Below are 57376 nucleotides of genomic sequence, written 5' to 3'. Positions count from 1 at the left end.
TTTAGTCTCCTCATCTACATGTTCAATAATATTAGAGGATGGCTTCATATTATCGGTATGGTGGGGATCTTTTGCAAAGGCTATTTTTGACAGTGGGGCGGCTGCACTAATAGCAATACCTAATTTCATAAAATCACGACGATCCATTACAGAACACTCCTTAGTAAACATACAGAGATATTTGATGATAAAACGTAATAAATTAACCTACAATATGGCTGATTTTCTAAAGGCATCCTTCCTATTTTAATAGTGTTGAATAAATTCACCGGATACATTTTTGATTTAAATCACTTCTCTATTTTTTCATTCTATGTGCGGGCGATTTTATTGATAGTGGATATTTTTGTCGGACTACATCATTAAAATTGAACTAGTGGATCATGGTTAGGAAACTCAATCGGGTAATGCATCCAATGAGTAGAATATGATAGGCGAGTGGCGCAGAGGTGACAGGCGGGCTACTGTTGCTTATATGATCTCGAGCGGTGCTCACATGCATATTGAGGGACACAGCTTACAACCCTAAGCGATCGCGCAAGGCATAGTAGGCGGCCCCTAGCGCGGTAAATGGCACCTGTAAATGGCGGCCACCGAAGAACGGCAAATGGGGGAGTTGGGCGAAAGCATCAAAGCGTTCCGCGTCACCGCGCAGCACTTCGGCAATCAGTTTGCCTGCCAGATGCGTCAAGGTCACGCCGTGGCCGCTGTCGCCTTGCAGGTAGTAAACGTTATTTTCCAGGCGGCCAAACTGTGGCATGCGCGACAGGGTCAGCAGGAAATTGCCGGTCCAGCGGTAATCGATGCGCACCTTCTTCAACTGCGGGAAGGTTTTTAGCATCAAGGGCCGGATCCTGGCCTCGATATCCGCCGGATCCTGTGCGCCATAGACTACGCCCCCGCCGTATAACAAACGATTGTCTGCCGTCAGGCGAAAGTAATCCAGCAGATAGTTACAGTCTTCAACGCAGTAATTATCCGGCAACAGGGAAAGGGCCATATCCGCAGATAAAGGCTCGGTGGCAATGATTTGTGACCCGCAAGGCATGCTCAGACGGCTGAGGCGGGGTTCCAGCTTTTCCCCCAGATACGCGTTGCCTGCCAGGATCACCAGACTGGCGCTGACGGAGCCAAGAGCAGTGTGTAGCTTGGCGGGTTGACCATAATCGATATGAGTGACCGCCGATTGTTCAAACAGCCGTCCACCATGGCGGCGGACCGCCTCGGCCTCACCTAGCGCCAGATTTAACGGATGCAAATGACCACCGTGGCGATCCAGCAGCCCGCCGACATAGCGTTCGCTGGCAACGGTGCGGCGCATGGTTTCCCCGTCCAGCAGTTCCAGTTGCGGGTGGCCATAACGCTGCCAATGCGCCATTTTCTCTGTTAACGCGTTGAATTGTTTGGTCGTTAAGGCGGCAGAAACCGCGCCGGGGCGATAGTCGCAGGCGATGGCGTAGCGATCGATTCGCTGGCGAATGATCTCCGCACCTTCAAACATCATGCTGCCGAGCATTGCCGCTGTCTGCTGGCCGTAGCGAGCCTCAATCACATCGATATCGCGGCTGTAGGAGTTGACCACCTGCCCGCCATTGCGCCCGCTAGCACCCCAACCGATGCGGGCGGCTTCCAGCACTACCACGTCGTAACCGGCCTCGATCAGGTGCAGTGCACTGGAAAGGCCGGTAAAACCGCCACCGACAATGCAGACATCGCAGCGGATAGCCTCGTTCAGCTGGGGATAAGGAGCGTGGGGGTTGGCGCTGGCGGCATAATAGCTGGCAACATGTTCCATCATCACTCCTCCGGCGGATCTTGTCAGAAGGTGGTTGGGGTGTGTGCGCTGACGATCTTGCAAACGCGCGTTGAGGTATTGCTGAAGCTGTGGGGCATGCCGGTGTTGATGGCATAGCTCTGGCCAGCGGTCAGCAGATAGGTCTGGCCGTTGACCGTCAGCATAATCTCCCCCTCCAGCAGCGTGCCGATCTCTTCGCCCTGATGCTTGATCTTCTCACCGGTGGTGGTGCCCGGTTGATAGGTCTCCAGCATCATGGCCAGGCTGCGGGTAGGGCTGCCGTTATGCACCAGCTTCATCGAAACGCCCTGGCTGCCGATCTCGATCAGATCGTCCGGCTCGATCACCACTTTGGGTTCATCTGGCCGTTCAGGTTCAGCAAAAAATTCAGACAGCGATAGCCCATAGACCTTCAGCAGTTTCTGTAGCGTACTAATGGCAGGGCTGACTTTGTCCTGCTCAATGGTGCTGATGGCGCTGTGGGTTAATCCGGACAGTTCGGCGACCCTGCGCTGTGACAAACCCAAGTGCTGACGGATCTGCGACAGGCGCTTGCCTGGTGCCAAGCTGACTTCGCTCATAGCGGTAGTTCCTTCTGATAGGAGCGACAGGTTGGGATCACACCCGGAGCCGGGTACCTGTCTGAGTGACATCGAAACCACATGATATCGGTAGTTGGGCGGTCGTTGTAAAATATATTGCCCATGTTTCCCCCTGGTCTGGCGGAAGAAATTCTGTACCAACAAAGCGCAAACAACGCCTTTTCGGTCAATATTTTATCAATTTAGCAGTCCCTGGCGAATAATCAAACGCCATTGTAACATTTGCAAACCATTTATGTTAAAGCTATGTTTCATGTTATGGGTGTTATTTTGAGCGCCAGCCTGTGGCGCACTCTACAGAGAAATCAAACCATGTGTTAAGTCAATCGGCAAGCGGATGCGAAGGCATTCCCAAGAGCACAACGGCAGGTGATGTATGCAAACCAATAGCGCAGTAGTAGAAGATTTTGCACAGCATAATGAAGAAAGGCGAAGTAGCGCGTTCCAAAGTGAGGTTGCTCACTATTTGGAACGCCATCCTGCCACGCAGTATATCGATATCCTTCTCACCGATCTCAATGGTTCCTTCCGCGGTAAACGCATTCCCGTCTCCGGGTTGAAAAAAGTTGAAAAAGGCTGCTATTTCCCCGCCTCGGTGTTCGCTATGGACATTTTGGGCAACGTGGTCGAAGAGGCCGGATTGGGCCAGGAACTGGGCGAGCCGGATCGGATCTGCATGCCCGTGCCCGGTACGCTGACGCCGTCGGCGGCAGATCCGCAACACGTTGGCCAGGTATTGCTGACCATGCTGGATGAAGATGGTACTCCCTTTGACGTTGAACCCCGCAATGTACTGAACCGAATATGGCAGGCGTTGCGCCAGCGCGGACTGTTCCCGGTGGTAGCGGTAGAGCTGGAGTTTTATCTCATCGATCGACAGCGAGACTCGGCAGGTTATCTGCAACCGCCGTGCGCGCCGGGCACTCAGGAGCGTAACGTACAGAGCCAGGTCTATTCGCTGGATAACCTCAACCATTTTTCAGGGGTGCTCAACGACATCGACACGTTGGCACAGATGCAAGGGCTCCCGGCGGATGGCGCGGTGGCTGAAGCCTCCCCCGGCCAGTTCGAGGTGAACCTGAATCACACCGACAACGTGCTGCAAGCCTGCGATCATGCGCTGGCGCTGAAGCGGCTGGTGCGTCAGGTGGCCGAACATCACCATATGCATGCCACCTTTATGGCGAAACCTTATGAGGAATACGCGGGGAGTGGCATGCACGTCCATCTCAGCGTGGTAGACAGCGCGGGGAAAAACCTGTTTGCCGAAGCGGATGGCGAAGACTCGGCGCTGCTTAAGCGAACATTAGCCGGGATGATCGCCTTGATGCCCGCATCGATGGCGGTGCTGGCACCCAACGTCAATGCGTTCCGCCGTTTCCAGCCGGGGATGTACGTGCCGATCCAGGCGTCCTGGGGCCATAACAACCGTACCGTGGCGTTGCGTATTCCCTGTGGTGATGCACAAAACCACCGCGTGGAGTACCGAGTGGCCGGTGCCGATGCCAACCCTTATCTGGTGGTGGCGACTATCCTGGCGGGGATGCTGTACGGGCTAGACACCGAATTGCCGCTGCCTGAGCCGGTGACCGGCAACGGTTTGGAGCAGGAGGGGTTACCGTTCCCGATCCGCCAAAGCGATGCCCTGTACGAATTCGAGCATCAGCACGAACTGAAACACTACCTCGGTGAACGCTTTTCACGGGTTTATCACGCCTGCAAAATGGGTGAGCTGATGCAGTTTGAGAGATTGGTGACGGAAACCGAGATTGACTGGATGCTGAAAAATGCCTGATATCAGGCACCCTGATGGCGAGCAAGGGCGTTTTTCCTGATATTAAGCAAAAGAATTTGTATTAGAAGGTTTCAGGATCTTGTCTTTCTGTGATCTTATGGCAAAATACGCGAAATGCAGATAGCCGACGTTTTTAACGCGTCGGTTATTTTTTTTTGCATTATGTTTTACCAACGTGCGTTTCATACACCAAGCGAGGCCGGACATCGAGCCGGATAGATAAATAGGTTCGTCGCGATCAACCAAAACTTTATGGTCGTGACTCATGAGGATAAGAAAGATGGGGCAATTTTTCACCTTGGCACCGGTGCCCGCCGGTTTCCGTTGCGGTCGCAGCGATTATGGAGCAACACAGGCTTTTGTGCCTAGTTATCCAGCTTCCCTCATCCCCCTTTTAGAATTCAGTCGCACGTTGCGAAGTTTCCCCGCAACCTTGAGTCTTGGCGTGTCTATTATCCGCAAGACTGAAGGTAAGGGGGGGCTACGCGATGTCCGATAACATCATCACCGCCGCACCAGCTGCCGGCCAACGCGCCCAACTGCGTAAAACACTGACTTTAGTCCCGGTCGTCATGATGGGTCTGGCCTATTTGCAGCCCATGACCATCTTTGACACCTTCGGCATCGTCTCCGGCCTGACCGACGGTCACGTCGCGACCGCGTACGCCTTTGCTCTGCTGGCGATCCTGTTTACCGCCCTGAGCTATGGCAAACTGGTGAAGAAATTCCCTTCCGCCGGTTCTGCCTATACTTATGCCCAGAAAGCCATCAGCCCGCACGTCGGCTTTATGGTGGGTTGGTCATCGCTGCTGGACTACTTGTTCATGCCGATGATCAACATCCTGTTGGCAAAAATTTACCTGGAAGCCATTTTCCCTGGTGTGCCTTCGTGGATCTTCGTTGCGGCCCTGGTCGGCCTGATGACGGCGTTCAACCTACGTGGCATCAAGCTGGTGGCCAACCTGAACTCCATAATCGTGGTGGTACAGGTGGCAATCATGATCGTGTTCCTGGGCCTGGTGATTAACGGTATCTCTCACGGTGAGGGGGCTGGTACGTTGGTGAGCAGCCGTCCGTTCTGGTCTGACAACGCGCACGTGGTGCCGATGATCACCGGTGCGACCATTCTGTGCTTCTCGTTCCTCGGCTTTGACGGCATCAGCTCGTTATCCGAAGAAACCAAAGATGCAGAAAACGTGATCCCGAAAGCCATCTTCCTGACCGCCTTGATCGGCGGCGTGATCTTTATCGTGGTGTCGTACTTCGTGCAGTTGTACTTCCCGGATATCTCGCGCTTTAAAGATCCTGACGCATCACAGCCGGAAATCATGCTGTATGTGGCTGGCAAGTTCTTCCAGTCGGTGATCCTGGTGTTCTCGTGCGTAACCGTACTGGCTTCCGGTATGGCATCTCACGCGGGTGTTTCACGTCTGATGTACGTTATGGGCCGTGATGGCGTATTCCCGGAGCGTTTCTTCGGTTATGTGCATCCAAAATGGCGTACTCCGGCGCTGAACGTGCTGCTGGTTGGTGCGATAGCGTTGTCTGCCGTTTCGTTCGATTTGGTTACGGCTACGGCACTGATCAACTTTGGCGCACTGATCGCGTTTACCTTCGTTAACCTGTCGGTGATATCGCAGTTCTACATTCGCGAGAAACGCAATCGTACGCTGAAAGACACCTTCAACTACCTGATCCTGCCGGTAATGGGGGCGTTGACCGTCGGTGCATTGTGGGTCAACCTGGAAGTCAGTTCGATGACGCTAGGCCTGGTCTGGGCGGCGATTGGTCTGCTGTATCTGACGTTTGTCACCCGCAGCTTCAGCCTGCCGGTGCCACAAGCAAGCGAAGACGTGGCTTAATCAACTTACCTGCCTCGCGATAGCAAAAAGGGTTCCACATGTTGGAACCCTTTTTATTACTAACGAATCTTATCCGACTCGCTGTGTAGGGGCGCCACATGCTGCGCCCGTTAATCAATGGAAAAGCACAGGGCTATCCCACCAACTGTTTGCCGTAATCAAACAGCGCCTTCAGCAACGCCATCTTCTCTTTATCCCCTTCGTGCAGGTTGTACAGCGACTCCAACTGCAAGATATAGCTCTGCACCCGTTCAGCACTCAGCACCTCTTGGCGGTGCTGCAACCAGCGGCGCTGCTCGGCGTCGTCCAGCGTATTGGGGTAGTTACGGGCCCGGAAGCGGAACAGCAGCTCTTTCATCCGGCCATCGCTGAAGGTCAAATCCAGCGCGGGTAGATTCTGCGGTTTGGTTTGCTGAATGATCCTCATCGCCGCTTTGTCGGCATCGCTGAAGAAACCGTCGTACAGTTTGGCATCCACATCATCGTTCGGGGTGAAAGGAGCGGCTTCGGCAAATATGGCTACCACTTTTTCACGGATCTCCGGGTGCTGGCGCAGCACCTTCAGATTCTCCAGACACGCCTGACGATCAATGCCTAGCCTGTCTGCGTTTTCTGGCAGCAACGTCTTGGCCGGAGCCAGCACCGGGCATTTATTGATATGCACCAGTTTGATCGGCACTGGGGCCTGATCGGCTGCCAATTGATCGCGGCGGGTGTAGAGGCGTTCACGCAGCTCGTCGGCATTCAGCTCCAGCAGCGGGGTAATATCCCCTGCCAGATCGCACATAATCACCGCATTTTTATTGTCTGGGTGCCAGGCCAGCGGTGAAACCCAACTGGTGTTACCCCTGGCCGCGCCAAACATGCCGGATACGTGCATTAATGGCGTCATTTCCGCGACGTCGATCAGCGCATTGAGCTTGTGTTTGTTGCGATGCTGCAACAGGTAGTCAAATAACCTTGGCTGCGCCTGTTTGACCAGCTTGGCCATGGCGATGGTGGCATGGACATCGGACATTGCATCGTGAGCGTGCTCGTGTTCAACGCCGTTGGCACGCGTCAGATGTTCCAGACGGAAGCTGGGGAAGCCATCTTCATTTTCTGGCCAGATGATGCCTTCCGGGCGTAGGGCGTAGCAGGCACGCATCACGTCTAGCAGGTCCCAGCGCGAATTGCCGTTTTGCCAGCTATAGGCGTAAGGGTCGTAGAAGCTGCGGTAAAAGATGTTACGGCTGACTTCATCGTCAAAGCGGATATTGTTGTAGCCCAGAATGCAGGTGCCAGGGACACTGAACGCTTCATGAATACGGCGGGCAAACTCGGCTTCGTTAACGCCTTTGGCCAGCGCCTGCTGAGGCGTGATGCCGGTGATCATCACCGCTTCGGGGTCGGGCAGGTAGTCATCGGCTGGCGCACAGTAAAACACCTGCGGTTCTTCGATAATGTTGAAATCCATATCGGTACGCACCCCGGCAAACTGCGCCGGGCGGTCCATTGACGGGCTTTTGCCGAAGGTTTCGTAATCGTGTATGTAGAATGTGGCCGGTGCCTTGCTGCTCAAAATCGCATCTCTTGTTGGCGTAGGGAATAGCCCTATTGTAACGGCGCGATCACCGATGCCAAGTATTGGTTAATGCTTAACGTTAAATTGAGTGGCGCTGCGCAGTGCGATAGAAGTTCAGCCGTTGCTGAAAGTAGCCGCGTAGATGCGTGGGGACGTGCGTCTCGGCGCTTTCCCACTCGGAGGCGTAGCCGTAGCGCTCGCTATAAATGATTCTTAGTGCCAGCAAATCGGTTTGGATCCTTTCACGTTCTTGCTGGGGTAGGCCATCCAATGGTCGTGGCATGTCTTTCTCCCTTTTCGATAGCGCATAATATGGGGCTAAAGAGAATTTGTCGCTACCTCATTCAGGGCATAACCTTCACAGCGCCTGTGCCAGAGTGAGGTGGTGCTTTACTGGCTTGGTGCTCATCGCCTGTTCTTGTTGGCCATGATCGTGCTGATGATCCAGGGATTTAGCATAGGTATAGAGACCGCTAATCAGGGCTAGCCAGAATAGCGTGCAAACGGTTAATACAGCCAGCCAGACCTTTTGGTTGTAGCTCATGATAGCTCCTGAACAAATGCATGGGATTAATCTCATTAATTAAATCAGAGACAACATAAATGTTATTTAAACGAGCGAAATAAAAGGTGAGTCTACTTGTTACCAATCCCCCAATAAATGTTTCAGGGTTTTCTTAAGATAATATTAAGAAGATGAATTTAGCATTCAGTGCGTTTCTATTTAATATTGGTTTATAAATATAGGCATACACTCAACTCCATTCAATGCCAATGTGGGTTTCAAAGATGAAAACGTTACTGTTGACTGGGGCGACCGGCTTCCTCGGTGGTGCGGTGCTCGAGAAGTTACTGATTGAAAATCAAAAAGTTAACTATCTTCTCCTAGTGCGTGCGGAAACGGAGGAGCAGGGGTTAGAGCGTATTTACACTAATATGGAAAAGTTCAATCTAGATAAAAATATTCTGAATAAACTGACAGTAGAGAATATTTTACTGGGTGACTTAAGTGAGCCCGAGTGTTTTTTGTCTGACGCTCGTATTAACAGCGTAACTCATGTTGTTAACTGTGCCGCGGTCGCGTCATTTGGTAATAACCCACTTATTTGGAAGGTTAACGTTGAAGGCACGCTGGCATTTGCACAGCGAATGGCTCAGGTGGTTGGATTAAAACGTTTTCTGCATGTGGGCACGGCAATGTCTTGTGCACCTCAGGTGGGCTCGCTGGTGGCAGAAAGCGCCGAGTTTGAGGAAACCGCCGAACACCTGGTGGAATATACCCGCTCCAAATCGACCATCGAGCAACTGATGCGGCAAACCTGTCCGCAGCTGCCGCTGGTGATTGCCCGGCCCTCGATTGTAGTGGGGCATACGCAGCTGGGTTGCAAACCCTCCAGCAGTATTTTCTGGGTGTTCAGTATGGCGTTGATGCTGCGTAAGTTTATGTGTTCGCTGCAAGATAGCATCGATGTGATCCCGGTGGACTATTGCGCCGATGCGTTAGTGCTGCTGCTCAACCGCGAGAGCTTGGATAACGATGTTTACCATATCTCGGCGGGGGAGGAGAGCAGCGTCAGTTTTGCGGATATCGATTATGCCATCGCCGCCGCACTAGAGGAGCCACCGGTGGGCGATCGCTATGCGCAGGTTAGCTACGAAGCCCTGTTGCAAATGCGCAAACAGTTGAAGGATATCTTCGGGCCGTGCAATGAGCGCCTGATGTTGAAAGCGATGCGTCTGTACGGCTCCTTTGCCATGCTAAACGTGCGCTTTAGCAACGAAAAAATCCTCAAGCTGGGCATGCCTAAGCCGCCACGCTTTACTGATTATATTGGCCGCTGCGTGCAATCGACCCGTGGGTTGTCGATACCGCAGCAAATGGCGGTGGATTTTAAATAGCGGCTGAGTGGTTCGTGACGAAGGGGCGCCACATGCTGCGCCCGCTTCCAGGATCTTACCAGGAGGAGGATGACCAGAATACCCGGCCCAGCACCACCAACTGCTCTTTGCGCTGTGGATAGCTGAGCCGTTCATCCTGGTACTCTTCCCGATTCAAAGAGCGGATGACCACGCCACCGTCGGGCTGCTCAATCAGGATCTTGACCCGTAACAGATTGCCGTGGCGGATGGCATAGGTTTTCCCTTCGCGGATGCGGGTATCGACGGTATTGATGCCCACCACGTCGCCATCCTGCAATCGGGGTTCCATGCTGGAACCTGAGATGCGGATAATGCGTGCCGCGTTCACCGGTACCCCCATCTTGTGCAGATAGTAGCGGCGGAAGATCAGCGAAAACTCTTCGCTATCGACAATTTCGTAGCAGCCGTCACCAGCGGAGAAATCGATATCCAGCAATGGGATCTCCACAAACTCTTCCTTGTCCTGCTCGGTATCTTCCCATACCACGGGTTTGAGCCGTGCCGGTTGGAAATCCGATTCGGCCGCCACGTTGGCAAACGGCTGTTCCAGCGCCTTTTCATGGAATACATCGAACCAGCCTTTGGGCAAGCCGAGTTTGGCCTCGATGCGTCTGGCGAGGTTGTCACCCAGGTTGCGGGAGGATTTTTCACCGGTGATCTGGCTCAGCGTTGGCGCAGAAGATCCCACCAGTAGAGCAAACTCATTCTGGTTGGTGCCTTGCCGGGCGAAACGTGCCATCAGATCGCGCAGGTTGTTGCGCCTGATTTCTTTGGTTTCCATGCGCCGATGATCTCACTCTTTAGCAAAAAGGTAAATCCTTCGCCGCTAAAATCTTTAGCGTCAACCTAAACCCATTCCTAATCAGGAAACATCTTTCAACAGCTTGTGTTGTACGTCAGCCGCATTGTTCCACTAAAATAAGGGTTTTACAGCAGGGTTGGTGGGGACAAGCGTGCGTCTGGATAGAAAAATCTCTTCTTTTGAACATCTGATCTACCGTAATTACCGTATCGTCCACGGGGTACGGATTGGGTTGGCCTTTATCCTGACCTTTCTGTTGATCCGTTTGCTGGCGGTACCGGAAGGTACCTGGCCGTTGATCACGCTGATCGTCGTGATGGGGCCGATCTCTTTTTGGGGTAACGTGCTGCAACGGGCGCTGGAACGTATTGCCGGTACGGTGTTTGGTGCGGCTTCTGGCCTGATTGCGCTATACCTGGAGCTGTATTCACTGCCGGTGATGCTGGCCTGGTGCGGGGTGGTGATGTTTGCCTGCGGCTATCTGACGCTGGGCAAACGGCCCTATATGGCGTTGCTGGTGGGCATTACGCTGGCAGTGGTCATCGGTGCTGGGGCCGGCGATATATCTATCGCACTGTGGCGCAGTGGCGATGTGATTTTTGGTTCGTTGCTGGCGCTGTTGTTTACCAGCATCTACCCGCAGCGGGCTTATGTGCTGTGGCGAATGAAAATGGCGGATTGCCTGGAGACGGTAGGGAAGATCTACGGCGCTTACCTTTCACCCAACATGATTGAGCGGCCCCGGCTGGAGCCTAGGCTCAAAAACTTGCTGGGCGATGTGGTGAAGCTACGCACACTGATCGCCCCCGCCAGCAAAGAGACTCATATCGCCAAACCGGTCTTTGAAGCGGTACAGACCCTGAGCCGCAATCTGGTTTGCACGTTGGAGCTGTTAGCCGATGCTTACTGGGCCTCGCGTGAAACCCATTTTATTATGCTCAATGCCAAAACCTTGCGTAGTTCACAGTTGTTGACGCAGCGCGCTATCGAATCGCTGGCGAATATTATGCGAGATGGTGAGCCCCTGCATGCGCAGGTCATTGCCGGGGAACTGAGCGATATCTCCGCTGAGCTGAAGACATTAATGCAAGAGGCCAGTGCTGCTCAACTCAGCGAAGCCCCTATCTATGGCTATGTCTGGCTGAGCATGGAACTGGCGCAGCAGTTGGAAGAGTTGGGCGATCTGCTCAAGGTCTGTACGGCCAATACTCAGGAATAGTGGATCAGATCATGAAGCAGGTGCATCAGGATAGGGCCAATGCGCTAAAGTGGGTAAGATAAGGCAATGACAGTTGTGTCTGACGGCCACAACCCTGTATCTTGGTATCATTGTGGCCGTAAGCAAATGAATCTGTGTATTACTAAAGCAAGGGTATGAAGATGGATAATGCAAATAAGCCGAGTTTCCAGGACGTTCTGGAGTTTGTGCGTATGTTCCGCCGTAAAAACAAGCTACAGCGTGAAATCGTCGACAACGAAAAGAAAATTCGTGACAACCAGAAGCGTGTGCTGCTGCTCGACAACCTGAGCGAGTACATCAAGCCGGGCATGAGCATTGAAGACATTCAGGGCATCATCGCCAACATGCGCGGTGACTATGAAGATCGCGTTGATGATTACATCATCAAAAATGCCGATCTGTCGAAAGAACGTCGCGATCTGTCCAAAAAGCTGAAAGCGATGGGCGAAGTGAAGTAATTCGCGTCAAACAGGGCTGGGGATCTCCCGGCCCTGCATCTTTTCAGGGGTGCAGCGCCCTGAATGACCTTAAAGAATAACGATATGTTACCGTGCTATAGCAAATCTGCTTAAAGCCGCTACGCTAATGTTATAAATAGACTTTGCCCAATCGATTTCAAGCCGTCGCTTGAAGGATGACGGGTATAAATTTCTTCGCCAGCAGAGGCTGTCATCGATGGCAGAACCGCAACTCAGCACCTTTCTCAACCTGGACGAGACGCTTCATCCTCCCCGTATCTTGGCATCTGGGGATTGGGTGTTGGCACATTATCGCCTGTTGGAACCCGCCGTTGGGCAACTGCAAACCCGCTTGCCGGCGGATGTGGTGTTCGATCTCAGCCAACTGGGCAGCCTGGATACGGCAGGTGCCACCTTGCTGGTCAATCTGCTGGGTGACCAACGGATATCCGATCTCAAACAGTTAGCCCCCACGCTCCCTGTGGAACGCCGCGTGCTGCTGGAAACCGTTGGCCGTGCCTTGCAAGGATTTACGCCACCACCGGCAGAAAAGCCGCCCGGTCTGGCAATCGAACTGCTGGCCAACGTCGGCCGGTCGATGGAGAGTTTCTGGCACAACCTGGTAGCCCTGCTGGGGTTTATCGGCCTGACGTTGCAAACCCTGTTTGCCAATCTGCTACGCCCTACGCGCTGGAGGCTCACCTCGCTGGTGGCCAATCTCCAGCAAATCGGCCTGAACGCGGTGCCGATCATTATGCTGCTGACCTTCCTGGTAGGTGCAGTCATCGCTTTCCTGGGGTCAACCGTCCTGTCTACCTTCGGTGCCAGCATTTTTACCGTGCAACTGGTGGTGTTTTCCTTCCTGCGAGAGTTCGCAGTGTTGCTGACGGCCATCTTGATGGCGGGTCGTACCGCCAGCGCCTTTACCGCAGAACTCGGGCTGATGAAGGCCAATGAGGAAATAGATGCTATTCAGGCGATGGGGCTGAACCCGGTTGAACTGCTGGTGCTGCCGCGCGTGCTGGCGTTGCTCCTGGCGTTGCCGATGCTGACCTTCATCGGCATGATTAGCGGCATCTTTGGCGGCATGGTCGTCTGCGCCTTGACGCTGGATATCTCACCGACCATGTTTTTAACCATCATGCAGAGCAGTGGCGGTTTTCAGAACTTCCTGGTGGGGATGAGCAAGGCGCCGGTATTTGCGTTCCTGATCGCCATTATCGGCTGTCTTGAAGGGTTTAAAGTCAGCGGTAGCGCCGAGTCGGTAGGGGCACATACCACCGCCAGCGTCGTGCACTCAATCTTTGTGGTGATCCTGCTGGATGCGGTCGCTGCACTGTTCTTCATGGAGATGGGCGTGTGAGCCAGACGACCCCGGAAGCCATTATTCGCATCCGTAAATTGCGAAACTGTTTTGGCACCCAATGCGTGCATGTGGACCTCGATCTGGACGTGCGCCGAGGAGAGATCCTGGGCGTGGTAGGCGGTTCGGGCACTGGCAAATCCGTGCTGTTGCGCAGCATCGTTGGTCTACGCCGTCCAACCGCCGGCCAGATCCACGTCTTTGGCGAGGATCTGATGGAGCTTTCTGGTACGCGCCGCTCCGTGCTGGAAAGGCGATTTGGCGTGCTGTTTCAGCGCGGTGCCTTGTTCAGCTCACTGACGGTGACCGAAAACGTGGCGTTGCCGCTGATTGAATACGCAGGCTTACCGCGCCGAGATGCCGAGCAATTGGCACAGGTGAAGTTGGCGCTGGCCGGGCTGCCTGCCAGTGCCGGCAACAAGTATCCGGCCTCGCTTTCTGGTGGCATGGTCAAGCGTGCCGCGTTAGCCCGAGCGCTGGCGTTGGATCCGGAAATCGTATTTCTGGATGAGCCAACGGCTGGGCTGGATCCCATCGGCGCTGCCGCCTTTGACAGCCTGATCCGTACGCTGCGTGATGCCTTGGGGTTAACGGTGTTTTTGGTTACCCACGATCTCGATACGCTTTATACAATCTGTGACCGGGTTGCGGTACTTTCGCAGAAGAAGGTGCTGGTGGTGGATACGCTGGAGGTGGTAGCCGCTACTGACGATGCCTGGATCCAAGAATATTTCCACGGCCCGCGTGGGCGGGCGGCACAGCAGGCCGTAACGAATATCCCAGAGAGGCAATAACAAATGGAAACCCGTGCGCATCATGTCTTGATTGGTTTATTTACGCTGATTATTTTCACCGTCGTGCTGCTGTTCAGCCTGTGGCTGACCAAGTCCGGCACCGATCGCCAGTTCAAGCAGTACGATATCGTGTTCAATGAAGCCGTTAGCGGCCTATCACAGGGCAGCACGGTCAATTACAGTGGGATCCGCGTGGGCGAAGTCACTCAGCTGCGATTGGATCCCAACGTGCCGACCAAAGTCTGGGCGCGTATTCGGGTCACGGCCTCTGCACCGATCCGCCAGGACACCCAGGCTCGCCTGGCGATAGCTGGTATTACCGGTACGTCCAATATCCAGCTCAGCGGTGGCAGTGAAACCAGCCCGTTGCTGAAGGGAGAGGATGGGGCAATCCCGGTGATTATCGCCACGCCATCGCCGTTGACTCAGTTGCTTGCCAATGGCGAAGATGTGATGACTAATGTCAACGAGGTGCTGGTACGCCTGAATCAACTGATGACGCCGGATAATCAGCAACGGTTGGTGAATACGTTGGATAATCTGGAAAAGATTACCAATACCGTGGCGGGGCAGCGTGAAGATATCCGCACCATCTTGCAGCAACTGGCGTTGGTGACCAAGCAAAGCAACGATACGCTGGCGCAAACCAATCGGCTGGTGCGTAATGCTAACGTGCTGCTGGACGGGCAGGGCAAGCAACTGGTCGCCAATGCGGCTAATACCATGGCATCGCTTGAAAAAACCACCGCGCTGCTCAACAAGCTGATTGGCGAAAATCAGCAGTCACTGAATAGTGGCATCCGGGGATTCAACGATCTTGGCCCGGCGGTAGATGAATTACGCAGAACCTTATTGACCTTACGCGGTGCCATGAGCCGCCTGGAAGAGAACCCGTCCGCCTTGCTCAGGGGCCGCGAACGTACCAAGGAGTTTACCCCTAAATGATTAAGCTAAAACTTCGCCAGACGCTACGGTTGTTGGTGCTGGTAGCCGTGATGCCGCTGGCCGCCTGCACTATTTTGCCGGAAAGCCCGATACAGCAGGTGTATTTGCTGCCAGCCCAGCCAGTGGCCGTGGCAGGGGGCCAGGCGTCTGAACGCTCGGTACGTATCGTGCAGCCCAATACCAGCCAGTTCTTGAACGGTACGCGTATTGCTGTGCAGCCTCAGGGCGCGGAGATCACCTCTTTTAGCGGTTCGCGCTGGAGCGATCCGGCCCCGCTGTTGTTGCGTAATCGCCTGATCCAGGAGTTCCGCACTAACGGCCATTTCCGCTCGGTGAGCAGCGACGATGACAATTTACAGGCGGATCTTGAGCTGGGCGGCGATTTATCCTCCTTCCAAGGGATCTATAACGGAGATCGGGGCGAAGTGGTGATCCGCTTTGATGCTCGCCTGGTACGCACCTCCGATCGCCGAGTGATGGCCAGCCGTAGTTTTGCGGTTCGCGAGCCGATCCACGGTACATCGATGGACAACGTCGTGCAGGCCTTTGGCCTGGCCAGCGATAAGCTGGCAGCGCAGACGCTGGCATGGGCGCGCCAGCAGGCGGCTAATTAAGACTCGTCGGCCATGGCCTTTAACCACTGGATAAAGGCGTTGATTTTAGGCCATTGCCGGTCCGAGAGCGTGGAAATGTAGTAGCGCTGTGCGCATTGCATTTCCATGCCGGGGAAGGGCGCGATAAGTTCGTTATTCTCCAGGCGCTTACTCACCAACTTCTTGCGGCCCATGGCAATTCCCACGTGGTTCATGGCCGCGATCACTGCCAGATCCGAACGATCAAACCCCATACCGCGCTGGCCTTCGGCAAATTCCAGATCAAAGTGTTTGGCCCAGGTATTCCACTCCCCGATGTCCGAGTCGTAACTCCATGCCTGACGATCGTGCAATAACGTGCAACGCCGCAGGTTGGCGGGGTTACCCACTAGCTCATGGCGTTCGGCGTACTCCGGGCTGCATACGGGCACGATCGACTCATCCATCAAATGCTGGCAATCGAGTTTCTCCGGCGTTTTGTCATCAAAATAGATCGCCAGATCGATCCCCGCACCGTGGAAGTTCACCATCTCGTTGCCGGTGAGAATATTCAGGCTGATGGCCGGATATTGGCGATCGAAGTCCGCCAGCTTGGGCACCAGCCAGCATTGGGCAATCGACGGGCGTGAGTAGATGGTCAGAGTGCCGGACAGCTCCTGGCTTTTAATCTCCAGGATTTCCTGATTGAGATAGCTGAGTGACGATTTCAACACCCAGAACAACCGCTCGCCCTCGGGGGTCAGTTCGATCCGGCGGTGAAAGCGCTGGAATAGCTTAAAACCCAGCTCGGCTTCCAGGTTGTTGATCCGATGGCTGACGGCGCTGGGGGTGATTGCCAACTCTTCGGCGGCCAGCACGAACGAACCTTGCCGCGCGGCAATCTCAAACGTATGCAGCTTGGCTAGCTGATAGCCATTCAGGTACCTGTTGCGGGCGAGTTGGTGCTTGTCGTCGTACATGGTTATCGCCTGTGAAATAAACCAGATTATATCGAAACCGGAGACTTAAAGATGAAGCAATGTGAGTCAAAGACAGAAATAGTGTCAAATGTTGACCGAAATCACCTGATTGATTGAATCTGGCTCATGTGAAGAGGCGTTTTGATCGTTTGTCAGCGCTGGGGCGTTAGTTTCCAATAGGAGTGAAATTTATCCTGGAAGGACGCTGAACATGGACTCGCAGATCTGGGTAGTCGCTACGTTATTAAGCAGCATCATTATCATTATTCTCACTATCGTAAAATTCAAGATCCACCCGTTCCTGGCGCTGTTGCTGGCCAGTTTTTATGTGGGGGCCCTGATGGGCATGAACCCGCTGGAAATGGTCAATGCTATTGAAGGCGGCATCGGCGGGACCTTGGGCTTCCTGGCGGCGGTGATTGGTTTAGGTACCATTCTGGGCAACATGATGGAAGTGTCCGGGGCGGCAGAACGCATTGGCATCACCTTGCAAAAGTGCCGTTGGCTGTCGGCTGACGTGATCATGGTGCTGGTGGGGCTGGTCTGCGGCATTACGCTGTTTGTTGAAGTGGGCGTGGTGTTGCTGATCCCGCTGGCGTTCTCAATTGCCAAAAAAACCAATACCTCCTTGCTGAAGTTGGCGATCCCGCTGTGTACCGCATTGATGGCTGTGCACTGTGTGGTTCCTCCGCATCCGGCGGCGCTGTTTGTCACCAACAAGCTGGGTGCCGATGTGGGCTCGGTGATTGTTTATGGCCTGATTGTCGGGCTGGCCGCCTCGCTGATCGGTGGGCCACTGTTCCTCAAGTTGGTCGGTAAGCGTCTGCCGTTCAAACCCGTACCCGCCGAGTTTTCCTCCGTGCAGGTGCGCAACGAGCAGGACTTGCCTTCGTTGGGTGCCACACTGTTTACCGTGCTATTGCCGATCATTCTGATGTTGGTGAAAACCGCAGCGGAACTCTATATGGCCAAAGAGAGTGCGCTGTATACCTTCCTGGAGTTTATCGGCAACCCGATCACCGCCATGTTTATCGCCGCCTTCGTGGCCTACTACGTGCTGGGGATTCGCCGCAACATGGGCATGGGCACCTTGTTGACCAAAACGGAAAACGGCTTCTCTTCCATCGCCAACATCTTGCTGATTATCGGGGCCGGCGGTGCATTCAACGGCATATTAAAAGCCAGTGGGCTGGCAGATACGCTGGCCGTGATCCTGTCGAATATGGACATGCATCCGATCTTGCTGGCCTGGCTGGTGGCTATCTGCCTGCATGCGGCTGTGGGGTCGGCCACCGTGGCGATGATGGGGGCGACGGCGATTGTTGCTCCCGTGCTGCCGCATTACCCTGGCGTCAGCCCGGAGATCATCGCGTTGGCTATCGGCTCTGGTGCCATCGGTTGCACCATTGTCACCGACTCGCTGTTCTGGTTGGTTAAACAATACTGCGGCGCGACGCTCAGCGAGATGTTTAAGTATTATACCTCGGCCACCTTTATTGCTTCGCTGATTGCGCTGGGAACCACATTCCTGCTTTCTTATATCATCTAGACCAAAAGAGACTATTTATGAATACGTTAGACATTGAAAACCTGGTAGTGAAATTTCCTTTGGTGCAACGGCTGATGGATTTGGAAGCGGTGACCTGGTTCAACCCCAATACGACCACGCTGGCGGAAGGGCTACCCTATGTCGGGTTGACGCAAAATGATGTCGCCGAAGCCGAAGCGCGCTTGCAACGCTTTGCCCCGTATTTGTGCCTGGCATTCCCTGAAACGCAGCAAACGAATGGCATTATCGAGTCTGAGGTAGTGGCGATCCCGGCTATGCAGGGCGCGCTGGAGCAGCGTTATGAGCAGGCCATCGCGGGTAAAATGTGGTTGAAAAAGGACAGCCATTTACCGATTTCTGGCTCCATCAAGGCCCGTGGCGGCATCTATGAAGTGCTGACCCACGCGGAAAAGCTGGCCATCGAGGCGGGCATGCTGACGGTAGACGACGATTACAGCATCCTGTTTAGCGACAAGTTCCGGCAGTTCTTCAGCCAGTACAGCATTGCCGTGGGCTCAACCGGCAACCTGGGGATGTCGATTGGCATCATGAGCGCCAAGCTGGGGTTCAGCGTGAGCGTGCATATGTCTGCCGATGCTCGCGCCTGGAAAAAGCGTAAACTGCGCGAGCACGGCGTTAACGTGGTGGAATACGAGCAGGATTACGGCGTGGCGGTGGCTCAGGGGCGCAAGCAGGCAGAGTCCGATCCGCGCTGTTTCTTTATCGATGATGAAAATTCGCAAACCCTGTTCCTCGGCTATGCGGTGGCCGGTGGGCGTCTGAAAAAGCAGTTTGCACAGATGAACATCCAGGTTGATCAGGACCATCCGTTATTTGTCTATTTGCCCTGTGGCGTTGGCGGCGGGCCTGGCGGAGTGGCGTTTGGCCTAAAACTGGCGTTTGGTGACCATGTGCACTGCATCTTTGCCGAGCCGACGCACTCACCTTGCATGCTGCTTGGGATCCACACCGGGCTGCACGATCACATTGCGGTGCAGGACCTGGGGATTGATAACGTCACGGCGGCGGATGGTTTGGCCGTTGGCCGGGCCTCCGGGTTCGTCGGGCGTGCCATGGAACGCCTGCTGGATGGTTTCTACACCCTGAGCGATCAGGAGATGTACGACCTGCTTGGCTTGCTCGCCGCTGTTGAGGGCATTCAGCTGGAGCCTTCTGCGTTGGCTGGCATGGCGGGGCCAGCTCGAGTTTGCGCCGACCCTCAATATCTGGACAGCCATCAGATCGATACCCAACGGATCGCTAATGCGACGCATTTGGTTTGGGCAACCGGTGGCGGTATGGTGCCTGAGGAAGAGATGGCCAAGTACCTCGCAGCCGCACGCTAGCGCTGACAAAACCACGCTTTACGGGAGGGGGGCGCTGCACATGCTGCGCCCATTTAGCGATTCCCCACCGGGCAAAACATCACAGCGTGAAGCGATCGCGAAACTGTGCCAGTGCTTCGCTACTGTCCCCGGAGGCCCAGCCTTCGAGTGCTACCACTCCTTGGTAATTAATCTCCTGCAGCGTTCTGGCAATGGCGCGATAGTTGATTTCCCCGGTCCCAGGCTGCATACGCCCAGGCACATCCGCCACCTGGATCTCGCCAATCTGTGTGCCACAGCGGCGGATCAGTTCAATCAGGTTGCCCTCACCGATTTGTGCATGATAGAGGTCAAGGTTCATCTTAAGCGCTGGGCTATTGACCGTCTCTACCAATGCCAGTGTGTCAGCTGCGCGGGCAAAAGGCGTGCCGGGATGATCAACCGTCAGGTTCAAGTTCTCCAGGGTGAAGATACGCCCAGCCCGTTCACCGAGTTGTGCTAAACAACGAAGCGTATCGGCAGCCTTCAGCCACATGTTACCCGTCACCCTCTCAACCGGTTTTACCGGTAAGCCCTGTGGATCCAGGCCGGTACCGTGCAGGTTCAGGCAGGGGCAGTTCAACCGTTCGGCTATCATCAGGGAGGCTTCTGCACTTTGCAGCAACTGCGCGATCTCTTGCTCATCGGTTAGATTGCCGCTGAGATAACCGGTCATTGAAGTGAAACGAGCTCCTGTCGCCACCAGTGCATCGATATCCTTATTGGCCCAGCTCCAGATTTCAACACCAAAGCCCAGTGCATGAATGCGCTTCACACGTTCGATAAAGGGTAAGTCCAAAAACACCATTTCTGCACAAACTGAGAGTTGATAGCTTGCCACTAGCGGTCTCCTAATTTATAGGGGGGTATCTACAATTGGTCATCAATATACATGCCTAAGTTGTTTTTTAATGTCAAAAAAAGATAATTTCAACGTGGTCATAAATTTAGGGGAAAATTAATCTGTTTACATTGTAGAGTTATTGGAGGACATTCGCTGTACTTATTTAATCAGGCCGTAATTTATGTATTCGAGAAGGCGTTTTCTAACCGTAGGCGCTGCCCTGACGGGCTTTGCCGTATTCAAACCTTCCTTATCCTGGGGAAGAATGCCAAGTGAAAGCAGCGACGCTGCCATTTTTATTAAGCTTTCAGTGCTATTAACCAACGAAAAAAAAATGAACCCGGTAATAGCACTGCGTGCCTTGAATTGTTTGCAGGAAGAGGATCCTTCCTTTCAGGAGAAAATGCAGTTGCTGGCCAATGCGCTGAGCGTTGCCAATATTCTCTCGGCCGATGAGCTGAATAATCATTTGATTATGACTGGCCCCACTGGCGACACCGCCAAGAAAATCATTTCAGCCTGGTATCTTGGTTATACAGGAACACCCGTATCGCTACGGGCGTCAGATAACACGCGTTTCGTCAGCTATACCGATGCCTTTGCCTATGCTCCAACTTTGGACGCGACAGTGATCCCCACTTATTCCCGTGGCAAGACAAACTATTGGGTGCAGCCACCTATAACCCTCAACAGCGACTAGTTCCCGTTGAAAATAGGAGCAATATCATGAGTAAACACTATGATGCCGATGTGATTGTCATTGGTTCTGGCGCATTGGGTAGTAATGCCGCAACCTTGCTGGCCCGCAGTGGCAAGGCGGTTATTATTCTTGAGGCTGGAGAGAAAATACCGCGCTGGAAGATCGTCGAAAACTTCAGAAACTCATCAAAAAAATCCAATTATAACTCCCCCTATCCCAACGAGCCTTGGGCCCATCACTCCTATGATGAACAATATATCGAGAATACCGGTTCCTTTGATTTCCGGCCCGGCATGCTGAAACTTGTGGGGGGGACAACCTGGCATTGGGCGGCTGCCTGCTGGCGCTATCTGCCTAGTGATATGAAGCTAAAAACATTGTATGGCGTGGGGCGTGATTGGCCGCTGGAATATCACGAGTTGGAGCCTTTCTACCACCAGGCCGAGGTGGCTTTGGGGGTTTGCGGCAGTGATACCGACGATCAGAGTGGGCAGGGCGGCAGCGCTTTTCCTCCGCGTTCACAGCCGTATCCGATGTTACCTGAAGGTGAAACCTACCTATTCCAGCGGCTGAAAAGCCGAATGGCTCCGGCTGGTTATCATTTCATCCATGAACCCAATGGGCGGGCTACTCGCCCGTATGATGGTCGCCCCGCATGCAGCGGCAATAATAACTGTATGCCGGTATGCCCGATTGGAGCCATGTACAGCGGTGATCAACATGCCCAGCATGCGCAAGATGCCGGGGCGCGTTTATTGACGGATTCAACCGTGTGGAAACTGGAAAAAGGCGTTGATGACAAAATTGTCGCAGCTCATGTTCGCAGTTCTAAAGGTGTCGATACGCGGTTAACCGCAAAATACTTTATCGTTGCCGCACACGGGCTGGAAACGGCAAAACTGCTGTTAATGTCGGATATCGCCAACAGCTCCGATCAGGTGGGGCGTAATTTAATGGATCATACCGGCATGGGCTTGCAGTTTCTGGCCGATGAACCTCTCTGGCCGGGGCGAGGCGCCGTACAGCAAGGGGGAATATTCAACTCTCGCGACGGCGATTTTCGTAAAACAAGAGCGGCAATCAAGCACGCTATTGCTAACAATGTCCCCAATATGGCCGTGGCGCAGCGTTTGATAGCTAAAGGCGTCATAGGTAGCGAACTGGACAAACAGATCCGCCATCAGGCGGCACGCTGGGTCGATATCTCAACGGTGTTTGAAACCCTCCCCCAGGCAAGCAATACCGTACGCCCAAGTACCACACGCAAAGATGCATTGGGCATTCCGATGCTGACGGTGAATTACGAAGTCGATGACTATGTCAAAGCGGCAAAATCCGTGGTGGAGGCGGATTACAAAAGATTCGTCGCTCTGATGGGGGGCACCGTCATTAATGACAATACTGGCTGGCAAAACCGTGACCATTTAATGGGGACCGTCATCATGGGCGATAACCCAAAAGATTCAGTGGTAAACCACGAGTGCCGGTGCTGGGATCATAGCAACCTGTTTCTCGCGACGACTGGGGTGATCCCCGCCTCGGGAGTCGTCAATCCCACGCTGACGGGCGTCGCTCTGAGCATTCGCGCAGCTGAAATCATTGAGCGTGAGATTTGAATATGAAAATACTTTTCAGGTTTCTCGCTGTAACCGTGTTGTTTATTGGGTTTAGCCACTCTTTGGCTGTATTTGCCGCCGATAAGGCGTTGGTTGAGCGTGGGAGATATATTGCGATCGCTGCTGATTGCGGTGCCTGCCATCGTCAGGCTCTCAATAATGGCGTTCCTTTTGCTGGGGGATACGCGATTGAGTCACCGATGGGGCGTATCATCGCCAGTAATATTACCCCCTCGAAACAGTACGGCATCGGTAATTATAGCGAGCAGCAGTTTGCCAAGGCTGTGCGTGAGGGTATCGCCGCTGATGGCAAGAATCTCTACCCAGCTATGCCATACACTTCATACCGAGATATGACGACGGCGGATGTACAGGCACTTTATGCCTACTTTATGCAGGGGGTTGAACCCGCAGATATTCCGCCTTCAGCACGTACCGATCTGAGTTTCCCGTTTAATATCCGGCAGATTATGTGGGGCTGGAATCTGTTGTATCTCAGCGGCGCTTCCGCTGATAAGGCAGAGGCACATCCTGGTTCATTGGAGCGCGGTAAGTATTTGGTTGAGGTGTTGGCGCATTGCAGTGCCTGCCATACCCCACGCAATATCATGATGGCAGAGCAGAGCAGTCTTAACCTTGCTGGTAGCCCGCTGGGTGGCTGGTACGCCCCTAATATTACCCCAGATAAGAGTGGCATTGGCGATTGGAGCCAACGGGATCTGGTCACCTACCTGAAAACCGGGCATCTGGTTGGCAAGGCACAGGCGGCAGGTGCGATGGCGGAAGCCGTTCAAAACAGCTTCAGCTTGATGACGGATGATGATTTGAATGCGATCGCTTCATGGGTTAAGCAGGTGCCAGCCATTCCTACGGCGGTTGCCGACATTGGGCTTCAATCGCCACGGGTTGGGGTTGATATCAACAGCGTTCTCACCGGGCAGGAAACCCTGACAGACAGCTCAACAACGGACGGCGCTAAACTTTATGAAAATGCTTGCGCGAGTTGCCATGGCCATGACGGCCAGGGAACCGATGATAACTTTTATCCCGCATTAACTCGCAACCGTGCGGTTTCCGCATTGGGGCCGCAGAATTTGGTGATGGTCATCGTGGAAGGTATCCAACGTAAAACCAGTCATTCTGATATCAGCATGCCCACATTTTCTGACCAGTTAAACAACGCGCAAATTGCCTCAGTCAGTAACTATGTTCGCAGTCGTTTTGCCGGTATTGACGACAAAGTGACTGCGCAGGATGTACAGACCCTTCGTGATGGTGGGGAGCCTCCGTTTATAATGCGATACATAAACTGGCTAATGACCGTAGGGATATTGGTGATGGTAAGTTTGTTGGGCGGCTTCTGGTATTGGCGAAAAACAAGGCGTTCAGGCAGACAGCAAATTCGCTGACTCAATCAGTGTCACCCCTTCCAAAAGGAAGGGGGACGCGTCAAATGACGGAGGTAGTACAAAATTAATCACAGCGCCCATGGTTGATTTTGGTCAGGGGAAGGTTGATGTCGAATATTTTCAGATGAATATTTTTAGCCCCCATCGCTTCAGCTCTTTTGACGTGGTGTTCGGCATATGTTTCGGCAAACGCTCGGTTTTCGAAAAAGTATATCCCTCCCGCCTCGCCAGTATGCTCATTCTCAGTCCAGATCTTGGAAATGAAACCCGGCTCTTGATTGATGCTTTCGGCCAGCGATTGCGCATTTTTGGACAAGGCTGCGCCAAGCTGGTCGGCTGGGAAACTAAAATCAATCTGTAAAATGACACTCATGTCGTGATCCTTTTCGTGGCGAGTGGTTGTATATGAAACAGGGGTATTCCATGGTGCGTTCTGCAATATGGGGTAACTGCGCGTTGAGAAAACGCCCCTTTGGTTCATTGTGACATAAAGGTTTGGCTGAAGTCGTCGACTTGCAAGCCAACCTGATCGCTGACCCTATGGTAAAACGCCTTGGTTTTGGGCGCTTCCCCCCTGGATTGGTTGAGACCGCGATCGTCATGATATTTGACAGCAAAAATTAATAAATAGACTATGAAAGTTAACTCTGTTCAATATTTGTGAACAAATGGACAAACTTGCAGCCATGGCCACTTTTGTCAACGTGGTTGAAACCGGGAGTTTCACCCGCGCGGCTATTGCCATGGGGCTTCCCAAAGCGCGGATCTCCCAGCGTATTAGCGATCTTGAGCGCGTCAATTAATCGGGGTGTAAAGAGGTGGATGGCGTTGCCGCACATCCACCCAATAATCGAGGATCAGTGAACCTTTTTACCATCAACAAGGATGTGATGCGGGCTGCGAGCCTTCGGATGGATGAAGAAATGCCCTTCCTGAGCGCTATCCGTGCTGATTGGCACCAGCGTAATATTTTTCGCTCCAGCGGCTTTATTATGCAAGGCGTAAATAATGAAGGGGATTACCAGCACCACCAGGAAGCACACGACCAGTAAACCGGCGTAGACGTCGTTAGCTTCTCCACCCGGCAGCCCCGAAGGAGGGAAGAAGGAGACGACAAAGGCTACCAGAGAGGTCAGCAACCCAATGACCGCCACTGTAATTTTAACCCCATTGCCTCCCGGTATATTAAAGGTGCGCTTGTTATTCGGCTGCTTGCGGATCAGCTGGATATACGCCAGGAATAACAGGAAATAGCTGCAAAGATAAATCACTACCGTCAGCGCCAGCGCAATCAGGAACGACATGTTATTGCCCCCCCCGGTATTGGTCAGAACAATCAGTGCCACCGACGTGATGAGTAACTGGGAAATGACCAGCACCACCGGCACGCCGTTTTTGTTCATTTTGGCAAAGCGGGCAGGCAGGATCCCTTGTTGTGCCGTCACTAACATCCCGCGGGAAGGCCCGACTATCCAAGCAGCGATCTCAGCCAGCACCCCCAGAAGCAACAGCGCAGCGATGCCACGAATAGCCCATTCAAAGCCCGTCCCCAAATGATTGATCAGCACCGTGAAGGTTTGCATCACGCCCGCAGAGAGGTTGATTTGCTCATGGGGTATCACGGCGGCAATCGAGAGCCCGCCGACAGAACTCAGGCAAATCGCCGCAAACATCAACAGCAGCATGGCGAGCGGATAATCGCGGCCCGGATTTTTCATTTCATTGACGTGGGTAGCCGATGCTTCCACCCCCATATAGCTTAGGATGAAGGCCACAAACACCACTAACGTGCTCATGCTGGTGAAGTCCGGCAAGAAGGTTTCGGCATTCATTTCAATCGCAATGGGAGCACCAGAGCGCAGATAAGTGATGGCCAGGATCACCAGAATAGCGGCAGGTAGCAGAATACCGGCAAAAAAACCAATCTTGGCGATGCGAGCAGTATTTTTGGTGCCACCAAACTGAGTCAAGGCCAGGCCCCATAAAATAACCAGTGCGGCGACGGTTTTAACTATCGGATCGTTATTGAGTTCGGGCCAGTTAAGAATATAGGACAGCGCCCCTAGCACGAAGTAGAGCATCGGAATGAAGCCTATCGCGATTTGCAAATAGCCAAACGAAATAGCGGCAAACCCCCATTTCTCACCGAGGGTTTTAGAAACCCAGGTAAACACGCCGCCCTCCTGCCAACCCTCGACCGTCGCCATTTCAGCGGCACACAATCCTACCGGAATGAACCACAACAAGCCGCCAAGGATCAGGAAGAAGGTCAGTGAAAAGCCAGAGGTTGCAAACGTTGGGTATTCGTAAACCGCCATTACCATTGATGCCGTTATGGCAAAAAAGCCCAACAGCGTGAGTTGTTTTGGCGCAGCTATTATTTGAGTGGTAGCCATGGCAATTCTCCTGGGACAAGCGAAGGTGCTTGCCAGTTGATTTCTTATGGTTAACAGGAGTGGCGAGGAGCAAGCCACTCCATTAACAGGTCAGATGCGGATCAGCCGTGGTTAAAACCGGCCGCTTCATCTTCCGAAAGTGGATTAACGACCGGATGACTTTCGAAATGCTCAAGTGCTCGTTTCAGATCGTCAAGCAACAGACTACCCAGGTCAAAACTCACCCCGTGGCGCACTAAAATACGCTGGATCACCAGATCTTCCCGATTGGCTGGCATGGAGTACGCAGGTACCTGCCAGCCGCGCGAGCGTAATTTATCGGCGAGGTCATACAGCGTGTAGCCACCGATATTGGCGCCTTCTTTCAGTTTCCAGGCCAGCGCCGGGATGCCTTTACCACTGTCGCCATCAAACAGGATTTCAAACGGACCGAGCTTACCGATCTCGTCGGCAAGATACTGGGCCGTGGCATAGCAAGCGTTATGGACTTTGGCGTAGCCTTCGCGACCAAGGCGTAAGAAGTTGTAGTACTGGGCGATGATCTGCCCACCAGGGCGTGAGAAGTTGAGCGCAAAGGTAGGCATATTGCCGCCAAGATAGTTGACGTTGAAAATAAGCTCTTCTGGCAAGTCTGCCGCTTCACGCCATACCACCCAGCCCGCCCCCAGAGGGGCCAGCCCAAATTTGTGGCCTGAGGTATTGATGGATTTTACGCGTGGCAGGCGGAAATCCCATTCCAGCTCAGGGGCACAGAATGGGGCGAGAAAGCCGCCGCTGGCACCGTCGACATGAATAGGAATATCCAGCCCGGTGTCTTGTTGCAGTTTATCGAGCGCGTCGCTGACCGCTTTTACCGGCTCATACTGGCAGGTAAAGGTCACTCCGAGGGTGGGTACTACACCTATGGTATTTTCATCGACTCGTTTCAGTACCTCTTCCGGGCTCATGATCAGACGATCGCCTTCCAGAGGGATTTCTCGCAATTCTACATCGAAATAGCGCGCGAATTTGTGCCAGCAAATTTGCACCGGCCCGCAGATCATATTGGGTTTATCGGTTGATAGACCCTGTGCGGCACGTTTTTTGCGCCATTGCCATTTCAACGCCAACCCACCCAACATAGCGGCTTCTGACGAGCCAATGGTGGAGCAGCCCAGCGTGGTGCCCGGCGACGGCGATTTCCACAGGTCGGCCAACATGCGCACGCAGCGGGCCTCAATTTCGGCCGTTTGTGGATACTCGTCTTTATCAATCATATTTTTGTCGATGGACAGATCCATCAGGTCGCGAATTTCTTCATCAACCCAGGTCTGACAGAATGTCGCCAGGTTTTGCCGTGAGTTACCGTCTAACATTAATTCATCGCGGATGGCACTAAATACGTGGCGAGGATTTCGCTCTGCGTCTGGAAACCCAGATTTCGGTAGTGAAATGGCTAAGTCGATCGAAGAATAAACATCATCATTAACATTGCTGTTATTTTTCTGGTTGCTGTTACTCATAAAAACCCTCTTGATTTCTATATGTCAATATACTCGGCAGGACCATGTAAAACCGCCCCCTGTGCTCTACTAACGCCATCAAGTCTTGGCGTTAATTCTAGAACATTTTCTGGAAAAGATAGGAAATCATCTTAAATATAGAAATTTTCCAGTAAAATCAGTGGGAAGGAGGCTTTACTTGTTGAGCGTTTTGCCAGTGTTTTTTAAGCAAGGGTGTGGTGATTCATAGATCTAGTCGCACTCGGATTTTTATGACAGTAATTTAATCATTGTTACGGCATGGTTATAATAACATTAAATCTGTTAATGAGACTTTTCTCTTTATTGATAAGGTAATTCCCATATTATCCACTGCAACCTAATGGTTTATTAATGAGGATATAAAATTATTGAAAAATAAAGCATTGTGAGGATTACGTTCTACAATTACTCTAAACAAAATCTGCAGTTACCCGCGAAGTCGGTTTGATTTGATAAGGAGTGATGAGTTATGCAGCAAAAAACCATGTTTCTGCCTGCCTGCGAACATTCTGAGGCATGTCTATGCCACAGCCCGGCATTTATACGCATTAATACGGTGCTAACCCGCCAGGCGGCGAAAGCGCCGCCGATAACGACAGCCACGGTCGCAGCAGCAATACCCGCAGGGCAATCCACACATTCCAATGCAGCCGCCAGCGCTACGCAGCTGAAAGTGTTTATCAACGTACGGATTTTTGACGGGGTTTCTGACCAACTGCGCGAGGGGATGCAGGTTATTGTTGAAGGCAACAAAATCAAATCGATTGAACCCGCTGATACGGCTCCGCCTGCGGAAGCAATAGTTATAGACGGCAACGGTGGCGTGCTGATGCCCGGCCTGATTGATGCGCACTGGCATGCCATCATGGCTCGCCCTTCCATGATGACGGCGATGACGGCCGATTTTAACTATATCCAAGCGCTGGCGATTGCCGAAGCTCAGGCAACGCTGCTGCGTGGGTTCACCACGGTCCGCGATATGGGCGGGCCTGTGTTTGGTCTGAAGCGCGCGATTGATGAGCAGATTACGGTTGGCCCGCGCATTTACCCGTCCGGGGCGTTCATTTCCCAGACCGGCGGCCACGGTGATTTTCGCATGCTCAGCGAAGTCCCACGCGCCCCCGCGGACTCTTTGAGCTATATCGAGAGGGTGGGGATAACGGCTATTGCCGATGGTGCCGATCAGGTGTTGCTACGCGCCAGGGAACAGTTGATGAGAGGGGCTTCTCAGATCAAATTTATGGCCGGTGGCGGAGTAGCCTCGCTCTATGATGGCATCGACGTGACGGAAGGCTCCGTGCCCGAAATCCAGGCGGCGGTGACCGCTGCTGAAAATTGGGGTACCTACGTGACCGTTCACGCCTACACGGCCCGCGCTGTCACCATGGCAATCAAAGGCGGCGTGAAATGTATCGAACACGGCCAGTTGGTGGATGAACAGACCGTGGAGCTCATGGCGCAACAGAATCTGTGGTGGTGCCTGCAACCTTTTCTGGACGACGAAGATGCCGTCCCGATGGCGAATCCGGCTTCACGTGCCAAGCAACTGGTGATGTCCGCTGGAACCGATAACGCCTACCAACTAGCGAAAAAGCACCACATAAAAACTGCCTGGGGTACCGACACACTCTTCGACGCCCGGCTTGCCACACGTCAAGGGGCACAGCTCGCCAAGCTGATACGCTGGTATACGCCTCTCGAAATTCTTAAAATGGCTACCAGCGTTAATGCTGAACTTTGCGCGCTCTCCGGCCCACGTAACCCTTATCCCGAGAAGCTTGGGGTGATAGAAGCAGGCGCTCTGGCCGATATGATTATCGTCGATGGCAATCCGCTCACGGATATTCAACTGCTCGCCCAGCCTGAGGACGCGTTCCAGATGATCATGAAGAACGGGCAAATTTATAAAAATACGCTGGAAAACAGCGCGGTTTAGTACAGCGCCGCAATGCGGTTTTGGGAGATAAAATGGCAAGCGCACACTCTTTTCGTCAGCGCCGGGAGCCTTTGTTTTTTCGTTCAGGCCATATGCGCTATGGAGCGTTGGCCTTATTGCTGGTCAGTACCTTTAGCCTCATCGGGTGTCGTGACTTTGGTGCGCCAGCATTTTCCTTGCTCGGCTCTTATTTCCCTGCCTGGTTAGCCTGTGCAGGGATTGGCCTTATGGTGGCGGTAGGGGCTCGCATTCTGCTGATTTTTGCGGGAATTGACGAAGTCCTGCCGTGGCGACTCTTCGTCTATACCTGCCTGGCGCTCGCCGTAGCATTTATGTCATTGCTTTTATTCTAAGTGCGCTAAAAATGAACAGGTTAAAACAACAGGGCAATAAACGTCGGATAGCGATCGTCATCGGGGTGGTTATCGTTATTGCTGCCGCTATTTCAGGGTGGTTGACGCTGCGTCAAAACTCGTTAAATCCCACGTCGCAAGATACGGTCATCGGTGCCAGCGTGGTGAACGTCAGCAGCTCCGTTCCTGGGCGTATCCAGTCAATTAACGTAACAGAAAACGGCAAGGTCCAACGGGGTGAGGTGATGTTCACTCTCGATCCGACGATTTACCGTTTGCGGGTCGAGCAGGCGCGGGCGGAACTGCAGATGGCGCAAGCTGCCTGGGATACGCAGCACCGCACGATGATCGCAGAACAATCTAACGCGGCGATCACCGATGAGCAGGTTAACCGGGCGCGGGCCAACCTTAAACTGGCAACTCAGACGCTGGCACGCATTCAACCGCTGCTGGGCAAGGGCTATGTCACCGCCCAGCAGGTTGATGATGCCCAGACCGCCAAACACGATGCGAAAATCAGCCTGAAACAGGCGCTGAAGCAAACCGTCGCTTCACAGGCATTAATCAGCAGTGCTGCGGAGTCTGAGGCCTTGCTCGGCGCACGCCGCGCCGCATTGGCCATTGCCGAACAAGAGCTGGAAAATACCCAGATACGAGCGCCGCACAATGGCCTGGTGGTGGGGCTTAATGTTTCGGCGGGGGAATTTGTGATGCCGGACCAGGCGGTATTTACGCTGATTAATAGCGACCACTGGCACGCCTCTGCATACTTTCGCGAAACAGAGCTGGCGCACATCAAACCGGGGGATTGCGCCACGGTCTATGTCATGGCCGATCGCCAGCGTGCGATTCAGGGCAGAGTGGAGGGCATTGGCTGGGGGATCAGCTCCGAGGAGCAGTTTAACATTCCACGAAATCTGCCTTATGTCCCGAAATCGCTGAACTGGGTGCGGGTCGAACAGCGTTTCCCGGTGCGGATCAACCTTAAAGATCCGCCGGCTGAGTTGATGCGCATTGGTGCCAGCGCGGTGGCAATCGTACGAGACGACCATGGTTGCTGACAGCCCTTGGGGCAGAATGCTGCGCCAGGTGAAGCGCGATTTGGCCTATTTCCCTGGCCGATTGGCGATGGCCTGGCGGGTCGGTGCGCTTTGTGCGCTGATGACGTTGGTTGCCATGCTGTACGGTATCCCCGAATCAGCGATTAGCTGCTATCTGATTTTGTTCGTGATGAAACCAGACGCCGCCGAAAGTATGGCGATGGCCATTGCGGTGACCCTGCTCGTTTCCATAGTGGTGGGGCTGATCTTGCTGATCCTGCCTTATACCCTGGAATCTGCGCCTTTACGCATGGCGGTGCTGGTCCTTAGCTCGTTTGCCTTTCTCTGGCTAGGCTCGGCGAGCAAACTCGGGCCGGTGGGCAGCATTATTGCGCTGGTGATCGCTTTTATCATGTCGCTGCTTGGCGATGCGCCGAATGGAGAGTTGGCGGTACGCGCGGTGCTGTATGCCTGGCTGATGGCCGCATCACCGATGCTGCTATTAGTGGCATTTAATCTTTTCATCGGGCGGCCACCCTGGAAACTGTTACGCGCAAGTCTGGCAGAGCGCTTAGAGGTTGCCGGTGCGGCATTACGCCACCCGGATGCCCCCAGCCTGCGTAAAGTGGAGGAGCTGCTGCGGGAAGGGCAGAGCGAACATCAACAGCGGGCTATGCTCGTGCGCATTTTCCATCTGCGGCCTGCCGCAGAGGCCGCCTGGCTAACCGCCGCTGTCAATAGCAGCTATCGGTTACTGTTGGCAATTTCAGCCCTCAATAAAACCGTACCGGCGTTAACTCGCCCTGAACTGGCAGACTGGTGCAGTTCTGCCGCCGAGGCCGTTACCACAGGCCAGGTGGTTGAACCCCCTGCGTTTAATCAGAGTGGGAAAAATGACGAAGTCACCCACGCGCTGGTGCAACTTGCAACGCCAGATAACGCGGTAGACACCAGTGCGCCAAAAGCCTCGTTTTTAGCCGCAGACGCCTTTACCAATCCCGTCCATCAGCAATTTGCCTTAAAGACCACGGCGGCCAGCGTGATCTGTTATCTCGTCTATACCGCACTGGACTGGCAAGATATTCATACCGCCATGATCACCTGTTATGTCGCTGCGCTCGGCACGGCGGGGGAGACGGTACACAAGCTGACGCTGCGCATCGTTGGCTGCCTGATAGGCGCATTGATGGGCGTGCTTTCGCTGATTTTTATTGTTCCGTCGCTGAGTGATATCGGCCAGTTAATGGCGCTGGTGTTCGGTGCGCTGCTGCTCAGTGCCTGGGTATCGAGTGGCAATGAGCGGATTGCCTATGCGGGAATACAAATCGGACTGGCATTTTTACTGACCGTGTTACATGGCTTTGGGCCGAGTACGGATTTGGGCGTCGCGCTCGACAGGGTGCTGGGGATCTTGCTGGGGAATCTGGTGGTGTATTTATTATTCACCTATGTTTGGCCCGTCGCCATTGCTGATTTTGTCCGCACTCGCATCCGCAGCCTGGTCACGGGATTAAGCAATCTGGCCGCATTGGCACCAACAGAACGCCCGGCAGCGATAAGACAGGCGGCAGCAGTTGAAGAAGAACTGACTACGGCACGGGAGGCGCTAAGGCTGGTTCCTTTTGAACCAAGATCGCTACGCCCTTCTCCCGAAGAATACCGGCGTCTGCAAGCTATCCTTGGCGAAATGGAAAACCTCTGTCCGGCGCTGTTTTTGCCCTTTGATAAGTCCTCCTCCGATGTGGAACGGCTCAGCCGACTTTCCTCGAGCGGTGGAGTGATTAATCCCTCAGTACCAACAGGAAGCAATAACGGTTTGCCACTCGCCGTTGAACTTGAGATCCAACAAAGCATCAGGCGACTTGAGGAACTTCTCGGATGAAGCCGCGCACTCAGACTTTCAAAATACGAACTTTCAGCACGGCAGTGGGGCTGTGTCTGTTAGCAGGCTGTGCCACGGACCAATTGGCGTTGGCCCCGGCTAGTCCTTCCTCTCCCTGGACACCTGACGGCATCAGCAGTCATGAATTTGCTGTTCCGGCCAACCCGGCGGTAGCGGAACTTCCTGCACCACCTGCGATCAACCAGGAACAGGTCTACCAGTTACCCGAGCTTATCGACATCGCCCAGATGCAAAACCCGGATACTCGCATCGCCTGGCAGCAGGCGCGGCAGGCTGCGCTGGGCGTAGGTATGGCTGAGGCGACATTTTTGCCGATGATTTCAGCCAGCGTGATCGGCGGCTATCAAAGAACGCGCACGCCGCTGCCTTATGACATTGGCGGCCAACACGATCTGGATACCACCGGCAGCGCGGTTGTACCGGCACTGGCATTGCAGTGGTTAATCTTCGATTTTGGTCAGCGTAGCGCTTTGCAACAGGCGGCCAAGCATACCTCCTATGCCGCCAACGTCGCCTTTAACGGCATGCATCAAAAGATTATTTACGATGTTACGCGCAGCTATTACCAATACGGTGCGGCCCAGTCACGCCGCAAAATAGCGCAGGAGACGCTGCGCAATAGCCAGAAAATCCTCGATGCTGCCTTGGCGCGAAACAAAAATGGCGTCGCGACAACGGTGGAAGTCGCGCAGGCACGCCAGCAGGTCGCGCAGTCGGAACTGAATCGCGTTGTGGCACAGGGAACGGAACGTGACGCATGGCAGGCCTTACTGGCAGCCATGGGCATTTCTGCCTCATCGCAAATCAAAGTAGGCTATGCCGAGGATAAACCCTTGCCGCAGACGGCCAGTGCGCCAACCCAGCAGATGATTAAACTGGCGCTCTCCCAGCGGCCAGACGTATTGGCAACTTATGCTGCTGCTCAGGCCGCAACCGCAGGCATCAAGGCGGCAGAGGCGGACTTCTTGCCTAAGGTCTATCTCGCCAGCGCGGTCGCGGGTGGCGATGGGCGCTTTGATATGCAGGGATTGCCGCCTATTGGTCAGCAAACGTCCTCCTCTAGCATTCTCTTGGGCGTTACCGTACCGCTTTACGATGGTGGAATACGAGCTGCCCGTGTGAAAGAGGCCGAATCACGTGCTGCCGTGGCAAACGAGACTTTCCAAAAGACGCAGGAGGCTGCGGTTCGAGAGATTATCGTGGCTGCCGATACGTTACAATCTGCGCTAGAAGCCAACCAGGCAGCATTGAACCTGGTAAAAACCGCGTTTATTACCTACGACGCCGCGCTGGAGTCTTATCGCAACGGCGTAGGGACCATCACCGTGGCTAACGAAGCAGCCAATGGTCTGCTCTATGCGCAACAGATGAGTACCGATGCCCACGCTGCGGCACTGATCGCGGCGGCTAATTTAGCCTTTGTGATGGGCAAAATGACCCACGTGGACCCAGAGTAATTCAAGGGTGGTAAGCCGACAGCTATCGACATAAGGAAGAAAATCATGACATCTCCATTCTCGGCACTGATCATCGGTGCGTCACGCGGAATAGGTTTAGGCATTGTCAGACAGCTATCCATCCAGGGTTGGCAGGTGATTGCAACCTGTCGCGGTGCGGTGCCTGCCGATAGCCCGGCTGATACGCAATGGCTGAAGTTAGATATCAATCATCAGGATGAAAGGATTGCCCTGAAAGAGCGGCTGTCGCCGCAACAATTCGATCTTATCTTTATCAACGCAGGTGTTTACGGGCCAGCCCATCAGGACGTTGCCCAGGCGAATGACGATGAGATCGTTCAACTGTTTATGACCAATACCTTTTCCCCGGTTCGCTGTGCGGCAGCGTTAATACCGCTGGTGAAACCGCACACCGGCGTGATGGCGTTGATGACATCGGAGCTGGGCAGTTTAAATGAGAACGACGCGGCGACCTATCCGCTGTACGCCGCCAGCAAAGCGGCTCTGAATATGTTAACGCGTGGGTTGCGTGATACCGCCGCACGGCGGGAGTTGACTTTGCTGTCGGTGCATCCAGGCTGGGTACAAACGGATATGGGCGGAACGAATGCCACGCTGACTGTCGAACAAAGCTGCTCTGGCATTGTGAGCCAGGTGCTGGCCTGGCGAGGCAAAGGAGGGCATCACTTTATTGACTATGCAGGCAACGTGCTACGTTGGTAAAACGCGGTTTTGTAGGGGCGCTGCTGCGCCCATTTAACTCCTGTTCCAATCTTCCCCTCCTCGGCCTGTACAGGGATTAAGGGAGGGGAATAACGCTATCCTTACTTACTTCAACTCAGGCCAGTAGTCCTTGTTCGCCTCAATCAAGTCATCAAGTATCGCTTTGGCAACTGATGCGCTAGGTACGGTTTTCGACAGCGTAATGGCTTGCCACAGTTTCTGATAAGAACGCTGTTCCCAGGCATCGACCACCAGTTTTTCAACCGCCACCTGCTGGCTCATCAGCCCTTTCTGGAATTGCGGGATATTGCCAACCACCAGCGGTTGCGGGCCACTTTTGCCAACCAGACAGGGGATCTCGACCATGGCTTCCGGATCGAAGTTATTAATAGCGCCGTTGTTTGGCACAATCAACAGCATGCGCTCCTGGGTGTTGAAGGCGATGGCGGTTGCCAGATCGACGATGTAGGAGGCATGCTCGTCAATTTCCAACTCGCCTGCCGAGGATTTACCCGCCTGGATAATGGCATTACAGGAGCCGAAGACGTGCTTCTCGCGGTGATCCATGACCTCGTTAGCGCGGGTACGCTCCGGGTTGGAATGCTCTACTACGTAGTCCGGGAACAGATAGTATTTCAGGTAGGTATTTGGGAAGGTTTCTGGATCCAACGCCCAGACATCTTTCGCTTTGGCAAAGGTGTCATTCCAGCTAGCCTCCGTACCATGTTCATCTGATGGCGGAACGTAGCCAAATTTAGCCACGTATTCGCGGATTTTAGGCATCAAGTCGTTGCCCTGTAGATCCTCAATAGACGTCCACCAGCCGAAGTGGTTAAGCCCGTAGTAACGCACGCGCATTTCTTTGCGGTCTTTCAGGCCAGCAATTTGCGCCATGCGGCTTTCAATGCCGATTGGCATATCGCAGATGTTGAGGATTTTTGCCGTTGGGCGCAAACGACGGGTTGCTTCTGCCACAATCGCCGCCGGGTTGGAATAGTTCAGCATCCAGGCGTTTGGTGAGTATTGCTCCATGTAGTCGGCAATTTCCAGCACGCCGCCGATGGAGCGCATGCCGTAAGCAATTCCACCTGGCCCGCAGGTTTCCTGGCCAAGCACGCCGTGGCGCAGAGGGATTTTTTCGTCTTTTTCACGCATCGGGTATTTGCCCACGCGGATGTGCGCCATCACGAAATCCACATCGGTAAATGCCACTTTGGGGTCGGTGGTGTAGCTGAATTCGATGTCTGGTGCCTGCTCTTTCAGGATAATTTTGCACGCTTCGGCAATGGTTTCCTGGCGCGCACCATCGTTATCATAGAATTTCAAGGCGCGCAGCGGGAAACGATGCTGGTTTGCCAGTAACATCAGTACGATACCAGGAGTGAAGGTGCTACCACCGCCAGCTACAACTACAGAGAATTTATTCATGATACTGCCTCCGTCATGGATTTAAGTTCGCTCGAAGAAGCGTCTTTCATCAGGTTTTCGATCTGGTCGCGGACCTGCGGGACGTTCAGCCCCACAATTACCTGTATACCGTTGCCGCGTCGCACCACACCGTGGGCGCCCAGCGCTTTAAAAATGTCGTCGCTTTGCGTCAGCGACATATCCACCAGGACAATACGCAGGCGGGTCGCACAGTTGTTAACGCTCAGGATGTTGTTGGTTCCGCCAAGTGCTTCGAGAAAACCGGCAGCCTGGCCTTGTTTGGTTTCTTTCGCGGCCGCTGCCGTAGTTTGCTGGCGGGATGCTTGATAGTCCGCCTTGCTGTAGAGCTTGATTTCAGCCTCTTCGCGGCCCGGCGTTTTCAGATTGAAACGTAGAATCAAGGTGCGGAACACCAGGAAGTAGATAGCGGTAAAGGCAAGTCCAATGCCAATCTGAATAAACATCATTGACGCATGGTTGTGGAACATCGGGATCCAGTTTTGCGGCAGGAACTGGTCAAGCAGACCTCCGCCCATGTTGCCCACCACGCCGCACATATACATGACCGTCGCCATGGTAGCGGCCAGAAATGCGTGGACGACAAACAGTACCGGCGAGATAAACAGGAAGGTAAATTCCAGTGGTTCGGTAATGCCGACCAGCATCGCCGTTAACGTGGCGGGGATCAGCAGGCCTGCCACCTTCACTCGATTTTCAGGAGCCGTGGTGGCGTAGAGAGCCAGCGCAATCCCCAGACAGCCAAACACCTTCGAGTTACCGTGCAGCGCAAAGCCACCTTCTGGGAACAGCGTTTTCAGCGGCAGCGTACTCTGACTGAACTCCTGCAAATGCTGCGCCCAGTAAACCTGAATACCGCCTTCCACGACTGCCGGACCATAGATAAATGGGCCGTAGATAAAGTGATGTAGCCCCGTCGGGATCAGGATGCGTTCAAGGAAGGTGTAAACCCACACGCCGAGCGAGCCCGCGCTGCGCAGGAATTCCTGCAGTGATTCAATCCCCATCTGTACTTTTGGCCAGCCGAACAGAGTAAGCCACGCGCAAGGGATCATGACGAAGAAGGCAACAATGACGACGAAAGAGCTGCCCTGGAAAATACCGAGGAAAACGGGAAGTTGCTTTTCGAAATAGCGGTTGTGGATAGCGGTGACCAATCCGGAAATCACAATCGCACCGATAATACTGGTATCGAGCGTTTTGATGCCGGCAATCATCGTGAGCCCGGTTCCCGCCACCGGGTCGACGTTAAAATCAACGCCAAAGTACTGGCCCCAGGTCATTCCCATTGCGTTAATGAAGTAGTTCCAGGTCATGAAACTGACTAGTACGGCCAGGCAGGCGCGGCCCTGAGCCTGTTTTGCCAGGCCAATAGGTAAACCCACGGCGAAAATCAGTGGCATATTACGAAATACCGTCCAGCCGCCTTCTTCAATAATGTGGACGATTTGCGCAAATAAGTTATCGGGTGCAGTGAGCGCTTCGCCGACAAACATCGGGTTACGCAGCATAATGGCGATACCGACCACAATCCCGGCAAACGGGAATAGCAGGACCGGGGTAAACATTGCGCCACCAAAACGTTGTATTTGACTGAGCATTTTAAATCCTCATGTAACAACCTGTAGGGGAAGTGACCTTATTCTTTAACGCGGGTCTGAGAAGCAGAGTAGGGAGTACGTGAGGGGTTATCTTTGTCCGTCGCACCGATTCGTGATCGCATTCATGGTTTTTGTTTGCACCAAGTTGTCTACTTTTCGTCATAAAACTGTACACGACGATTTCACTTGAAATTTTTACCTGATGAGGTTGTTTGCAACTTCAATAAAAACAGCCTATTAATTTATAGGAAGTGGATTATTTAAGCGCAGTGCGAAGCTTCAGAGAGGTCTATCAGTGATCTACAAATCCATAGCCGACAGGCTACGCATTCGGCTTAATTCTGCCGATTACCATATTGGCAGCCCATTGCCTGCGGAGGTTCGCCTGGCGGAAGAGTTTGGCGTCTCCCGCATGACCATTCGTAAGGCGATAGATTTGCTGGTGGGATGGGGATTGGTGGAGCGCCGCCACGGTAGCGGCACTTATGTCGCGAAGAAAGACGTACATCATGAAACCACCAACCTGACCGGATTTATCGAGGTGATGCGCAATCAGGGTAAGGAAGTGGTAAGCGACGTGCTGGAGTTTACTATTATGCCCGCGCCACCCGCTATCGCTAGCCAGCTGCGCATCAAGATTGATGAACGGATCTACTACTCGCGACGGGTTCGTTCGGTGGACGGCAAGCCTCTGATGGTCGAAGACAGTTATATGCCCGCGAAGCTCTATCGCAATTTGTCCGTTGCCCACCTGGAGGGGTCAAAATTCAGCTATATCGAAGATGAATGCCACATCATCGTGCGCGGCAATTATGAGAGCCTCACGCCTGTACTGGCCGATAGAAAGATGGCGAAGCTGCTGAATGTCGATGAGCTGACACCTATTTTGCGCATCATCTCGCTGTCATACAGCGACAGCGGCGATTTCGTGAATTACTCGGTGATGTTCAGAAATGCCAGCGAGTACCAGGTGGATTACCATTTACGGCGGGAGCATGTGAAAGTATAGGAAATAGGGTGGCTGCTGAGACGCCGTTGAAAAGCAAAAAGCCCGCTTAGTTGCCTAAGCGGGCTTCTCTAAATATGGCTCCTCTGACTGGACTCGAACCAGTGACATACGGATTAACAGTCCGCCGTTCTACCGACTGAACTACAGAGGAATCGTGTGAACGAGGCGAATAATAGCGAGGCGTATTGGGTTTGTCAAAGCACTAAAGTGAGGGAAAAGTGCGTTTGCTGTCAGATTGAGCATATTGGCTCGTTTTTCGGCACTTTGCTTTGGTTAACAACGCGTAAAATGCGGAACCATGAGGAAAAGATTAGCGCGTTCAACATGCAGCTTAGCGAGCATGACAGAATGCTAAGTAGCACCGTCATAAAGCGATCCCACAAAAATACTACTCATCGAATATAAATTAATCAGAAGGGAACTCAACGCCATCAGGATGATGACCACCAGTGAAACCCAGGAATATCTGCTTATTTTTTACCAAACTGTGATCGAGATTGTTTTTTTAGTTTTCAGCTTCCGGGGGCTTGGTTTTTTTAATAAAGTTGATGTAAATCAAAACAATAGGTTGGAGCGTCTGACGATAAGTGATTTTTTTTAAGATTCTTCTATGTTACTCTGGCGGGCATTCTTTGCTGATACCAGTAATGAAGCTCTCGCAGATCTTGTCAATGCTTGCTTTATTACTCTATGCTACGCCAAGCCATTTTTATAGCGGTAAACCACGCCGTTCCTTTGTTTCCCGGAGTTTTTTAGTAATGAAAAAAACAATCGCCATAGCCGCATTGTGTGTGTTGCTGGCAGGGTGCCAGACTGCGAAAACCAAACCTGCCACCGCCGCCGGTGTCCCTGCACCAACCCCAGTTACACCAAGCGCTACCGTTACGCAGCCAGCTCAACCGATGGCTTCTGTCGGTACCGATGACATCATGTATCCCTGCATGAAAGAGCTGAATGCTCTGCAACAGGTTAGCCCGCGGTTGTATCAAACCCGCAGCGTAGAATTGAACGATATCGTGGCGCAGGCCAAGCTTTACATGCGTATTCGTGACAACGTCAGCACCGACATTCATCAAATCATGGATGCCGCCTATCAGTTCCGCATTGCCAAAACCTGTAACCGTATCAGCACTGACCTGACCAATGCCTTGATTGAGCGTGTGACTGGCGCCTGACGCGCATACCTCGTATTCAGATATTCCGGGAATACATGGTTGTTGTACCAGAAACGCTCTCTTAGGGAGCGTTTTTGTTTTCTGCTCATCCAAAATGCCCTCCAGTTGCACCAGCAAGGTGCGCCAACAAATTCCCCTTATTCTTTTCTAACGCTCGTTGCCTGCCAAAACCAGTGAACCTCCTCATTTTTACGGCTGAGAGCGCCAGCAACTCGGCCCTATTTTTGTATGCGCCGTCACAATGGCTAGATTTTTGCTTGGATAAACGCGGGTAAATCGGTTGCGCTCTCGCGCAAATTATTTTCCCCGACTACACATAAAGTGACTGCTCCACGTCATTTACCCGTCGTCCTGCAACTGCCGCCGTTATTGGCTGCAATTTGCACCTGGCCGGGTCTACGGTCTTTCGCTAAAACAGTGCTGAGGAATGCAAAATGTCATTGAGATTGCTAAAAACCCCGCTTGCTGCTCTGCTTATTGGTTGTTTTAGTACGGCTTTTTCTGCACATGCCGATATCGTGATTGGCGTCGCCGGGCCATTCTCCGGCCCAAATGCTACCTATGGGGATCAATACTGGCGTGGGGCCTCGCAGGCAGCCGCAGACATCAATGCGGCCGGGGGGATTAAAGGGGAAAAAATCAAGCTGGTGCAAGGCGATGATGCTTGTGAACCTAAGCAGGCAGTCTCGGTAGCTAACCGCCTGGTCGATCAGGATCACGTCGCTGCGGTGGTGGGGCACTTCTGCTCGTCTTCCACCATGCCCGCTTCGGAGGTGTATGACGAAGCCGGGATCATTGCTATCACACCCGGTTCCACCAACCCGCAAATCACCGAACGCGGCATGAATAACATGTTCCGCATGTGCGGCCGCGACGATCAGCAAGGGGTCATTGCCACCAATTACATGCTGGATACCCTGAAGGCGAAAAAGATTGCCGTCATCCATGATAAGGACACTTATGGCCAGGGCTTGGCAGATGCCGCCAAGGCAGAAATGAACAAACGTGGCGTGAAGGAAGTGATGTACGAAGGGCTGTCGCGCGGTGAGAAAGACTTTAACGCCCTGGTGACCAAAATCGCTTCAGTTAATCCAGACGTGGTGTATTTCGGCGGCTGCCATCCAGAGGCGGGTCCGCTGGTGCGCCAGATGCGTGAGCAAGGGGTGAAAGCTAAATTCTTCTCCGGCGACTGTATTGTTACCGAGGAGCTGGTAACGGCGGCCGGCGGGCCACAGTACACCACTGGCGTGCTGATGACCTTCGGTAACGATCCACGTCAGATCCCAGAAGGGAAGGCGGTGATTGCCAAGTTCCGCGAGAGTGGGTTTGAACCAGAAGGGTACACGCTGTACTCCTACGCATCGATCCAGGCCATCGCCGCCGCGTTCAATGCCACCGGCGGTAAAGACAGCGCCAAGGCCAGCGAGTGGTTGAAATCTCACGATGTGGATACCGTGATGGGGAAAAAAGCCTGGGATAAAAAAGGTGACCTGAAGGTCTCAGACTACGTGGTCTACCAATGGGATGACAAAGGCAAATATCACCAGCTCTGATGTAAAGATCAACGGATCCGTACGTATGGCGGATCCGTTCCTTAACTTCCTTTGGGCCGCGTGGTGCTGAACTTGCGGCCCGCCCATCAGGTGAGATTGCTTATTATGGATGTATTCTTCCTGCAACAGCTGATTAACGGCCTGACCCTTGGCGCGGTGTATGGCCTGATCGCCATCGGCTACACCATGGTGTACGGCATCATTGGCATGATCAACTTCGCCCACGGCGAGGTGTATATGATTTCTGCCTATCTGTGTGCGATTGGCCTGGCACTGCTCTCTTTCTTTGGTCTGCACTCTTTCCCGCTGTTGATCCTGGGCACCCTGGTATTCACCATCGTGGTCACCGGTGTTTATGGCTGGGTGATTGAACGTATTGCTTATAAACCGCTGCGTAACTCCACGCGTCTGGCTCCGCTGATTTCTGCCATCGGTATGTCGCTGATCCTGCAAAACTATGCGCAGATCAGCCAAGGGCCGCGCCAGCAGGGGATCCCCACGCTGCTGGACGGCGTTTTTCGGCTCAATTTTGATGGCGGTGTGATCCAGATTACCTACACCAAGGTATTTATTCTGGTAGCCGCACTATTGGGTATGGCGGTGCTTACCTACGTGATCCAACGCACGCGCCTGGGGCGTATCTGCCGGGCTACCCAACAGGATCGCAAGATGGCATCGATACTCGGCATCAATACCGACCGGGTGATCTCGCTGGTGTTTGTGATCGGCGCGGCGATGGCCGGGCTGGCAGGGGTGCTGGTCACCATGAACTACGGCACCTTCGATTTTTACGTGGGCTTTATTATCGGCGTCAAAGCCTTCACCGCAGCGGTGCTGGGGGGCATTGGCTCATTACCCGGCGCGATGCTCGGAGGCTTGCTGCTTGGGGTGGCAGAGGCACAGTTCGCCGGTATGGTGAACTCGGATTACAAGGATGTGTTTTCATTCGGTCTGCTGGTGGTGATCCTGATTTTCCGCCCTCAGGGCCTGCTGGGGCGGCCAATGGTCGCTAAGGTGTGAGGGAAAACTATGTCTCAATCCACTGTTCATCAAGGGCTGAGTGTTAAACGCAGCCTGTTGGATGCCGTTCTCGCGGGCCTGATCGCGCTGATTGTGTTTGGCCCGATCGTCGGCATCGTGCTGGACGGCTACAGTTTCAACTTTGAGCCACGCCGCCTGGTGGTGATTATTGCGGTAGTGATGGCGGGGCGGCTGTTACTCAGCCTGTTTTTGCAAACGCCGCTGGGGCGCAAGGTGTCGGCGCGTTTTGAGGGAGGCAATGACGGTGTCTATGTTCGGCCAGTCGGCGCCAGAACGAGCCTGCGTTGGATCCTGCCTCTATTGGCGGTGTTGGCATTGCTGTTCCCGTTTATGGCGACCAAATACCTGCTGACCGTGGCGATCCTCGGCCTGATTTATGTGTTGTTAGGGCTAGGATTGAACATTGTGGTGGGGCTGGCCGGGTTGCTCGATCTGGGTTACGTGGCGTTTTATGCCATTGGTGCCTACGGTCTGGCGCTGGGCTATCAGTATTTGGGCCTGGGTTTTTGGGCGATGTTGCCGTTGGGGGCGCTAATGGCGGCGCTGGCCGGGGCATTGCTGGGGTTCCCGGTGCTGCGTATGCACGGTGACTATCTGGCGATTGTGACGCTGGGCTTTGGTGAGATCATCCGCCTGGTGCTGAATAACTGGGTATCGTTAACCGGCGGGCCAAACGGCGTGTCGGTTCCTGCACCGACCCTGTTCGGCCTGGAGTTTGGCCGCCGAGCCAAGGAAGGGGGAGTACCGATCCATGAGTTCCTCGGTATTACCTATAATCCCAACCTGAAGTTTATCTTCGTCTACGCGGTGTTGTGTCTGGTGGTGTTGCTGGTGCTGTTCGTCAAACATCGGTTGACGCGGATGCCTATAGGGCGGGCGTGGGAAGCGTTACGGGAGGATGAAATCGCTTGCCGTTCGCTCGGGCTTAATCATGTGCTGGTCAAACTCTCGGCGTTTATGATGGGGGCTTCCACCGCGGGTATCGCCGGGGTGTTCTTTGCCACCTATCAAGGGTTCGTCAATCCAACGTCGTTTACCTTCTTTGAATCGGCGCTGATCCTGGCGATCGTAGTATTGGGTGGAATGGGATCGACTATCGGTGTCGTGCTGGCGGCCTTTGTCCTGACGGTGGCCCCGGAACTGCTGCGCAGCTTTGCCGAATATCGAGTGTTGCTGTTTGGCGTACTGATGGTGTTGATGATGATCTGGCGGCCACGCGGCCTGGTGCGTATCAGCCGTAGCAGCTTTACGCCACGCAAGAGGGTAGCACCATGAGCGATGCCATTTTGCGCGTTGAACATTTGATGATGCACTTCGGCGGCATCAAAGCGCTGAACGATGTGAATCTCGAAGTGGAGCGTGGGTCGATCACCGCGTTGATCGGCCCGAACGGCGCGGGGAAAACCACGGTGTTCAACTGCCTGACGGGTTTTTACCGTGCCAGCGGCGGGGCGATCCTGCTCAATACCCACAAACGGCCGATTGATGTGATCCGTATCCTCGGCCAGAAATTCCGTGCCGGGGACTGGATTAACCCCGCGCAACTGGGGTCGCGTCTGTACTACAAAATGTTTGGTGGCACACATCTGGTGAACCGTGCCGGATTGGCCCGCACCTTCCAGAATATCCGCCTGTTCCGTGAGATGTCGGTGGTGGAGAACCTGCTGGTGGCACAACACCGTTTGAGTAACCGCAACCTGATTGCTGGCGTGCTCAATACGCCTGCCTATCGCCGGGCAGAAAATGAAGCACTGGACCGCGCATTTTACTGGCTGGAGGTGGTCGAGTTGGTGGACTGTGCCAACCGACTGGCGGGGGAGATGTCCTACGGCCAGCAGCGGCGGCTGGAGATTGCCCGCGCGATGTGCACCACCCCGGAAATGATCTGCCTGGACGAGCCCGCCGCCGGGTTGAATCCGGTGGAAACCGCGACCCTGAGCCGGATCATCCGCTTTCTGCGCCAGCATCATGAAATTACGGTGCTGCTGATCGAACATGATATGGGAATGGTGATGGAGATTTCCGATCGGGTGATCGTACTGGACCACGGCAATGTGATCGCTGAGGGAACGCCGCAGGAGATCCAACACAATGACAGCGTGATCGCCGCCTATCTGGGCGCAGACGAAGAGGAGCTGGCGGGATGAGCGAGGTGATGCTGGAATTTCGCGAGGTAGATGTCCATTACGGCCCGATCCAGGCGCTGCAACAGGTGTCATTGCAGGTCAGGCAAGGGGAGACCGTAGCGTTGATCGGGGCCAACGGGGCGGGGAAATCCACCTTGCTGATGTCAATCTTTGGCCAACCTCGCATCAGCGGTGGGCAGATCCTGTTTCAGGGGACGGATATCAGCCAGCGGTCGACGCATTTTGTGGCCAGCAGCGGCATCGCTCAGGCCCCGGAAGGGCGGCGGATCTTCCCTGACATGAGCGTAGAGGAAAATCTGCTGATGGGCACCATCACCCTTGGCAACCGCTATGCCGCTGAAGATATGCAACGGATGTATGAGCTGTTTCCGCGCCTGAAAGAGCGGCGTAACCAGCGAGCGATGACCATGTCCGGCGGTGAGCAGCAAATGCTGGCAATAGCCCGTGCGCTGATGAGTCGGCCAAAGCTGCTGTTGCTGGATGAGCCGAGTCTGGGGCTGGCACCGATCATCGTCAAACAGATCTTCAGCATTCTGCGCGAACTGGCCAATGGTGGCATGACGATTTTCCTGGTGGAGCAGAATGCCAATCATGCGTTGAAACTGTCCGACCGGGGTTATGTGATGGTCAATGGGCAAATCCGCCTGAGCGGCAGCGGCGCGGAACTGCTGAGCAATCAGGAGGTGAGAAAGGCCTATTTGGGGGGAGCATAAAGGCAACCGGCCCGATGATGGGAGTATTGAACAGCCTCGGCCGTGGGAGCGCCGCATGCGGCGCCCCTACTGTTGAAAAAAACAGCGTCACAAAAACGTGATCTAGGTCGCATTCTGGTTACGGGTTAGTTAAAATGGCGGCACTGCCAGCCCCTGTTCCGGAACACCTTACGATGGATGAAATCAGCACTTCCCGCTCGACCGCCTGGATGCGCGTGGTCGTCTTGGCCATTTCGGCATTTATCTTTAATACCACCGAATTTATCCCCGTCGGGTTATTGAGTGATATTGCCCAAAGCTTTGGGATGCAAACCGAGCAGGTGGGTTTGATCATCACCATTTATGCCTGGATCGTTGCCACGATGTCGCTGGTTTGTATGTTGCTGACCAGCAAAATTGAGCGGCGTAAGCTGCTGATCGGGGTATTTATCCTGTTTATTGCCAGCCATGTGCTCACCGCCGTGGCCTGGAACTTTACCACCTTGGTGATCTCGCGTGCCGGTGTGGCGCTGGCGCACTCGGTGTTCTGGTCAATCACCGCGTCATTGGCCATTCGTGTCGCACCCGCAGGCAAGAAGGCGCAGGCACTTAGCATGCTGGCGGGGGGAACCGCGCTGGCGATGGTGTTGGGCTTACCGTTAGGGCGAGTGGTGGGGCAGCTACTCGGTTGGCGTATGACGTTTATTGGCATTGCCGTGTGCGCCACCCTGGCGTTGGTGATGCTGTGGCGCTTGCTGCCGGTGCTGAAAAGCGAGCATTCCGGTTCACTGGCCAGCGTTCCCCTGCTGTTCAAACGCCCGGAGCTGGTCAGCCTGTATATGTTGACCATCATTGTGGTGACCGCGCACTTTACTGCCTACAGCTACATCGAGCCCTTTATCCAGACCGTGGCCGGGTTATCTGCCAACTTCACCACCTTGATGCTGTTGCTGTTTGGTGCTGCGGGTATTGTCGGCAGCCTGCTGTTCAGCCGCTACAGCGAACGTTTCCCGTCGGGGTTCTTCATCGGGGCAATTGGTATGCTGGCCCTCAGCCTGTTATTGCTGTTGCCCGCCTCCGGTAATGAAACGACTCTGACGTTGCTGTGTGTGGTTTGGGGCATGGCCATCATGGCGATTGGTCTTTCAATGCAGGCGAAGGTGCTAAGTCTGGCACCGGATGCGACCGATGTCTCGATGGCGATCTTCTCCGGTTTGTATAACTTTGGGATCGGCGGTGGGGCGTTGCTGGGCAACCAGGTCAGCCTGCATCTGGGAATGCCAAACATTGGCTTCGTCGGTGCGCCGTTGGCCCTGATCGCCCTTGGCTGGTGTGTATTGAGTTTCTACCGCAGCGAACGCTTGCAGCACCATCAGGCCTGATCCACGTTCCCTTGATTGCCGGGCCCGGCAATCAAGGGCTATCTAAGACTTACCCTCTCTTTAGCTCCCATCTTGCCGCCATGTTTTGCTACCAGATACGCAAAATATCAACGCTCATGTTTCACCGTCATCGAAATGCTGGGATCGGCCCCCAGCTTCATCATTGTGGCCGCTGTCTCTCGTACTAAGCTCCGACATAATGCAATTTATAGGTTTACACCTATATAGCTTTTGACCTATATTGCTAAGGAGCACATGTGTGGGAGATTAAAACAACGGATATGTTTGATGAGTGGTTCAGCCGGTTGGAGGGCACTGATAGAGCTTCTGTGCTGGCGTCACTCATTGTACTACGTGAAAAAGGTCCTCAGTTGCCCAGACCTTATGCCGACACGGTGAAGGGATCGCGCTACAGCAACATGAAGGAACTACGCGTGCAAAGTCGAGGCATACCGATACGGGCATTCTTTGCCTTTGATCCACGTCGTCGCGGTATTTTGCTTTGTGCTGGTAACAAGGCCGGTAATGAGAAGCGTTTTTATGAGGTGATGATCCCGATTGCCGATCGGGAGTTTACCCAATTTCTGAATACATCAGAGAACAAGGAGTAGGCCATGGGCAGAACACTGGAACAAATCCTGGCGGAAGAAAAACCTGAAGTAGTGGCCAGCGCTGAGCGCATTGCGGCGGATACGCTGCTCAATATTCACCTGGCCGAGCTTCGTGAGCGGGTGCAGAAAACCCAGGTTGAAATGGCACAGGCGCTTGGCATCAGACAACCCACCGTCGCGGGTATGGAAAAGCCTGGCCGCGATCTGAAGCTCTCCTCGCTCAAGCGCTATATCGAGGCCGCGGGGGGAAAGCTGCGTCTGGATATCGAGCTGCCGGATGGTTCGCACTACGGGTTTGTTATTTAATCAACTGGCTCGATTATTCAACCCTAAATCTGTCGCGGATAGGTTTGAACGCTGTAGCTTGCCAGGCGACGGGTATATATTGTTTGCCTATCGTCGGCAACGGCAGCGTTTGAACTTTGCGCCATCTTATTAGGAGTTTGATTATGTCCAGCACCCATCTGTCAGGTACTTTTACGCTCGGCACGCACACCGTCAAGCGGCTCGGCTATGGCGCCATGCAGCTCGCCGGACCGGGAGTTTTCGGTCCGCCGAAGGATCCTGAAACGGCCATCGCGGTTCTGCGTGAAGTGATTGCCAACGGGGTCAACCATATCGATACCAGCGATTTTTATGGCCCGCACTATACCAATCAAATCATTCGCCAGGCACTGCATCCTTATGCCGACGATCTGGTCATTGTCACCAAGATCGGTGCTCGCCGCGATGAGCAAGGCGCATGGTTGCCTGCGTTTTCTCCGGCGGAGCTGACCCAGGCCGTGCATGACAACCTACGTAATCTGGGGTTGGATGTGCTTGATGTGGTCAATCTGCGCTGCATGTTTGATGCACACGGCCCGGCAGAAGGGTCGCTTGAAGAGCCACTCTCCGTGCTAGCCGAGCTACAACAGCAGGGGCTGGTTCGCCATATCGGGCTGAGCAATGTCACCTCGGCTCAGGTTGCGCAAGGGCAGAAGATTTGTGAGATTGTCTGCGTACAGAATAATTACAACCTGGCACACCGGGATGACGACGCACTGATCGACGAACTGGCTGGCAAGGGCATTGCTTATGTGCCGTTCTTCCCGCTGGGTGGATTCACGCCGTTGCAGTCTACGACGTTGTCAGACGTTGCGCAGCAGGTGGGAGCCTCGCCTATGCATGTGGCACTTGCCTGGTTGCTGCAGCGTTCACCAAACATTCTGCTGATCCCAGGGACATCTTCTCTGGCCCATCTGAAAGAGAATCTCGCCGCAGCCCAACTCAAACTGCCGGGCGAGGCTATTGCGAAGTTGAATGCGATGTAAGGCAATCCGATAGCTGTAACCTTTGCGGGAGCCCTGGGTTCCCGCTAAAAATACATCCTCCCAGCATTCCCATCCCTCTGCGGATCAACGCCAGTCCTCTTTTCTTTAATGTATTAATAAAATCCATTCTTATCAGTAAAGAGACAAATGTTGTCTTAAATGTGTCCATTTTATAAGATGATTGTTAATATGTTAACGAATGATCACCAAGACTCACGCCCACAACCGCTGAGGCGTTATTGATGATAAAGGAGCCGCTATGCCACCTGCCTTTACTAACCGGCCGCCACGTTGGTTGATCCCGCTACTGGGATCGCTGGTGGCTTTTGGCCCGCTGTCGATTGATATGTATCTGCCCGCGTTACCCGCGATGGGGCAACAACTGCATGCCACACAGGGGCAGATGCAGCATTCATTGGGGGCATTCTTTGCCGGTTTTTGCATCGGCATGTTGCTGTACGGGCCGCTTAGCGATCGGCTAGGCAGGCGAAAGCTGCTGTTGAGCGGCATGCTGCTGTTCGTGATTGCCAGTGTGCTATGTACGCAGGTCACGCAGGTTGAACAACTGGTGGTATTGCGGGCGTTACAGGCATTTGGTAGCGGGGCCGCGGTGGTGATGGCGCGCGCCATCGCCAGGGATGTTTATGCCTCGGAAGAGCTTCCCCGAGTGTTATCGCTAATGACGCTGGTTACCATGATTGCACCGCTGCTGGCCCCGTTGTTGGGCGGTGCTTTGCTGATGGTCTTCGACTGGCAAGCCATCTTCATGTTGTTGGCGGTGGTGGGCTGTATCAGCGGGTTATTGGTGTTCTGGGTACTGCCGGAGACGTTAAAAACCCCGCCAGGGCAGTCAGGTAGCATCCTGAAAGCGTTTCATAACTATTGCCTGTTGGTCCGTGACAGAGAAGCGATGGGCATTATTGCAACTCTGGCGTTTTCCTTCGCAGGCATGTTTGCCTTTATCAGCGGTTCTCCCTTTGTCTACATCAGCTACTTCCAGGTGCCCGCTCAGTATTACGGGCTGCTGTTTGGCTGCAACGTCATTGGCATGATCGCCGTGCTGCTGCTGAACGTGCGGATGCTGAAGGTCTACAGCCTGCCGCGCTTATTGATGATACAAAGCAGTGCCCAGGTATTGTTTGGGCTGTTGCTACTGGTGTTCCATCAGCAGAGCCTCTCCATCCTGGTGATTCTGGTGGTGTTGTTTATGTCGCTGGTGAATGCTATTGGCACCAACAGCCTGTCGCTACTGTTGCAACAACGCGGTCAACAGGCTGGGAGTGCCAGTGCCCTGGCGATCTCGTTGCAGTTTGGTATGGGGGCGTTGGCAAGCCTGGCCGTTTCCTGGTTGCAGGATGACACGCCGTTTGCCATGACGTTGGTGATGGCCGTCTGCGCGGCGCTAGGTTGGGTAGGGCAGAGGATGTCTGTGGCGCGAATAGGTTCACGGCTGCATGAATAGGTAGGATGTGGTGGTGAAGTTTTCATGCGCATTGCCGTTGCCGACAATGCGCATGAGGTTTACCGAGTAAACTCACTGACTATTGGCAATAATACCGCGCAACAGCTTCTTCAAAATGCCCACTTCGTCTGCCGTGAAGGCGGACAGGACCTGCTCTTGCTGTTTGGCAGCAATATCTCTCAGTACGCTGGCCTGGCGTTCTCCTGCCTCGGTCAAGTGATGGCCATTCTCGGTGCTGGACACCAAACCTTTACGGTACAACGCTTCCTGCGCCTCTTCGATTTCTCTGGTTGGCATCGCCATTTCTGCCAGTAGGCAGGCCTTATCAAGGCAGGCATCGCTGTCCAACACCAGCAGCATTCTGGCCTCGCTGGCCCGCAACCCGGTGGAGAGCTGCTTGGGCTGGTAGCTGCTTTGATAGCTGCGCAGCGCCTGGGTGAGCAAGTAGAAGACGTTGTTATTCAGGCGCTCCTGCCTGGCGCTACCTACTGCGTTCTGTGCAACGCGCTCCGCCACCTGCGGGTAAGGCAGCACCATGGAATAGGATCCCTGGTGATACACCAGCGGTGCGCGGCCCAGGTCGTCAAACGCGACCACTTTACCAATCAGGATCCAGTGGTCACCGCCGTCAACTTGCTGATATTTCTCACACTGAAAGCGTGCGGCACAGTCGGTCAGCAAAGGCACGTCACCCGCGCCGACCTCCACCTCAATCCCTGCAAATTTATCCTCGCTGGGGCGGGCGAAACGATTGGAGATATCCATCTGATCGGCGGCCAGCACGTTAATGGCGAAGTGGCTGGCTTGTTCAAAGATCGCGTAGCTGCCGGAGCGTTTATCAATGCTCCACAATACCAACGGCGGATCCAGTGATACCGAGTTAAAGCTATTGGCCGTGACTCCCACGCGGGTGCCATCTGCGGTTGCTGCTGTCACTACCGTCACGCCGGTGGCGAAATTACCCAGCGCACGGCGAAATGCGCGGGGATCCAGAGCAGGTTCTGTGTGATGTGTCATTAAATAGGTTCTCCTGCTCGTTACACCATCGTCGGATCGGGTTCTAACCCCATCAACTCGCGGCCTAATATCTGTGCACAGACATCGTAATCGGTATAGGCATGTGCCCCGGTCATGTGTGAGTCGCGGAACAATCGCTGGATCTCATTGCTTTCCATCCAACTGGTTGCCCCTGCGGCGCTGAACAAGCGATCAACCGATTCGATGCACATTTTGACCGCATAGGCCTGGTTGGTACGCCAGAACGTCAATGTCTGGTGAGAAGGATATTGGTGCTTGCGGCCGTGTTCGGCATGTTCTTGCCAGGTTTTTTCCAAAAAGGCACGGGCGGCAGCAACCTGATGGGTGGACTCAGCCAGACGCATCAGCGCCGGGGTGGCCGTTCCCACGCTGGCTCCGGTATAGGCTCGCACGCGGTTTTGGGTTTTTTCTTTGAAGGCGACCAGCATACGCTCCGCAACGCCAAGGCTGATGGCGGCAAAACCGCAGGCGAAATAGGGACGATAGGGTGAGTAGAAAATATTACTGTCTGGGTAGAGGCCGAAACCCGCAGAGCGCCCGTGCATCATATCCTGAGCGGCTTCAATGCGGTGGTTCGGCACGAAGGCGTTTTTTATGACCAACGTTTTGGAACCGCTGCCGCGCATGCCAACCGCAAACCAGTCATCACGAATTTCGTAATCGCTACGTGGGATCACGCCAAAGCTGTAGAGCAACTCACCGTCGGCGTTTTTGCGGCGAAAGCCGACAATCGCCCATTCGGCGTGGTCACAACCGCTGCTCCAGCCCATTTCACCGCTCAGATAGACACCGCCTTCGGCTTCCTCAATACGGCCAAACGGGGCAATACTGCTGCTGGCGGTGGCATCTGGATTATCGCCCCAGATCTCTTGTTGCAGTTTGGGGGAAAACATCGCTATCTGATGGCTGTGGGTGCATAGCAAACTGAAAGCCCAGGCGGTTCCGCCACAGGCTCCGGCCAGCGCGGCGACACAATCGGTGAATTCTGGCAGGGAGATTTCCAGGCCACCGAATTTTTTCGGTTGGAACACCCGGTGCATACCTATACTTTTTAACAAGCGGATATTCTCATCCGGTACTTTTCGTTCGCTTTCCGCCTGTGCGGCGTTGGCAGCGATAAGTGGCAGAATGGGCAGTAATTTTTCCAGCATCGGGTTGCTAGTATTCATCAGTTGGTTCCCTCGGTAGGGGTGGGCGTGGGATGAGTATGGGGGAAGGATATTTTAATGGAATGTAACATTCAGGTAAAAAATTGTACTTTTCATGTTAAATGTCGAGGGTGTGATCTGGCGGCGGGTTTGAGGCTCTTGGTTAGTCAGCTGCAATGGACTGATACCAGATTCATAAAACTTTGCGTAAGTAAGGAACGCGGTAGCCGTAGTCTGGCTTGTGGGTTTTCCTGTGCGTTGCGCAGCTTCGGTAGGTTGCATCAGGCGTTTGGCAATGTCGGAATCATTTAGCACTTTATCGCTCAGTGCCTGATTCACATTCTGGGTGAAATGGAGAGTCAATGGGCCAGGTTAGATCAGGTGCCCGTCATAGATCCGCAAGTACCGATGGTAAAAATATTCAATATCGGTCGGTGAGTTCTCAGTTTTTCGGCGTAGGGTTTCTAAAATGGAGTGAAGTTTATCCGGAGAGAACCATGAAGCCTGAAAACAAAGTACGCGTGCTGGAAAGGATCTCACCACAAATGCGCGAGATCCTGGCGTTTCAGCAAGCGCATCCACAGCCTGCTGTTGACGAAAGTGATCTTCCCGCGCAGCGGCGAGCCTACAGTGATGAGCGTCGCTACTGGAATGAAGGTGGACCGCAGCCTGTTCGTAGCCAGGATATTATGGTACCCACATTCTGCTATGAGACAAAAACCCGGATTTACATTTCACAAGAGCGCGCCCAGGGAACGCTTTTCTATCTGCATGGCGGTGGGTTTGTTTTGGGTAATCTCGATACCCACGACAGGATCATGCGGCTGCTGGCGCACTATACTGGCTGTACTGTTATCGGAATTGATTACCCCCTTTCTCCTGAAACTAAATTCCCGCAGGGCATCGAAGATATTGTTGCTGTGTGTCAGTTTTATTATCACCACGCCGAAAGTTATGCGCTGAACATGGAACAGATTGGTCTGGCGGGTGATTCTGCCGGCGCTATGCTGGCACTGGCTTCCATGTTGTGGATGCGTGATAAAAATATCCACTGTGGTCACGTGAAGGGGCTTTTGCTCTGGTATGGACTGTATGGTTTGCGAGATTCCGCCAGTCGACGTTTGTATGGCGGCAGTTGGGATGGACTGACGCAGGAGGATTTAGCCTTCTATGAAACGGCTTATCTCAATAAGGTAAGCGATCGTGAATCACCGTATTACTGCTTGTTTAATAATAATCTTAGTAATGCCATGCCACCCTGTTTTATCGCCACCGCAGAGTATGACCCGCTGGTTGATGATAGCGTGGCACTTTACCATGTTTTACAAGAGCATGGCCAGGAGTGCAGCTACAAGATGTACCCGGGTACGCTACATGCTTTTTTGCATTACTCACGCATGATGGATATTGCCGATGAAGCATTGCGCGATGGTGCACAATATTTTCGCCAGCAGTTGCGCTGAATTTGAATTTTATTTTTCGATTAGGGAAACTGTATGAATGATAAATGTATTGATAAACCGTTGTATTTATTAATTGCGGATTGGGTAATGGCACAAAACCGCTGGATTAGTGCCAAAGAAATTGCCTGTGAGTTTAATATCGACCCCTGTAAAGCCATTAACACCGTTTCGTATATTCTGGCCGATGTTGAGGAAATCGAGTGTGAAACCAAAACGATGCCTACTCAGCTCAAGGGCAGAGGATGCCAGTGCCAGCGATTATTGAAAGTCAGCAGTATTGATAAGCAGTTATACGCCCGACTGGAATCTTCTTCTGAAGTAAAGAATGTATTCCATATCTCCTCACCCCGGCTGGCAGCAGTGCCGCCTGGGGAGCTTAACCAAGAGCAGAAGTGGCAGTGGATGCTATCCAAAACACAACGTCGGTAGGTTTATAACCTTCATACTTCAAGTTGCATGCGTGTTGGTAATACTCGATCCTGTGAGGCTGCAGCAAACAGGCGCGTAATGCGCCTGTTTTTACAGGTGTTTAGGCTTTACATCTGTCGTGCCGCGTAGCCTGGGGCGGTTTGCTTCAACCTTGCACATTGGCTCTGTAGGATAAAGCGATGTATGGCATCGTGCTGCCAGATCCTGATACTCTCTGGTATTGAGTTTTTTCCAATGTCGTTCTTCATCAGTTACCGCTCGCAGATGTCGGGCTGGGCTGCCAACCAGCAACTGCCGTGGTGCACCGATAAACCCAGCTTTCACAAAACTCATTGCCGCGACAATACTCTCATCCCCAATTATCGCACCGTCCATGATCACGCTGTTCATACCAACCAGCGCATCACGGCCAACGATGCAACCATGCAGAATGGCGCCATGACCAATATGTCCGGATTCATGCACGATGGTGTCCGTATCGCAGTAACCATGCATGATGCAACCATCCTGAATGTTGGCTCCGGCCTCGATAATCAGTCGGCCATAGTCGCCACGCAGTGAAGCATGTGGACCGATGTAAACCTGCGCACCGATAATCACATCACCGATGATCACCGCCGATGGATGTACCCAGGCCGTGGGGTGCACAACAGGTGTCAGCCCTTCAAACGAATAAAAACTCATCTCCCTCTCCCATCAGGAAAGCGCTCCGTCTCATCTGGAGTATTGCAAATTATCTGTTTTTCCATTGTGGTTCGCGTTTCTCAGTAAACGCCTGTGGCCCTTCGAGCGCATCTTCTGAATGCAGTACACTCGGATAATGTTTAAGTGTACCGCTACGCATCAGTTGGTAGCCTGCTTCAATCGGCAATTCGCGGGTAGCGCGATAAATCTCTTTCAGGGCGGCAATAGCGAGTGGCGCGCTGGAAACGATTTGCGCGGCCAGTTCCCTCGCACTGTCCATCAGAGCATCGGGGCTGACAACACGATTGACGATTCCCCAGTGGAGCGCCTCTTGTGCATCCATGCGTCTGCCGGTCATTACCATTTCATTGACGAGGGCAGGCGGCAGGATTTTCGGTAAGCGCAGTACGCCGCCGCTGTCTGGCACAATCCCTAATTTCGCCTCGGGTAATGCGAAGCTCGCGTTATCAGAACAGACGATCATGTCTGCTGCCAGCGCCAATTCGAAGCCGCCGCCGAAAGCATAGCCGTTGACGGCGGCAATCACGGGTTTATCCAGATTGAAGATTTCCGTAAGTCCGGCAAAACCACCAGGACCAAAATCAGCGTCTGGAGCTTCTCCTTCCGCGGCGGATTTCAGGTCCCAACCAGCGGAGAAAAAACGCTCGCCGGCACCGGTAATAATCGCAATGCGTAATTCAGGGTCGTCACGAAATTGCAGAAAAGTTTCCCCCATCTTGAAGCTGGTGGCGGCGTCAATGGCGTTGGCTTTTGGCCTGTTTAGCACGATTTCCAGAACCGGACCGTTACGGGTGATCTGTAATTCATTGTTCATTTTTCCCTTCCTTTTCAATGTATTATTGAAGTTGCTTTTTTATCACTTTTCCAGAGCAGTTGCGGGGGAGATCCTGACGAATTTCCATACACGTCGGAACTTTGAATTTCGCCATGTTGGACTCGCAATAGCTGAAAAATTCGTGGTCGCTAAAACTTTCCCCTTCATGAAGAACGATAAACGCTTTAATTGCCTGATCGCGCATAGCATCAGGAATACCAATGACGGCAACGTCTTGAATTTTCGGATGCGAGGCGAGAATATTTTCGATTTCACTACAGGAGATATTTTCGCCGCCGCGTTTGATCATATTGCTGCTGCGATCGACGAAATAGAAAAAGCCATCTTCGTCCTGATAACCACAATCACCGGTGTGTAACCAACCGTGTTGGTACGCATGGGCGGTCGCTTCCGGCTGGTTGTAATACTCTTTGAACAGCGTTTTTCCTGGTTCACCTTTAATGCAGATTTCGCCGACTTCACCAGGCGGAACAACCGCGCCGCGGTAGTTGCGGATTTGCGCTTCGTAGCCAAAACCAGGGCGGCCAATGGAAGGCCAGCGTCGCATGTCTCCAGGACGGTCGCCGATAATCCCGACAATAGTTTCCGTCATACCGTAAGAGGTCAGGAGTCTTACACCAAAGCGCGCAATAAAGGCCTCTTTTTCCTCAACCGAAAGATTGAGATAAAACAGCACTTCACGCAGTCGATGCTGCCTTTCATCTGGATTGTGAGGCTGGGCCAGCAGCGTTCTTATCATCATCGGGATACATTCGGTGACCGTCGCCTGGTACTTGAGGATCTTGCTCCAGAAAGCGCGGGCGCTGTATTTTTCAAGCAACACA

At 53.6% G+C, this 57376-nt stretch carries 53 protein-coding genes, 1 tRNA gene and 1 pseudogene (2 of these 55 only partly in view); 35 read left to right on the top strand and 20 right to left on the bottom strand.

All coding sequences use genetic code 11. The features are described from left to right. The 3 genes from ACKWMY_RS18675 to puuR form a co-directional block, all read right to left on the bottom strand. A protein-coding gene (locus ACKWMY_RS18675; protein ID WP_409486801.1) for an ABC transporter substrate-binding protein crosses the window boundary here: on the bottom strand, positions 1–147 show its start. The gene continues 1002 nt to the left of window position 1, outside the view; only the first 147 of its 1149 coding nucleotides appear in the window; its start codon is at positions 145–147; the stop codon falls past the left edge of the window. Positions 148–517: 370 nt separating this feature from the next. Beyond that, positions 518–1798 carry an NAD(P)/FAD-dependent oxidoreductase gene (locus ACKWMY_RS18670; RefSeq protein WP_409486800.1) on the bottom strand — a complete coding sequence of 427 codons (1281 nt, stop codon included), beginning with the start codon at positions 1796–1798 and terminating at the stop codon, positions 518–520. Positions 1799–1818: 20 nt separating this feature from the next. Continuing rightward, positions 1819–2376, bottom strand: a complete 558-nt coding sequence (puuR, locus tag ACKWMY_RS18665; protein ID WP_021805845.1) for an HTH-type transcriptional regulator PuuR — start codon at positions 2374–2376, stop codon at positions 1819–1821. A gap of 397 nt (positions 2377–2773) precedes the next feature. On the opposite strand from puuR, the gene ACKWMY_RS18660 reads away from it, so the two are divergent. Both ACKWMY_RS18660 and ACKWMY_RS18655 read left to right on the top strand, forming a co-directional pair. Then, entirely contained in the window at positions 2774–4192 is a 1419-nt protein-coding gene (locus tag ACKWMY_RS18660; protein ID WP_409486799.1) for a glutamine synthetase family protein, read from the top strand. Positions 4193–4680: 488 nt separating this feature from the next. After that, on the top strand, positions 4681–6054 hold the full coding sequence (locus ACKWMY_RS18655; RefSeq protein ID WP_024528069.1) for an APC family permease: 1374 nt from the start codon (positions 4681–4683) through the stop codon (positions 6052–6054). Between the two features lie 133 nt (positions 6055–6187). Here ACKWMY_RS18655 and sbcB read toward each other — a convergent pair whose 3' ends face one another. The 3 genes from sbcB to ACKWMY_RS18640 all read right to left on the bottom strand — a co-directional run bounded on the left by sbcB (position 6188) and on the right by ACKWMY_RS18640 (position 8162). Continuing rightward, a complete protein-coding gene (gene sbcB / locus ACKWMY_RS18650) occupies positions 6188–7615 on the bottom strand; it encodes an exodeoxyribonuclease I (protein WP_024528070.1) in 1428 nt (475 codons plus the stop codon). Between the two features lie 82 nt (positions 7616–7697). Continuing rightward, positions 7698–7901: a DNA polymerase III subunit theta gene (locus ACKWMY_RS18645; RefSeq protein ID WP_024528071.1), complete on the bottom strand. Its 204-nt coding sequence runs from the start codon at positions 7899–7901 to the stop codon at positions 7698–7700. 75 nt (positions 7902–7976) lie between these two features. After that, positions 7977–8162 (bottom strand): hypothetical protein, encoded by a 186-nt coding sequence (locus ACKWMY_RS18640; RefSeq protein ID WP_024528072.1) that lies wholly within the window; start codon positions 8160–8162, stop codon positions 7977–7979. Between the two features lie 245 nt (positions 8163–8407). On the opposite strand from ACKWMY_RS18640, the gene ACKWMY_RS18635 reads away from it, so the two are divergent. Continuing rightward, entirely contained in the window at positions 8408–9517 is a 1110-nt protein-coding gene (locus tag ACKWMY_RS18635) for an SDR family oxidoreductase (RefSeq protein WP_024528073.1), read from the top strand. A 55-nt stretch (positions 9518–9572) separates the two neighbouring features. Here ACKWMY_RS18635 and ACKWMY_RS18630 read toward each other — a convergent pair whose 3' ends face one another. Beyond that, positions 9573–10319: a helix-turn-helix transcriptional regulator gene (locus ACKWMY_RS18630; protein WP_024528074.1), complete on the bottom strand. Its 747-nt coding sequence runs from the start codon at positions 10317–10319 to the stop codon at positions 9573–9575. A 172-nt stretch (positions 10320–10491) separates the two neighbouring features. Between ACKWMY_RS18630 and ACKWMY_RS18625 the strand changes: the two genes are divergently transcribed. From ACKWMY_RS18625 to ACKWMY_RS18600, 6 genes are all read left to right on the top strand, one after another. Continuing rightward, positions 10492–11559 carry an FUSC family protein gene (locus ACKWMY_RS18625; RefSeq protein WP_024528075.1) on the top strand — a complete coding sequence of 356 codons (1068 nt, stop codon included), beginning with the start codon at positions 10492–10494 and terminating at the stop codon, positions 11557–11559. Positions 11560–11720: 161 nt separating this feature from the next. Beyond that, positions 11721–12038 carry a PTS system regulator TmaR gene (tmaR, locus tag ACKWMY_RS18620; RefSeq protein WP_024528076.1) on the top strand — a complete coding sequence of 106 codons (318 nt, stop codon included), beginning with the start codon at positions 11721–11723 and terminating at the stop codon, positions 12036–12038. A gap of 217 nt (positions 12039–12255) precedes the next feature. Next, complete coding sequence (locus ACKWMY_RS18615; RefSeq protein ID WP_024528077.1) at positions 12256–13401, top strand: MlaE family ABC transporter permease; 1146 nt, start codon at positions 12256–12258, stop codon at positions 13399–13401. Further along, positions 13398–14195, top strand: a complete 798-nt coding sequence (locus tag ACKWMY_RS18610) for an ABC transporter ATP-binding protein (RefSeq protein ID WP_024528078.1) — start codon at positions 13398–13400, stop codon at positions 14193–14195. Before ACKWMY_RS18615 ends, ACKWMY_RS18610 begins: the two co-directional genes overlap by 4 nt. A 3-nt stretch (positions 14196–14198) precedes the next feature. Next, positions 14199–15140, top strand: coding sequence for an MlaD family protein (locus tag ACKWMY_RS18605; protein ID WP_409486798.1), 942 nt, complete (start codon positions 14199–14201; stop codon positions 15138–15140). Next, positions 15137–15754: an ABC-type transport auxiliary lipoprotein family protein gene (locus ACKWMY_RS18600; RefSeq protein ID WP_260524041.1), complete on the top strand. Its 618-nt coding sequence runs from the start codon at positions 15137–15139 to the stop codon at positions 15752–15754. The genes ACKWMY_RS18605 and ACKWMY_RS18600 overlap by 4 nt, the downstream gene beginning before the upstream one ends. Here ACKWMY_RS18600 and dsdC read toward each other — a convergent pair. After that, entirely contained in the window at positions 15751–16692 is a 942-nt protein-coding gene (dsdC, locus tag ACKWMY_RS18595) for a DNA-binding transcriptional regulator DsdC (RefSeq protein WP_409486797.1), read from the bottom strand. The two genes, ACKWMY_RS18600 and dsdC, sit on opposite strands and share 4 nt — an antisense overlap. A 211-nt stretch (positions 16693–16903) precedes the next feature. On the opposite strand from dsdC, the gene dsdX reads away from it, so the two are divergent. Together dsdX and ACKWMY_RS18585 are read left to right on the top strand one after the other, a co-directional pair. Beyond that, the gene (dsdX, locus tag ACKWMY_RS18590; RefSeq protein WP_024528082.1) at positions 16904–18241 is read left to right on the top strand and encodes a D-serine transporter DsdX; all 1338 of its coding nucleotides are present in this window, start codon (positions 16904–16906) and stop codon (positions 18239–18241) included. A 17-nt stretch (positions 18242–18258) separates the two neighbouring features. After that, positions 18259–19587 carry a D-serine ammonia-lyase gene (locus ACKWMY_RS18585; protein ID WP_074028256.1) on the top strand — a complete coding sequence of 443 codons (1329 nt, stop codon included), beginning with the start codon at positions 18259–18261 and terminating at the stop codon, positions 19585–19587. Positions 19588–19666: 79 nt separating this feature from the next. On the opposite strand, the gene ACKWMY_RS18580 is transcribed toward ACKWMY_RS18585, so the two are convergent. Next, entirely contained in the window at positions 19667–20446 is a 780-nt protein-coding gene (locus tag ACKWMY_RS18580; RefSeq protein ID WP_024528084.1) for a TIM barrel protein, read from the bottom strand. 184 nt (positions 20447–20630) lie between these two features. Here ACKWMY_RS18580 and ACKWMY_RS18575 point away from each other — a divergent pair, with 184 nt between their 5' ends. The 3 genes from ACKWMY_RS18575 to ACKWMY_RS18565 are packed head-to-tail and all read left to right on the top strand — an operon-like array spanning position 20631 to position 24174. Then, positions 20631–21149 carry a sugar dehydrogenase complex small subunit gene (locus tag ACKWMY_RS18575; RefSeq protein ID WP_409486796.1) on the top strand — a complete coding sequence of 173 codons (519 nt, stop codon included), beginning with the start codon at positions 20631–20633 and terminating at the stop codon, positions 21147–21149. Between the two features lie 26 nt (positions 21150–21175). Next, a complete protein-coding gene (locus tag ACKWMY_RS18570; protein WP_024528086.1) occupies positions 21176–22765 on the top strand; it encodes a GMC family oxidoreductase in 1590 nt (529 codons plus the stop codon). A gap of 2 nt (positions 22766–22767) precedes the next feature. Beyond that, a complete protein-coding gene (locus ACKWMY_RS18565) occupies positions 22768–24174 on the top strand; it encodes a c-type cytochrome (RefSeq protein WP_409486795.1) in 1407 nt (468 codons plus the stop codon). Positions 24175–24238: 64 nt separating this feature from the next. Here the strand turns inward: ACKWMY_RS18565 and ACKWMY_RS18560 are convergent, their stop codons facing one another. After that, positions 24239–24547 carry a monooxygenase gene (locus ACKWMY_RS18560; protein WP_409486794.1) on the bottom strand — a complete coding sequence of 103 codons (309 nt, stop codon included), beginning with the start codon at positions 24545–24547 and terminating at the stop codon, positions 24239–24241. Positions 24548–24842: 295 nt separating this feature from the next. Here ACKWMY_RS18560 and ACKWMY_RS18555 point away from each other — a divergent pair. Continuing rightward, a pseudogene (locus ACKWMY_RS18555) lies at positions 24843–24968 on the top strand (LysR family transcriptional regulator); the annotation flags it as partial. Positions 24969–25031: 63 nt separating this feature from the next. On the opposite strand, the gene gadC reads toward ACKWMY_RS18555, so the two are convergent. Further along, positions 25032–26570, bottom strand: coding sequence for a glutamate:gamma-aminobutyrate antiporter (gene gadC / locus ACKWMY_RS18550; RefSeq protein WP_309046820.1), 1539 nt, complete (start codon positions 26568–26570; stop codon positions 25032–25034). A 101-nt stretch (positions 26571–26671) separates the two neighbouring features. Next, complete coding sequence (locus ACKWMY_RS18545) at positions 26672–28072, bottom strand: glutamate decarboxylase (RefSeq protein WP_409486793.1); 1401 nt, start codon at positions 28070–28072, stop codon at positions 26672–26674. A gap of 490 nt (positions 28073–28562) precedes the next feature. Between ACKWMY_RS18545 and ACKWMY_RS18540 the strand changes: the two genes are divergently transcribed. The 6 genes from ACKWMY_RS18540 to ACKWMY_RS18515 all read left to right on the top strand — a co-directional run bounded on the left by ACKWMY_RS18540 (position 28563) and on the right by ACKWMY_RS18515 (position 35505). Further along, the gene (locus tag ACKWMY_RS18540; RefSeq protein ID WP_409486792.1) at positions 28563–30029 is read left to right on the top strand and encodes an amidohydrolase family protein; all 1467 of its coding nucleotides are present in this window, start codon (positions 28563–28565) and stop codon (positions 30027–30029) included. Between the two features lie 92 nt (positions 30030–30121). Next, positions 30122–30382 (top strand): YtcA family lipoprotein, encoded by a 261-nt coding sequence (locus tag ACKWMY_RS18535; RefSeq protein ID WP_037434581.1) that lies wholly within the window; start codon positions 30122–30124, stop codon positions 30380–30382. A gap of 11 nt (positions 30383–30393) precedes the next feature. Beyond that, positions 30394–31443 carry a multidrug transporter subunit MdtN gene (mdtN, locus tag ACKWMY_RS18530; protein ID WP_409486791.1) on the top strand — a complete coding sequence of 350 codons (1050 nt, stop codon included), beginning with the start codon at positions 30394–30396 and terminating at the stop codon, positions 31441–31443. After that, on the top strand, positions 31433–33304 hold the full coding sequence (locus ACKWMY_RS18525) for an FUSC family protein (protein ID WP_409486790.1): 1872 nt from the start codon (positions 31433–31435) through the stop codon (positions 33302–33304). The genes mdtN and ACKWMY_RS18525 overlap by 11 nt, the downstream gene beginning before the upstream one ends. Next, the gene (locus ACKWMY_RS18520; RefSeq protein ID WP_409486789.1) at positions 33301–34782 is read left to right on the top strand and encodes a TolC family protein; all 1482 of its coding nucleotides are present in this window, start codon (positions 33301–33303) and stop codon (positions 34780–34782) included. The genes ACKWMY_RS18525 and ACKWMY_RS18520 overlap by 4 nt, the downstream gene beginning before the upstream one ends. A 45-nt stretch (positions 34783–34827) precedes the next feature. Further along, positions 34828–35505: an SDR family oxidoreductase gene (locus ACKWMY_RS18515; protein ID WP_409486788.1), complete on the top strand. Its 678-nt coding sequence runs from the start codon at positions 34828–34830 to the stop codon at positions 35503–35505. Positions 35506–35610: 105 nt separating this feature from the next. Here the strand turns inward: ACKWMY_RS18515 and ACKWMY_RS18510 are convergent, their stop codons facing one another. Both ACKWMY_RS18510 and ACKWMY_RS18505 read right to left on the bottom strand, forming a co-directional pair. Continuing rightward, on the bottom strand, positions 35611–36933 hold the full coding sequence (locus tag ACKWMY_RS18510; RefSeq protein WP_024528097.1) for a 6-phospho-alpha-glucosidase: 1323 nt from the start codon (positions 36931–36933) through the stop codon (positions 35611–35613). Then, entirely contained in the window at positions 36930–38552 is a 1623-nt protein-coding gene (locus ACKWMY_RS18505) for an alpha-glucoside-specific PTS transporter subunit IIBC (RefSeq protein WP_074028277.1), read from the bottom strand. The genes ACKWMY_RS18510 and ACKWMY_RS18505 overlap by 4 nt, the downstream gene beginning before the upstream one ends. A gap of 295 nt (positions 38553–38847) precedes the next feature. Between ACKWMY_RS18505 and ACKWMY_RS18500 the strand changes: the two genes are divergently transcribed. After that, positions 38848–39561: a GntR family transcriptional regulator gene (locus ACKWMY_RS18500; protein ID WP_409486787.1), complete on the top strand. Its 714-nt coding sequence runs from the start codon at positions 38848–38850 to the stop codon at positions 39559–39561. Between the two features lie 75 nt (positions 39562–39636). On the opposite strand, the gene ACKWMY_RS18495 is transcribed toward ACKWMY_RS18500, so the two are convergent. Then, positions 39637–39712: transfer RNA gene (locus ACKWMY_RS18495), tRNA-Asn, on the bottom strand. A gap of 607 nt (positions 39713–40319) precedes the next feature. On the opposite strand from ACKWMY_RS18495, the gene ACKWMY_RS18490 reads away from it, so the two are divergent. The 11 genes from ACKWMY_RS18490 to ACKWMY_RS18440 all read left to right on the top strand — a co-directional run bounded on the left by ACKWMY_RS18490 (position 40320) and on the right by ACKWMY_RS18440 (position 50934). After that, complete coding sequence (locus ACKWMY_RS18490) at positions 40320–40736, top strand: hypothetical protein (RefSeq protein WP_024485160.1); 417 nt, start codon at positions 40320–40322, stop codon at positions 40734–40736. 434 nt (positions 40737–41170) lie between these two features. After that, positions 41171–42289: a branched-chain amino acid ABC transporter substrate-binding protein gene (locus tag ACKWMY_RS18485; RefSeq protein ID WP_024485159.1), complete on the top strand. Its 1119-nt coding sequence runs from the start codon at positions 41171–41173 to the stop codon at positions 42287–42289. Between the two features lie 105 nt (positions 42290–42394). Then, on the top strand, positions 42395–43309 hold the full coding sequence (locus ACKWMY_RS18480) for an ABC transporter permease subunit (RefSeq protein ID WP_021180268.1): 915 nt from the start codon (positions 42395–42397) through the stop codon (positions 43307–43309). Positions 43310–43318: 9 nt separating this feature from the next. Next, the gene (livM, locus tag ACKWMY_RS18475; protein ID WP_409486786.1) at positions 43319–44605 is read left to right on the top strand and encodes a high-affinity branched-chain amino acid ABC transporter permease LivM; all 1287 of its coding nucleotides are present in this window, start codon (positions 43319–43321) and stop codon (positions 44603–44605) included. After that, on the top strand, positions 44602–45477 hold the full coding sequence (locus ACKWMY_RS18470) for an ABC transporter ATP-binding protein (RefSeq protein WP_024528101.1): 876 nt from the start codon (positions 44602–44604) through the stop codon (positions 45475–45477). The genes livM and ACKWMY_RS18470 overlap by 4 nt, the downstream gene beginning before the upstream one ends. Further along, on the top strand, positions 45474–46190 hold the full coding sequence (locus tag ACKWMY_RS18465) for an ABC transporter ATP-binding protein (RefSeq protein WP_021805811.1): 717 nt from the start codon (positions 45474–45476) through the stop codon (positions 46188–46190). Before ACKWMY_RS18470 ends, ACKWMY_RS18465 begins: the two co-directional genes overlap by 4 nt. 173 nt (positions 46191–46363) lie before the next feature. Next, positions 46364–47551 carry a sugar transporter gene (locus ACKWMY_RS18460; protein ID WP_024528102.1) on the top strand — a complete coding sequence of 396 codons (1188 nt, stop codon included), beginning with the start codon at positions 46364–46366 and terminating at the stop codon, positions 47549–47551. A 257-nt stretch (positions 47552–47808) separates the two neighbouring features. Beyond that, complete coding sequence (locus ACKWMY_RS18455) at positions 47809–48162, top strand: type II toxin-antitoxin system RelE/ParE family toxin (protein ID WP_309046809.1); 354 nt, start codon at positions 47809–47811, stop codon at positions 48160–48162. A gap of 3 nt (positions 48163–48165) precedes the next feature. Further along, positions 48166–48468: a helix-turn-helix domain-containing protein gene (locus tag ACKWMY_RS18450; RefSeq protein WP_409486785.1), complete on the top strand. Its 303-nt coding sequence runs from the start codon at positions 48166–48168 to the stop codon at positions 48466–48468. A 143-nt stretch (positions 48469–48611) separates the two neighbouring features. Continuing rightward, the gene (locus ACKWMY_RS18445) at positions 48612–49472 is read left to right on the top strand and encodes an aldo/keto reductase family oxidoreductase (RefSeq protein ID WP_409486784.1); all 861 of its coding nucleotides are present in this window, start codon (positions 48612–48614) and stop codon (positions 49470–49472) included. A gap of 259 nt (positions 49473–49731) precedes the next feature. After that, entirely contained in the window at positions 49732–50934 is a 1203-nt protein-coding gene (locus tag ACKWMY_RS18440; RefSeq protein WP_024528105.1) for a Bcr/CflA family multidrug efflux MFS transporter, read from the top strand. Between the two features lie 72 nt (positions 50935–51006). On the opposite strand, the gene ACKWMY_RS18435 is transcribed toward ACKWMY_RS18440, so the two are convergent. Next, positions 51007–51951, bottom strand: coding sequence for a p-hydroxyphenylacetate 3-hydroxylase reductase component (locus ACKWMY_RS18435; protein WP_065683277.1), 945 nt, complete (start codon positions 51949–51951; stop codon positions 51007–51009). Between the two features lie 20 nt (positions 51952–51971). After that, entirely contained in the window at positions 51972–53141 is a 1170-nt protein-coding gene (locus ACKWMY_RS18430; protein ID WP_024528107.1) for a p-hydroxyphenylacetate 3-hydroxylase oxygenase component, read from the bottom strand. Positions 53142–53617: 476 nt separating this feature from the next. Between ACKWMY_RS18430 and aes the strand changes: the two genes are divergently transcribed. After that, positions 53618–54583, top strand: coding sequence for an acetyl esterase (gene aes / locus ACKWMY_RS18425; protein ID WP_024528108.1), 966 nt, complete (start codon positions 53618–53620; stop codon positions 54581–54583). Between the two features lie 33 nt (positions 54584–54616). After that, positions 54617–55012, top strand: coding sequence for a carnitine metabolism transcriptional regulator CaiF (gene caiF, locus ACKWMY_RS18420; RefSeq protein ID WP_024528109.1), 396 nt, complete (start codon positions 54617–54619; stop codon positions 55010–55012). Positions 55013–55102: 90 nt separating this feature from the next. On the opposite strand, the gene caiE is transcribed toward caiF, so the two are convergent. The 3 genes in view from caiE to caiC are tightly spaced (at most 49 nt apart) and all read right to left on the bottom strand, a layout consistent with a single transcriptional unit that may run on beyond the window. Beyond that, positions 55103–55696: a carnitine operon protein CaiE gene (gene caiE / locus ACKWMY_RS18415; protein WP_074031932.1), complete on the bottom strand. Its 594-nt coding sequence runs from the start codon at positions 55694–55696 to the stop codon at positions 55103–55105. Positions 55697–55745: 49 nt separating this feature from the next. Further along, entirely contained in the window at positions 55746–56531 is a 786-nt protein-coding gene (caiD, locus tag ACKWMY_RS18410) for a crotonobetainyl-CoA hydratase (RefSeq protein ID WP_024528111.1), read from the bottom strand. Positions 56532–56553: 22 nt separating this feature from the next. Further along, on the bottom strand, positions 56554–57376 hold the 3' portion of the coding sequence (gene caiC, locus ACKWMY_RS18405) for a crotonobetaine/carnitine-CoA ligase (RefSeq protein ID WP_074031933.1). 731 nt of this gene lie beyond the right edge of the window; the window shows 823 of its 1554 coding nt (coding positions 732–1554); its start codon lies beyond the right edge, outside the window; it ends in the stop codon at positions 56554–56556.

Source organism: Serratia sp. J2 (assembly GCF_046269175.1).
GTDB classification, from domain to species: Bacteria; Pseudomonadota; Gammaproteobacteria; order Enterobacterales; family Enterobacteriaceae; genus Chania; species Chania fonticola_C.
The sequence above is the reverse complement of the archived record's forward strand: the minus strand, read 5'-3'. Positions and strand labels throughout refer to the sequence as shown.

Excerpts from the sequence above, each read along its gene's own strand:
- ACKWMY_RS18520 (WP_409486789.1), top strand. The coding sequence starts at position 33,301 with ATGAAGCCGCGCACTCAGACTTTCAAAATACGAACTTTCAGCACGGCA.
- ACKWMY_RS18630 (WP_024528074.1), bottom strand. The coding sequence starts at position 10,319 with ATGGAAACCAAAGAAATCAGGCGCAACAACCTGCGCGATCTGATGGCA.
- ACKWMY_RS18485 (WP_024485159.1), top strand. The coding sequence starts at position 41,171 with ATGTCATTGAGATTGCTAAAAACCCCGCTTGCTGCTCTGCTTATTGGT.
- dsdC (WP_409486797.1), bottom strand. The coding sequence starts at position 16,692 with ATGTACGACGACAAGCACCAACTCGCCCGCAACAGGTACCTGAATGGC.
- mdtN (WP_409486791.1), top strand. The coding sequence starts at position 30,394 with ATGAACAGGTTAAAACAACAGGGCAATAAACGTCGGATAGCGATCGTC.
- ACKWMY_RS18470 (WP_024528101.1), top strand. The coding sequence starts at position 44,602 with ATGAGCGATGCCATTTTGCGCGTTGAACATTTGATGATGCACTTCGGC.
- ACKWMY_RS18460 (WP_024528102.1), top strand. The coding sequence starts at position 46,364 with ATGGATGAAATCAGCACTTCCCGCTCGACCGCCTGGATGCGCGTGGTC.
- caiD (WP_024528111.1), bottom strand. The coding sequence starts at position 56,531 with ATGAACAATGAATTACAGATCACCCGTAACGGTCCGGTTCTGGAAATC.
- ACKWMY_RS18505 (WP_074028277.1), bottom strand. The coding sequence starts at position 38,552 with ATGCTCAGTCAAATACAACGTTTTGGTGGCGCAATGTTTACCCCGGTC.
- ACKWMY_RS18435 (WP_065683277.1), bottom strand. The coding sequence starts at position 51,951 with ATGACACATCACACAGAACCTGCTCTGGATCCCCGCGCATTTCGCCGT.
- ACKWMY_RS18575 (WP_409486796.1), top strand. The coding sequence starts at position 20,631 with ATGTATTCGAGAAGGCGTTTTCTAACCGTAGGCGCTGCCCTGACGGGC.
- ACKWMY_RS18655 (WP_024528069.1), top strand. The coding sequence starts at position 4,681 with ATGTCCGATAACATCATCACCGCCGCACCAGCTGCCGGCCAACGCGCC.
- ACKWMY_RS18635 (WP_024528073.1), top strand. The coding sequence starts at position 8,408 with ATGAAAACGTTACTGTTGACTGGGGCGACCGGCTTCCTCGGTGGTGCG.
- ACKWMY_RS18440 (WP_024528105.1), top strand. The coding sequence starts at position 49,732 with ATGCCACCTGCCTTTACTAACCGGCCGCCACGTTGGTTGATCCCGCTA.
- puuR (WP_021805845.1), bottom strand. The coding sequence starts at position 2,376 with ATGAGCGAAGTCAGCTTGGCACCAGGCAAGCGCCTGTCGCAGATCCGT.
- ACKWMY_RS18605 (WP_409486798.1), top strand. The coding sequence starts at position 14,199 with ATGGAAACCCGTGCGCATCATGTCTTGATTGGTTTATTTACGCTGATT.
- ACKWMY_RS18525 (WP_409486790.1), top strand. The coding sequence starts at position 31,433 with ATGGTTGCTGACAGCCCTTGGGGCAGAATGCTGCGCCAGGTGAAGCGC.
- ACKWMY_RS18600 (WP_260524041.1), top strand. The coding sequence starts at position 15,137 with ATGATTAAGCTAAAACTTCGCCAGACGCTACGGTTGTTGGTGCTGGTA.
- gadC (WP_309046820.1), bottom strand. The coding sequence starts at position 26,570 with ATGGCTACCACTCAAATAATAGCTGCGCCAAAACAACTCACGCTGTTG.
- ACKWMY_RS18535 (WP_037434581.1), top strand. The coding sequence starts at position 30,122 with ATGCGCTATGGAGCGTTGGCCTTATTGCTGGTCAGTACCTTTAGCCTC.
- ACKWMY_RS18670 (WP_409486800.1), bottom strand. The coding sequence starts at position 1,798 with ATGATGGAACATGTTGCCAGCTATTATGCCGCCAGCGCCAACCCCCAC.
- dsdX (WP_024528082.1), top strand. The coding sequence starts at position 16,904 with ATGGACTCGCAGATCTGGGTAGTCGCTACGTTATTAAGCAGCATCATT.
- ACKWMY_RS18545 (WP_409486793.1), bottom strand. The coding sequence starts at position 28,072 with ATGAGTAACAGCAACCAGAAAAATAACAGCAATGTTAATGATGATGTT.
- ACKWMY_RS18445 (WP_409486784.1), top strand. The coding sequence starts at position 48,612 with ATGTCCAGCACCCATCTGTCAGGTACTTTTACGCTCGGCACGCACACC.
- ACKWMY_RS18585 (WP_074028256.1), top strand. The coding sequence starts at position 18,259 with ATGAATACGTTAGACATTGAAAACCTGGTAGTGAAATTTCCTTTGGTG.
- ACKWMY_RS18490 (WP_024485160.1), top strand. The coding sequence starts at position 40,320 with ATGAAAAAAACAATCGCCATAGCCGCATTGTGTGTGTTGCTGGCAGGG.
- ACKWMY_RS18560 (WP_409486794.1), bottom strand. The coding sequence starts at position 24,547 with ATGAGTGTCATTTTACAGATTGATTTTAGTTTCCCAGCCGACCAGCTT.
- ACKWMY_RS18465 (WP_021805811.1), top strand. The coding sequence starts at position 45,474 with ATGAGCGAGGTGATGCTGGAATTTCGCGAGGTAGATGTCCATTACGGC.
- ACKWMY_RS18645 (WP_024528071.1), bottom strand. The coding sequence starts at position 7,901 with ATGCCACGACCATTGGATGGCCTACCCCAGCAAGAACGTGAAAGGATC.
- ACKWMY_RS18540 (WP_409486792.1), top strand. The coding sequence starts at position 28,563 with ATGCAGCAAAAAACCATGTTTCTGCCTGCCTGCGAACATTCTGAGGCA.
- ACKWMY_RS18640 (WP_024528072.1), bottom strand. The coding sequence starts at position 8,162 with ATGAGCTACAACCAAAAGGTCTGGCTGGCTGTATTAACCGTTTGCACG.
- ACKWMY_RS18565 (WP_409486795.1), top strand. The coding sequence starts at position 22,768 with ATGAAAATACTTTTCAGGTTTCTCGCTGTAACCGTGTTGTTTATTGGG.
- ACKWMY_RS18660 (WP_409486799.1), top strand. The coding sequence starts at position 2,774 with ATGCAAACCAATAGCGCAGTAGTAGAAGATTTTGCACAGCATAATGAA.
- aes (WP_024528108.1), top strand. The coding sequence starts at position 53,618 with ATGAAGCCTGAAAACAAAGTACGCGTGCTGGAAAGGATCTCACCACAA.
- ACKWMY_RS18510 (WP_024528097.1), bottom strand. The coding sequence starts at position 36,933 with ATGAATAAATTCTCTGTAGTTGTAGCTGGCGGTGGTAGCACCTTCACT.
- ACKWMY_RS18480 (WP_021180268.1), top strand. The coding sequence starts at position 42,395 with ATGGATGTATTCTTCCTGCAACAGCTGATTAACGGCCTGACCCTTGGC.
- ACKWMY_RS18430 (WP_024528107.1), bottom strand. The coding sequence starts at position 53,141 with ATGAATACTAGCAACCCGATGCTGGAAAAATTACTGCCCATTCTGCCA.
- caiF (WP_024528109.1), top strand. The coding sequence starts at position 54,617 with ATGAATGATAAATGTATTGATAAACCGTTGTATTTATTAATTGCGGAT.
- ACKWMY_RS18615 (WP_024528077.1), top strand. The coding sequence starts at position 12,256 with ATGGCAGAACCGCAACTCAGCACCTTTCTCAACCTGGACGAGACGCTT.
- livM (WP_409486786.1), top strand. The coding sequence starts at position 43,319 with ATGTCTCAATCCACTGTTCATCAAGGGCTGAGTGTTAAACGCAGCCTG.
- ACKWMY_RS18450 (WP_409486785.1), top strand. The coding sequence starts at position 48,166 with ATGGGCAGAACACTGGAACAAATCCTGGCGGAAGAAAAACCTGAAGTA.
- ACKWMY_RS18515 (WP_409486788.1), top strand. The coding sequence starts at position 34,828 with ATGACATCTCCATTCTCGGCACTGATCATCGGTGCGTCACGCGGAATA.
- tmaR (WP_024528076.1), top strand. The coding sequence starts at position 11,721 with ATGGATAATGCAAATAAGCCGAGTTTCCAGGACGTTCTGGAGTTTGTG.
- ACKWMY_RS18570 (WP_024528086.1), top strand. The coding sequence starts at position 21,176 with ATGAGTAAACACTATGATGCCGATGTGATTGTCATTGGTTCTGGCGCA.
- caiE (WP_074031932.1), bottom strand. The coding sequence starts at position 55,696 with ATGAGTTTTTATTCGTTTGAAGGGCTGACACCTGTTGTGCACCCCACG.